A 57,671-nucleotide genomic window follows, 5' to 3' on the forward strand; every position below is an offset into this window, starting at 1 on the left:
GTTGGATATGGAAATTTTATAGATGCTAAATATAGCGTTAGTGATTATATCAACGGATATTACAACAACGTTAGGCCGCATCATTATAATGCCGGTTTAGCGCCAAATGAATCTGAGGTTAGATATCAAGATTCTAAAACTGTGGCCAAATTTTATTGACCACTACATATCGTGCCCAAGGGAATAAAAACAAGGCTATAAAGTATTACAAAGAGTCGTTGTCGTTCGCCAGAGAAACAGGCAGTAAGCTTTATGAGATAAAGTCGCTAACAGCGCTTGCGGGGATTTTAATTGGTATTGATACAAATGAGGCGATTTCTTTACTAAAAAGGTCACTCGCTTTATCAACCGAAATAGATGATAAGTTACATATGCTATACGCTTATCGTGAAATTCGAATAGCAGAAAAACAGCGTGGACGCTTAGATGAGTCACTTCGTTACGCGGAAGAAGAAATAGCCCTAACCGAAATAATTCAATACGAAAGAGACGAAAGTAAGCTTGCTCTTGAAAAAGCACATTTGCACTTGCATAAAATGGAAGTAGAGCTGGAGACATTAAGAGAAAAAGAAAAACGCCATCAACTTGAGCTTGAAAAGAAAAACAATGAAATTGAAATATCAGGCCAAGCTAGGGTTATATCAGAGCTAGAGCTTGCAAAAAACAAATACGCGAGTATTGCGCTCGCATTTTTATTAGCCGCTTGTTTAGCTATTGTTTTATTGGTTTATCGAAGCTTTATTGCCTCTAAAAAACGTAATGAAGAGTTAGACTATTTGGCCGCGCGAGACCCTTTAACCAATTGTTATAACCGCCGTATTTTATTTGAGATTATGAATCGCGACTTTTTGGATTTACCTCAGATTGAAGAGTACTGTATTTTAATGGTCGATATTGACCATTTTAAAAGTGTTAACGATACTTATGGGCACAGCATTGGCGACACCGTACTTTGTGGCGTTGCCAGTCTTTTACAAGCCAATATACGTACGAGCGATAGCGTTGCCCGTTTTGGTGGCGAGGAATTTTGTATTATTTTACCCAACACGACTCAAGAGCAAGCAATACGTATTGCTGAAGCTATTCGTATTAAAGTAGAAAAAGCGATATTTGATGATATTCCTGTTACGTGTAGTTTTGGGGTTACGTCTATTAAATTTAAAGCCAGAACACCTTCTGAGTTAATTGAACAGGCCGATTTAGCACTTTATGAGGCTAAGTCTTTGGGTCGTAATCAAGTTGTGTTGTGGGATTGTGCGTTTGAAGAGTTTAAGCTTTTTAGATCGGAGTAAACCTAGCAGTATACAGCTCAGTTTTGATGTTATTTTTAAAATCATAACAAGTAAACTTTATACAACGTCGTGAGTTACTTACACATGTAATCAGGCTTATTAAATTAACCCTTTAAATATCAGTGTATTAACTTAGGCTTTAAAATTGCATTCTAAACTAAGTTAAAAAACAAAATAAGGGATTTAGTAATGACTGAAGTTGCACTTTCGGCCTATTTGGCTTTTTACCTCTATTTAATTATGTTGCTTGTACAGTGGGCTGTGGCTACTTTTAGCAAAGCTAAAGAGCCAAATGCTGTACCAGGTAAAATTGACGAGGATTTATCGCACGGCAGCTTTATATTTAGAGCGCATCGTACGTTTCATAATACGCTTGAAAACAGCGCATTATTTATAGGTACGGTGTTATTTGCGTTTGTAATTAATTATCAAAGCCCGATTTTTGCTATGTGTATTTGGGTGTACTTAATTGCGCGTTTAATTCACATGGCGCTGTACTACGCTATAGCAACGGAGAAAAACCCAAGCCCACGTAGTTACTTCTTCTTAATTGGTGTGCTTGCTAATGTGGTTATGCTGATAATGATAGGGTTAAGACTAATCTCTTAGTTTATAAAAAAGTTATAAACTCTATTTATAACTTTAAACAAAAAAGCGAAGAGCCTTTAAGGCATCTTCGCTTTTTTGTTTAGGTAGCAGCAGAATATAAACCACGTCTACAGTAAGGTAATATTAATGGCTAATCGACGCCTATAAACCCGCCTGTTTGATGTGTCCACAGGGCTGCGTAAATCCCGCCCTTAGCGATTAGTTCTTCATGAGTGCCTTGCTCAACTACGCCGCCGTCATCAAGTACAATTAATCTGTCCATTTGTGCAATGGTTGAGAGCCTATGCGCTATCGCGATTACTGTTTTGCCTGTCATTAAATCATCAAGGCTTGCCTGAATTGCTGCTTCTACTTCTGAGTCGAGTGCGCTGGTGGCTTCGTCGAGTATAAGTATGGGTGCATTTTTAAGTAGCACACGTGCAATAGCAATACGTTGGCGCTGACCGCCCGAAAGAGTAACACCGCGTTCGCCCACTTGAGCATCAAAGCCTTTGTTGCCTTTGCTATCTACCAAGTCGTTTATAAACTCAAGTGCTTTGGCTTGTTTGGTGGCGTTGATCATCTCAGCTTGCGTTGCATCGGGGCGACCATACAAAATATTGTCTTTTACTGAGCGATGAAGCAGGGACGTATCTTGCGTAACCATCGCTATGTAGCGGCGTAGGCTTTCTTGGCTTACATCTGTGATGTTTTGCCCATCAATTTTTATTGTTCCTGAGTCGGTATCGTAAAAACGCAGTAACAAGTTAACAAGTGTTGATTTACCTGCACCAGAGCGGCCGACTAAACCAATTTTTTCGCCAGGCTTAATGTTTAAGTTTAAACCGTCCATTACTGGGCTGCGATTAGTCTCGTTTGCAGCTTTTCCGTAGTTAAAGTGTACGTTGCTAAACTCAATGGCACCTTGGCTTACGTTAAGCGTATCGGCATTTGGTTTATCGGCAACTTCAATAGGGTTTGACAGTGTTTTCATGCCATCGGCTACGGTGCCAATGTTTTCGAACAAGCTGCTTATTTCCCACATGATCCACTGCGCCATACCGTTTAATCTAAGCGCTAAACTAACAGCAACTGCAATGGCACCTGCGCTAATCGCACTAAGCGACCATAAATAAAGTGATACTGCGGTAACTGAAAATACTAATAAATAATTTAAGCTTTGAATAACAAAGTTTAGGCTGGTTACCAAGCGCATTTGTTTGTACACAGGCTGTAAAAATACATCCATGCTTTGTTTTGCGTATTGCTCTTCACGCTGGGTATACGAAAACAATTTAATAGTAGAAATATTTGTGTAGCTATCAACAATTCGACCGGTCATTTCTGAGCGCGCATCGGCTTGTGAGCTGGCAATTTTTTTAAGGCGCGGTACAAAATAAAGCTGTACGCAAATGTATAAAACTAACCAAACCAGTAAAGGGATCATTAAGCGCCAATCAGCTTCGGCAACTAAAAATACCATTGAACCAAAATAAACCACTATGTACATTAATACATCGAGTAGTTTGGTCACTGTTTCGCGAACGGCTAAAGAGGTTTGCAATACTTTGGTGGCTATTCTTCCTGCAAACTCATTTTGATAAAAGCTCACACTTTGGCGCAGTAAATAACGATGCGCTAACCAGCGAATCGACATAGGGTAATTGCCCAGTAATGCTTGGTGCAAAATAGCAGAATGAAAAAATACGACTACGGGCAATACCAGTAAGAGCATGACAGCCATTTTGATAAGTTCTGATTTTTGCTCTACAAACAAGGTTTCGGGTGTGTAGGCCGTTAACCAATCAACAAGTTGGCCCATGTAGCTAAATAAAGAAACCTCTAAAATAGCGAGCATGGCGGCGCTGATTGACATTAGCACCAACGACAATTCCATTCCTTTGGTGTAGTGACGACAAAAAGCAAATAAAGTAGAAGGCGGCTGAGTAGGTTGATCCTCAGGAAATGCTTTTGTCATTTTTTCAAATAATCGATACATTTTAAAAACTTAAATGGCAAATAATGGTGGCTATTATACCATTTAAGTATTTTTAAATGCAGGTTTGTAAGGTATTAATTGTGAATATGCTAGAGCGTTATTAATATAAACTTATGTATAAAAGAACACCTAAAAACACTTCACTTACTTTTATAGCATTGGGTTATTTAGGTTTGTACCTTTGCTCATGTATAAATCGTCATATCTGAGGCCACCATTTCCGTAAGGCTTTTTAATTGGGCCTGTATTACAGTTTGCTAAAAAATATATAAGAGGTTGTTCGCGCTTCATTCTAAATTGTGCATTTTTATACACCAGTGTTTGCTTGCTAAATTCACCGCCTTTTACGTAAACATCATATTGCTGACCTTGCTCTGAGACTGCTGCGTTATTAACAACATACCATACGTCGTACCAGGTATTTGTTTGCAGTGGCTTGGCCGATTGTTTGGTAGTGTAGTTTTGAATGTTGCTATACCCGCTGTCGGTTTTAACCATTAATGCGCCATCGTTTACAAGCCCGTTTGATTCTGTTTTATCAGTTACGCGAAGTGTAGGCTCAAATGCATCGTACGCATGTTTATTAATTAGCTCTGGCGTAAGGTTGCTTAATCCAAAAGCATGGTTATTAGGAAAAGCAGCCACGTTTATACGCATATAAAATGTGTAGGTGTCGCCAACTTCAACCGCTTGTGGAAGTTTTGTATAAGAAAGCGCTTTACGATTTCCTACAATGCTCTCAGCCGCAGGCTTTTTTAGTAAATAATGATTTGTTGATGAGTTTGCTTGTTCTGATTGTATAACTGTTATTTGTGGGTTTTTAACCTGTGGCTTAGTTTCATTTTGCGTATCGACACTTTGCCACTTGCTAAGTGAATTTTCAAAGTCATCAATAAGTAGCCAATCGCTCGATGTGTTTTTAGAAATGGTTGAACACGACGCTAACGCGCTTAACAAACATAAAAGTGACATGTGTTTACAATGCATAATTGGCTCTCAGTAAGTTTAGGTTTTTTGGTTAACCAATTATTGTTTTGGCTATAACTTTAAAGTAAAGGTTATGTAACCAATTTAATGTTTTTATGTCAATCATTAAAAAAATAGGTATGGCGTGGGAATTGCGGAGATATAAAAATTATTATTCCATTCAAAAAATTAACCAGTAAACTTATCCATTAAATCAACTCAGCAAATTTCAGCTGAGTTTAAAATAATTTAATAGTTAGGATGTTATATGTATACGGGTTCGTGTTTGTGCGGTGAGGTAAGCGTTGAAGTGTCGGGTAGTATAACTAGGGCGTGTTGTTCTTTATGGATTGAAATTTGTTCAATCTAGGGGCGATTTAATCGCGGCGCAAGGTTTGTAACCTAGTGGGCTAAGTAAAAACCGAGCAACAAAGAGTCAATCGTCCCTAGAAAGAACCCAAAGGGCAGCGCATGTTTGGTCTTTATGCTACGTTATCGCCTATGTATGGGGAACAACCACATATCATAGGCTCTGCCTTGCCTAAATACCAAACACACTGCTGCAAATTCAACCACCAAAGAACAACACGCCCTACTATTATTCATTGTCATTGTTCACTGTGCAGAAAAAACAGCGGGACTGCATTTGCAACCAATGGCTTTGTAAATACAGATGACTTTACAATAAGCAAAGGGCAGGCACTACTTAGCGAGTATAGTTTTAAAGTAGGGCGTACTCGTTACTTTTGTAAATGTTGTGGCTCGCCGGTTTATAGTAGCAATAATGATGACAAAAGCAGAATACGAATTCGTTTAGGAATATTTGATAGCGATATTACTGAGCAGGTTTTATCGCATAATTTTGTTACGTCTAAAGCTAACTGGGAGAAGCTAGAAACAAGCTTACCGTGCTATGAAAAACATGAACCTGGTCGGTAACGCGTTTTATTCAATGTGGTAAATGCTGTTAATACTTTTATAAAGGTCTGGCGCAAAGTTTATAAACACCGGTGAGTTTTGTATTTCATCAACGTTTATATGCATTAATGTTTGCTGGCTTAGTATGATCACTATATTTTTGTATTCGTTAAACTCTATTATCCCTAAGCACTTAAAATGTTGCCTTAAAAGTACTAAAAGCATTTGCAGCTCTTGGCCTGTTTGTGGGTTTAAATTAATGATTACTTGCGTATTTTGCTCACTGCAGCGATTTATATTTTGCCAAAAGCTATCGCTGGTTAAAAAAGGCTGATGATATTCACCACTAAAAATATCGATAGTGATTACGTTAAAGTGATCAGAGCATTGGGTAATATATTGCTCGGCGCATTGTAAATAGGTGCTGTGCTTAATTGGTAACTTAAAGTGCTGGGCAGCAATTAAGGCAATGCTTGGGTTTATTTCTACCGTGTTAAATGTATTGATGGTGTTTATGTAAGGCGTATTACTTTGTAAGTGATACATAATTCGCTCAAACCCTGCAGTGCCCAAGCCTAAATTTAATATATTTAGTGTATCTACCGGTTTAAGTAAAAATAACATCATACACTGGTTTACAGGTACTATTACTTGCTCAGGGTGTATAAGGTTCATAACGCCTTGAATTGTTATGTCTTCATTGGTTTTTTGTGCAAGCGTTAACCATCGGTATTCTTTATTTTGATACACGCATACGGGGCCGTATGCACTTTGCTGCGACTCAATAAGGTTACTTTTAATTGTATCTTCTTTTAGCTGACGCATAACTTAAACTATTAATGTATACACAATGACAGTGTGCCACGAAAAACACATTTTTAAATAGATTATTGTGTAACAAGGTTTGTAATTTAACCTCTAAATATAATATTGTATTAGCAATTAATTAGTTAGACGTTATTCAAGGATTGAAAATGAGAACATTTATTTGCGCTGTTCATTTTGTGTGTGCTCAGTGGATGAAAAAATTAGACTCAAGAAATAAAAATACAGCCATCAATGCTGCAGCATTGTTAGCCATGATATCTACTGTATATAGCTTTCTTTTAGCTATGACGTTTGACATTCACTACTTAGATAAAATAATCAGTACCTTTAAGCAAAACCCTTTACTTATTGGTGCTTTATTTTACGCAATCGTAATTGGAATTGTGTTTTTAATTTTGGGTGATTTTAACGGTTATAGAAGTAGAGTTAGATCTTGTATAAATAAAGGGAGCTTTAAAAAATATATTTTAGGAATAAAGCTGTGGATGTTTGGGTTAATTCCTATGACCGGTATTATGTTGATTGTACGACTCAATTAACTCTCTAACTATTACTATAACTGCGCTTTAGCGTGCTCCTTTCTACATCTACCTCAAATGTATTGCCATAAAATCTTAGTTAAGTAATGGTTACACTATAATAATTAGGAGCTAATAGATGCTTAAAACACCTTTGAAAATCACAACAACGTTACTCAAATTTACTGCAATTGCAGGCGCTTGCACACTTGCATTATCAGCACATGGTGAAACGCAATTACAATATACCGACCAACAAAAGTTACACGATATAGCAAGTGAAGTGTCGGCTACCCGTATCGGTAGTGACATTCAAACGCTGGTGGATTTTGGTACTCGCCATACGCTTTCAGAAACTAAATCGGATACGCGAGGTATTGGTGCGGCTAGGCGTTGGATAAAAAAAGAATTTGAAAAAATATCTGTGCAGTGTGGTGGTTGTCTGGAAATTATTGAAGTAAAGGACACTATATCGGGCGAAAAACGCATTCCTAATCCTGTTGAAGTGGTTAACATAGTGGCTATTCAACGTGGGTCGAGCGAGCCGAATCGCATGGTGATGATGTCGGGTGATATAGATTCACGTGTAAGTGATGTTATGGACTTTACGAGTGATTCACCGGGTGCTAACGATAATGCATCGGGCGTGGCAGGAGTAATAGAAGCAGCTCGTGTTTTAAGTAAATACAAATTTAATGGTTCGGTAGTTTACGCGGCGCTTTCGGGCGAAGAGCAAGGTTTGTTTGGCGGTAAAATATTAACGGCTTATGCACAAAAGCATAACTGGCAAGTTCATGGCGTTTTAAACAACGATATGATTGGCAATATTACCGGTATTAATGGGGTAACTAATAACACGACTGCACGTATATTTTCAGAAGGTACCCGTGTTGTAGAAACAAAAGAACAAGCTAATACTCGGCGCTTTACAGGTGGTGAAGTCGATTCTGCGAGTCGTAATTTAGCTCGCTACATAGATACTATCGCTGACAGATACATTCCTAATTTAGATACAATGCTTGTATATCGATTAGATAGATTTGGTCGTGGTGGGCATCATCGCCCATTTAATGATGCAGGTTTTGCAGCAGTGCGTATTATGGAAACTAACGAGCACTACGATCGTCAGCATCAAGATTTACGCACTGAAAATGGTGTTGAGTATGGCGATACCATTGAAGGTGTTGATTTTGATTATACGGCTAAGTTAACTTCACTTAATGCGGTAACGATGGCGTCTATGGCGTGGGCACCCGCACCGCCAAAAGAAGTTAAAATAAAGGGCGCTGTTACAGCTGATACGTCGTTTTCATGGCAACAAAGCAGTGATGAAAATATTGCTGGCTATAAAATTTATTGGCGTTACACGAGCGAGCCGCAATGGCAGTTTAGTAAATACGTTGGGAAGGTTTCACAGTACACACTTAAAAACGTAGTGATTGATAATTATTACTTTGGTGTAGCCTCTGTTAGTAAAGACGGTATTGAGTCTCCAGTAGTTTTTCCGGGTGATGTAGGTTCGTTTGATCACAATATAAAATAATAGTTTGGCTAAAAACACAGCAAACAGAGCGCTTTAAGGTGCAAATGACCGTTTTATACTTGCACCTTATTTACTAAGCCCTTAGAGTGTTAAAAAAGAAGTAAAAGGTTATTAAAAATGCAACAACAAGAAAAAAAGCCGTTAACAGCAAAAGAGCAAGTTATAACTGATGAGCAAAGAATGCAGTGGCAACGCGAATGTTTTCAAGCAGCGCAAAAACATTTAGCCGAAAAGGGCATTATGCCAAAATCAGTAGTTGATAAAGACAGCCGATTTTTAGCACCACTTTGTGCAATGTGGAAATTTAAAGCGCAAAACGGTAAAACATATTGGGTAGTAACAGGGCGCTTACCTACAGATCATGCTGAAGTAAGTGCAGCTACAGATGCTCGCGATGCAATGCGTTATTTTTCTTTGCAGTGGCAATTAAAAGCGGATCAAATTATGAGTACAGGCGCGCGTGATAAAACGCAGGTAGATTTTGCTAACTTACTTATAAATAGAGCACATGGCTTGTACGAAATGTATGATAATGAACCACTATGGGCAAATGAACCAAAGTAACTACAGTTTGGGTTAAGTAAAAAAGTAGAGGGTGATAGCTTATTTATTGCCCTTTTCTTTATCTAATGGACAAGTGTGAAGGGAGTTGTATTAAACGCCGAAACAGAGCATTGCATACGTTGCCTAGGAATTCCCGCCTCCATAAAAACATTTCCTTGCTGAATAAAGCCATTTCGCTTAAAACGCTCTACCTCATTTAAAATACAATTAATGCTTACTTCTTCTATACCTTGGTTGGAAGCTAATTCAACAATAAAGTTAAGAAGCGATTTATATACTTTGCGATTACGGTGCTCGGGTAATACCGCTATTCTGCCGATTAAGCCATCTGTACACAGCCGACCTGTTGCAATAGGGCAGTTTGCATCGTCTGTAACAAGTACATGTAATGCAATTTTATCTAGGCTATCAAATTCGATGTGCTTGGGGATATGTAACTCGTAAACAAAAACTCGCTCTCGAATTTTTTGTAGCATATCTTTTTTTATATCCCATTCAACCTTATCAACCAGATAGCCCATTGCAAACTCCTATTGATAGCCAATTAAAATGAGTAAGCAATCACAGCAAAATTATTTAAGCCAATATCAGGTGAAAATTAAAATTTTTAACTAACCTGTATACATAATATTTTACGCTGCAAAATGCTCACCATTATTAATAAAATTGGTATTATTACTCTTGGTCTATATTAAACCAGAGCCCCTCATTAACAAGTGTAGTAAAAGTTTGAGTAAAAACTAAACTTGGGTTTGTTAAATTTAATGCTGAACTTTCAAATTCAGTATTATCGGTAAGTAGTTTTACCGCCGCTAAGTCAGTTAATGGCATAGCGTAATTTTCACCGTTTACACTTAATAACACTTCGGTATCGAGTTGCTGATAAATAGCACGCGTGCCACCTAAACGCTCAAACACAGTTTCTTTATCACTTAAATCATCACGTATTTGCTCAGGTGTAAATGGAGGTTCTACTGGTGCTAAATCCATTTCATGTTTGGGCTGACTAAGCGTTGAGCCTAACCATTGTTTAAATAAATCGTCATTTTCTAAAAGTGCCGCCATCAGTGTTTTAACTTTATCAACTTCAAGGTTTGTAAGTTCACCTTTTGATTTTCTGAGTGTGATGTTGTGATCGGTATAACGTTTTTGTCCGCTTTCGATATCAATAATATGATCGGCAAAGCTCGACAATAAATCTTGTTGATTTGGCGCCCTAAAACCAACTGAATAATTTAGTGCATTTTCTACAGCGTAACCTTCGTGAGGGCACCCTGGTGGAATATACAAAATATCGCCTGGTTCTAATATGCAATCTATTACGGCTTCAAAAGGTTCAACTTGTAGTAATTTTTTGTTTTGAGCAAACTGCTCAAGTGTTGGATCAGGCAGGCCTACACGCCAATGACGTTTACCTTCGCCTTGAATAATAAATACGTCGTATTGGTCTAAATGTGGACCAACACCACCATTAGGCGTTGAATAGCTGATCATTAAATCATCTATGCGCCAGTTGGGAATAAACCTAAATGGTTCTAGCAGTTGTGCAGCATCGCTATGCCAGTGATCAACTGCTTGCACGAGTAAAGTAGAGTGATCGTCGGTTAACTGCTCAAAGTCTTCAAATGGACCTTGGTGCGTTTGCCAGTCATTTTTATGATTGGTGATAATACGTGACTCTATGCTTTCTTCCATTGCTAGGCCGGCAAGTTCATTAGCATCAAGCGGGTCTTGAAAATTAGCAAAACCTTGTTTGATTAAAAGCGGCTTTTTTTGCCAAAAATGGCTTAAAAACTCTTGCTCAGACAAATTATTTATTTTTAATTGATACATACATTATGCCTACTAGTTAGTGCAATGGGGTTAAAACAAAAAAAGCGAAAGGATGATCCTTTCGCTTTTTAAAAGAGTAATTTAGTTTTTAAACTAAATCATCAATAAACTCAACAGCACGACCAATGTAATTAGCAGGTGTTAGTTTTTTCATTTCTACTTTAGCGTGCTCAGGAAGGTCTAAACCATCGATGAAGTCAGCCATTATTTCTTGATTTACACGTTTGCCGCGTGTTAAATCTTTAAGTTTTTCGTATGGCTTTTCAATACCATATTTACGCATAACTGTTTGAATCGGCTCGGCTAGCAATTCCCAGTTTTGATCAAGCTCGTCAGCTAAACGTTGCTCGTTTACTTCAAGCTTGCTCACACCTTTAAGTGTTGATTGGTATGCAATAATCGCATAACCCATACCTACACCTAAGTTACGCAATACGGTTGAATCAGTAAGGTCACGCTGCCAGCGAGAAACTGGTAATTTTTGTGCAAGATGAGCAAAAATAGCGTTTGCTAAACCTAAGTTACCTTCTGAGTTTTCAAAATCAATTGGGTTAACTTTATGCGGCATTGTTGATGAGCCAATTTCGCCAGCAATTGTTTTTTGCTTAAAGTGATTAAGGGCAATGTAGCCCCACATGTCACGGTCAAAATCGAGCAATATAGTGTTAAAACGTGCAATTGCGTCAAACAACTCTGCAATATAGTCATGCGGTTCAATTTGTGTCGTAAATGGGTTAAGTGTTAAACCTAAGCTTGATACAAATTTATCTGCGTGAGTATGCCAGTCGTAATCTGGGTATGCACTAAGGTGAGCATTGTAGTTACCAACAGCACCGTTAACTTTACCTAGCATTTCTACTTGAGCAATTTGGTCTCGTTGACGCTTTAAACGCATGTATACGTTAGCAAACTCTTTACCCATCGTTGATGGTGTAGCTGGTTGCCCGTGCGTACGAGTCATCATTGGAATTGCTTTGTACTCAATCGCTTTTTCTTTAATTGCGCTTAAAAGTTCATCGCAATAAGGAAGCAAAACCTTGTTACGCGCTTCGCTTAGCATTAAACCATGAGATAGATTATTAATATCTTCTGAAGTACAAGCAAAGTGAATAAATTCGTTAATTGCGTGAAGCTCACTGTTATCGGCGACTTTTTCTTTTAGTAGGTATTCAACCGCTTTAACATCGTGATTTGTCGTGCGTTCAATGTCTTTAACGCGCTGTGCATCAGCTTCGCTGAAGTTATCTACAATAGCGTTAAGTAGTGCATTAGCTTGCTCGCTAAATGCAGGTACTTCTTTTATATCGCTTGCTGCAGCTAACGCTTGCAACCAACGCACTTCAACAATTACGCGGTATTTAATTAAGCCAAATTCGCTGAAAATACTGCGTAGTTCAGTGGTTTTGCTGCCGTAGCGACCATCCACTGGCGAGATAGCCGTTAACGCTGAAAGCTCCATAATAACTCCTAAATTTTAGTTTGAACGATAGTTAAATTTTTGATTTAGCAATGGCGAGTATTTTTCTTTTTGAAAAGAAAAAGTGACGGCGTTTACCGCCCATTTGTCGCCATAATACTGCACTCCTAACACCGGCTAGTAATAGCGCACGGATTTTATTTTGAGTGAGCTGCTGTTTTAATAACTCGGGTTTACCATAAACCTGTATTCGGTGCCCAAGGGGGCTCAGCACCGACGAGTATATATCTGCTAAGCCGGCAACAACGCTCTCGTCGGTAATAGCAAAATGATCTAAACGACGATGAATATCATCAATTCGTTTGCCTAATTCGTTTAAGCTCTTGTCGTTTGCATTTAGTGCACGTTCAAGCTGCATTAAACCACCTACGTACTTTACTATTTCAACATCTTTTTGAGCGCCAGCAGTTAGCTGCGCCATTAATGTTTTATAGCCATCACGCAGGTTATCTGTACCTTGATAAACGTCCTCTGGGGATTCAGGGGATGTTTGAATAATACTTGAAAGTAAGATTTCTAAATCGTGTTCGTTGTTGCTGCCGTATTGGGCAATTTTTTGAACTTGTTTAGCAACCTGGCACATGGCAGCAAGCGCCATGACTTGGTATTCATTCATTACTTAATCACCGAGTCAATAATACCACCACCTAAACACACATCTTCTGCATAAAATACAGCAGATTGACCTGGCGTAACTGCTTTTTGTGGTTCATCAAATAATACACGAGCCATGCCGTCTTCACCTACAAGGAGGGTACAGCTTAAGTCTTCTTGGCGGTAACGTGTTTTAACTGTGCAGCGAGTGGTACCTTTAGGGCCAACGCGGTCTACCCAATGTAATTGGTTTGCATTAAGACCATTACTGTATAGGCGAGGGTGATCTTTGCCTTGGCCAACAACAAGTACGTTACGTTCTAAATCTTTATCAACTACGTACCATGGTTCGCCAGAACCTTCCTTCATACCACCAATTAACAAGCCTTTGCGTTGTCCAAGTGTGTGGTACATTAAGCCTTCGTGCTCGCCTACATTGTTACCGTCAGTGTCTTCGATAACGCCAGGTTGCGCTGGTAAGAACTTTTGTAAGAAGTCTTTAAATTTACGCTCACCGATAAAGCAAATTCCGGTGCTGTCTTTTTTATCGTGAGTGATTAGGTCTTGTTCTTCTGCTATGCGGCGTACTTCTGGTTTTTCGATATCACCTACAGGGAATAACGTTTGGCCAATATGTTCATGGCTTAGGGTATATAAGAAGTAGCTTTGATCTTTATTGTTATCAAGTCCGCGACACATTACGTATTTGTCATCGCGAAGTTCACGGCGAACGTAGTGTCCGGTTGCAATAAAGTCAGCACCGAGTGCTTGAGCCGCAAATTCTAAAAAGGCTTTAAATTTAATTTCTTTATTACACATTATATCTGGGTTTGGAGTACGACCCGCTTTGTACTCTGCTAAAAAGTACTCAAATACATTATCCCAATATTCAGCAGCAAAGTTTACTGTGTGAAGCTCAATGCCTAATTTGTCGCACACGGCTTGTGCATCTTTTAAGTCATCAGCGGCGGCACAGTACTCATCATTGTCGTCTTCTTCCCAGTTCTTCATAAACAGGCCTTCTACTTGGTAGCCCTGTTGTTGTAATAAATATGCAGATACAGAAGAATCAACACCGCCGGACATGCCAACAATGACTTTAATGTGACTATTTTCGCTCATGAATAATTTCGCTTATACAGATTGCTGTTAACTTGGAAAGGCCGCGATTATAGCATGTATTTTGTTTGTGCTTAAAGAGCGTAGGGCGGCAAAGGACATAATTTGTCACTATTTTATTTGTATAACAAATAGCAAACTAGACTTAAACGCATTATCAGGCTTTAACTTTAGTAATATTAAAGTGATCTTTACTAATAAATTAAGACTATAGAATAATTCATGTAGTTATTGAGTTTTATTAATAGTATTTTCTTTCAAAACTACTAGGGTAAATATACACTTAATAAAAATAAAATAGTGGTGGGTATATGGTTGTAAACCACTTTAAAGCCGCTTGAAATATAGTCAATGGAATGAATATATGAATTATGCCTATCAAATAAACAAGATAAATTCTTTAGTTGAGCATTACACAAAAAAATCTGATTTTGTGGATAGCGAATTACTTTCTAGCAAGACGACAGAGTTTAAAAAATCAGCCTATCATCTTTTTTATGAGTTAATAAAACTCAAAAACCCTCATATTTACCAAGAGCCAAACCATGTACATGAGTTATTTAGCTTAATAAAAGGTTCAACAGTTAAAAAGAACGTTGATTTAAAGGTGCTTGAGCATGTAGAGCACTGGTGGCTTGAGTGGTATTTCGCTTTAGAAATGGAAGAAAAGCTTAGTATAGAAAAAAATGATATGCCAATGAGTTACTTACCTCAAAGTACACTAAACCCTATGCGCAAACATGAGATAAGTCACTACGCTAGGTTATTTACCGTTTTGCCAATGCCAGTATGTAATGTATGTGCCAAGACGGGTGATATTTTAAAAGTTAATCAACGTTTTGTAGATGTTTTTGGTTATACAGTAGAAGATGTGCCAAATCTTAAATCATGGTGGGAAAAAGCGTATCCAGATCCCCAATACAGAGCACTTGCAAAAGAGCTGTGGCAAGACTCTCTTGAAAAGGCACTAAATAACAATAACGACATACCCGCAAATAACTATCGAGTTTCTTGTCGTGATGGCTCGCAAGTGATGATGGAAATTTCAGGGATTGATATAGGTGAAGAGTTTTTAGCTGTTTTTAATGATGCAACAGAGCGTTTAGAAGCAGAGGATATACTTAGGGATATGGCCTTTTTGGATGCATTAACCAAAATTGCAAATAGGCGTCGGTTTGATGAAAAACTAACGCATGAGTATGAACGAGCAAAAGAATGCGAAGGCATGCTATCGATGATTATTATCGATATTGATCATTTTAAACAATTTAATGATCGGTATGGGCATGTAGCGGGCGATACGTGCTTATATGACGTGGCTCAAAAAATTGCTTCAACGGTTAGTCGCCCAGAAGATTTTGTGGCGCGCTATGGTGGAGAGGAATTTGTTGTTTTACTTCCACAAACAGATAGGCAAGGAGCGCTGTTTATAGCAGAGCAAATACAAAAGGCTGTAGAAAGCTTAGCTATTGCTCACCAGGATAGCTTTACCGGATTTTTATCTATAAGTATGGGCATTAATACCATTAGCAACTATACAAATAGTAATGAAGTCAGCTTTGTTAAAGCCGCTGATAACGCCCTTTATTATGCTAAAAAACAAGGACGTAATTGTATAGCGCTAAGCTCAGAGTAAATCAATTATAAATAGTTTCTAAGCTTAACGGTGGTCGATTCAAGCTGTCGTTAATGCACTTGAGCACTAAAGGGCTTCTAAGAGGTAATGATTTTATTTGCTCTAATGTATACCAGCTAGCGCTGATGATGTCGGAATCCATTGGTGTTGGTGCTTTTATATTATTAGGCGCTTCAAATAAAAAGCAGAATCGCAAATAGTGCACTGCGTTATCGGCATGCAAATTATAAACACCTAAAAACCCAATAGGCTCAAGCGTTAAGCCTGTTTCTTCTAGTAGCTCTCTGCTTGCAGCTTGTGCAAGTGTCTCATTTTGCTCTAAATGACCCGCAGGTTGATTGTAACAAATTTGCTTTGTAAATTTATCTCGCTCTTTTACAAGTAAAAACTCGTTTTGCTTTTTTACTATTGCTGCAACCGTGACATGCGGTTTATGCATCAACTACGCCCTTAATTACTTTGTATTCACCACAATTAATATCATCCAACGTATAGTTGCCAATGCTATAGCGGATGAGGCGAAGTGTAGGGTGGCCAATATGCGCGGTCATTCGACGAACTTGTCTGTTTTTACCTTCATTAATGGTAATACTTAGCCAAGTGGTCGGGATTGCTTTTCGCTCGCGTACAGGCGGGGTACGCGCCCAAATTGTTGGCTCATCAATTATTTTAACGTTAGCGGGGAGTGTAAGCCCGTCTTTAAGTTCTACGCCATTACATAAATCATTAATTGATTCACTCGTTGGTTCACCCTCAACTTGTGCCCAGTAGGTTTTATTCGTTTTTTTATCAGGAGCAGTTAAGGTGTTTTGTAATTTTCCACAGTTTGTTAAAAGCAATAAACCTTCACTGTCTCTGTCTAACCTTCCTGCTGCGTAAACTTCTTTAATAGGGATAAATTCAGCAAGCGTTTTTCTGTCTGCGTCATCTGTAAATTGGCATAGCACATCAAACGGCTTGTTGAATAACACAATTTTTCTGTCTTTAGATGCTATTTGCGGCTTTATTTCTCTTTTACCAGATGGCGTTTTGTTAAGTGCACTGCGTGAATAAGTACGCCCAGTACTTCTTTTTGGCTTGGCTTGTGTTGCTTGATTATTGTCTGATTTAGCTCTCATTATATGCACCTAGCTGGTTTTGGTAATCCGGCAATTTTTGTTGCTTGCTTGGCTGGGCCTTTAGGAAATAATTTATATAAATAAAGGCTATTACCTTTATCTTCACCGAGTGCTTTAGCCATTGCTTTTACAAGCATTCTAATTGCTGGGCTGGTGTTATATTCAATGTAAAAATCACGAACAAAATTAATGACTTCCCAGTGTTGCTCACTAAGTGTGATGTTTTCTTGAGTAGCAATTACAGGCGCCAGCTCCTTTGACCATAAAGTATGGTCGAGCAAGTAGCCTTGTTTGTCGGTTTCAATCTGTTGGTTGTTAAATTCAAGCATGAGTTACCACGTAATTGATTGATTAGTTGATAAAGTGAGTGCCACAAAGTCTTCATAGCTAATTGCTTTATCGTTATCTGCTAATTTTATTGCACGTACTTGCGCGTCTTGTTCAAGTATTAACAGTGTATCTGCAAATTGTCTAAATTGTTTTTTTGCAAAGCAGGCATCACCAACAAGTAGTACCTTATCGCCTGATAAAATTAAGTTCTCTAGCTGATTTGCCGAGTAATAGTTAAGCGGCTTTGAAAATATATGTAACGTACTCATAGGTTCACCACATGTTGCTGCGCTTTAATTAGTGTTTGTTGTTGACTAAAGTTAAGAGCTTTTGCTTCTATGAGTAAATCATGTTTATTTAAACCATAATCAAGCAATGATTTTTCACACACGAAAATGTTTTCAACATCATATATTTCGAGTGTTTTAATATTTTTAAAAAAGTCTTTTAAGCCAATATTGTTTGGTTGTTGATGCTTTTTTAAAGCTAAAACGGCGGGGCCGCTAAACAACCAACTTACATTTTGGTCAACAGCAGCAAATATCAATGTCATATCAAGTGCATCACGAATATTTAAATCGTCAAATGGGCTGCACTGACTCATTACTAATACGTTTATCATTTAAATTGCACCCATTTATCTGCGTCGCTTGCAAGCATTGCAAATTCAGCTAACCCTGCGACTTTAAATACACCTGTGTTTTTAATATCCAACCCGCGCTTTTGCGCGGCGGTAACACACAGCATTAAATTTAGTTTTTGATCAGCGAGTTGCTGCCAAAGTGCTGAAATTTGAAGTTCGTCTGAGGATAAATCAAAGTGGGTAGATGCATGATAAATACCTTGCTGGTATAAAAAAATAGCATCAATGGTGTGCCCTTGGGCTAAACATGCATTCGCAAATTTAACTATGCGTTGCGTGGTATCGTGATCGGATGGTGGTGTATGTAATGAAAGAACAAAGCGTGCCAAAACAATTCCAATAAAAAAGCCCCAATAAAGGGGCTATTTTAACAGAACTATTTAATTAGTCATCACTTGCGCCAAGTAGAGCAAGCAAAGAAGTAAATAAGTTATATACGCTTAGGTATAAAGACACAGTTGCACGAATGTAGTTAGTTTCACCACCGTTTATGATTCGGCTTGTATCAAATAAAATCAAACCAGACATAATCAGTACAACTGCTGCATTAAGCACCATAAACATCAATGAACTGCCAATAAAAATATTAACTATGCTTGCTACAATCACAACGATTAAGCCAACAGTTAAAAAGCCACCCATGAATGAGAAGTCTTTTTTAGTATTTAGTGCATAAGCAGATAAACCAAAAAAGATAAGCGCTGTAGAACCTAAGGCTTGCATAATAAGCATTGGGCCATTAGGTAATGCAGCATAATGGTTAAGCAATGGACCTAAGCCTGCCCCCATTAAACCTGTGAAAGCAAACACCCAAAATACACCAGATGCTGTATCTGCTTTTTTATTTACAACAAATAATAAACCGAACGAAACGAGTGTAAACACAATTCCCATAAAGTAAGGTAATTGTAGTGCCATTGAAATACCGGCTGTAACAGCACTGAATGCAAGTGTCATAGCTAGTAAAAAGTAGGTGTTTTTAAGTACCTTGTTTGTTTCAATGGTAGACATTACCGGTTTCGCGGTATTGTACGATTGATTAAACGCCATTGTAGAGCTCCTTTAAGTGAAACGTGTGTGTTTCGATAATTTAACTAAAATTAGATTACCAACTCTTATATGTTTGGGCAAACCTTTGTAGATCAATAGAGTTAAATATTTAAATAAAAGAGTATTGATGGCTAAATTAAAAACACTTTGTTCTAACTTTAGACAAATTAATTGTTTTTTAAGCACTTAAACAATTAATTAAAAAAAAAGCTTCACAAAAGGGATGGGTTTCCCTATTATGCAGGCCGTGCGGAGAGATGGCAGAGTGGTCGAATGCACCGGTCTTGAAAACCGGCATGGGTTTATAGCCCATCTAGGGTTCAAATCCCTATCTCTCCACCACTTATTTAATAAGTGTGTGGTAATTAAATTATCATTCATTTAAATAGTTATTAGTACACTCTTACTTTTAACTTAGCAGTATCGGAGAGATGGCAGAGTGGTCGAATGCACCGGTCTTGAAAACCGGCATGGGTTTATAGCCCATCTAGGGTTCAAATCCCTATCTCTCCACCATATAACAAAATAGCCCGCTAATTTAGCGGGCTTTTTTGTGTTCAAAAAAAAGTACTGCACTTGCTCATGCTTGAGATTCATTCTAAAACTCAAAAGAGAACATATCGTTTAATTGAAATGTTATACCAATTTGCATAAGTATTTAAGCAATTCAACGAATTAAATCACGCGCTAAACTACTGAACGATTTTATTTGATACGTTAATGGTCAGTAGTGGAGTTGTTAGCTACTTGCGAGGCTCTGCAAGGCATTGGTGATCTCATTCATTCGGATTGTTGTAACTTTACCATGAACCTGCGATATCAGATCACCGTTCTTATCCAAAACAACAATGACTGCTTCATCACTATCTGAGGGCACACCTAACGCTTCTTCCATGACCTGTGAGTTCAGAATCCAAGTTTGATCGTGGTAGCGTTGCGGTACTTTTTCTTTTGCCCGACCAATGGCATCCTCTTCCGACATAAAGAATGGTAAATTGACAGCCAGGACGTCCCGAATCCGATATTTATCATGATCGATTTTTGAACGTAATGTGTTAACCCACTCCCGAGTAGATTTTGCGGCATTACGAGACGGCGTAAGTATGAGCAGTGTTGGTTGACCTATCAGTTTGTTGCTGTCTACTTTTTCGCCATTTAGTGTTGTCGCTGTAAACGACGGCCATGGTCCATCGCCTGCAAAAGCGGACGGCCCGCATAGTGTTAGTATCGCAATAAGCGGGAGCTTAAAAATAAGTTTAAATGTTGAGTGGTAAAGTGTTTTGGGCTTTATTGGTCTGGGCATTATAGTATTCCTCAGGTCAGTGGTGGGGCGCAAAATATCAGAGCAAGCAAAATTCAAACACATAAGCAGTAGTATTCAGAGCAAACTCTTTTTCAAATTATCTTAGCTCTCACATCTGATAAGCAAGCATCAAATATACAATAAGCGATTGCAGAGATTTCATCTGTTTGCATTCGAACTTTTAGCTAGCTAGCTTGGTAGGTCGTTGTAATTTATTCATTGTTGATATTATCAAGCGCTTGGCGAACTTCATTCACAATTAAATTTTTTGCCAATTTTTCATCGATATCGGGCACATCCCAGCCAAAAATAGTGCGATATTTCTCAATCAAATTACTGACGTCTTCAATAATATCGTTGCGATGGGCTGCTAACTCTAGTTTTTCTATTTTAGCCATATTCAATTCACCTTAAAATGTATAGATAAATCTAGATTAGCCTTGTATTCATGCTACTTCGGTGCGATAGCGAACAGATTGAATGAGAATATTGCTGCAAGCTTTTAAATATAAACTCTATTAACAAAACAATGATTTATTGTTTGCCATCTTTAACTTGGAGCAAATACGTCATGTTACATACTCTGAATGATTTAAAAAATTTAGCCATTGATGCATCGGATGGAGATATTGGGCTTACCAAAGATTTTTATTTTGATGATAAACACTGGGTGATCAGATATTTGGTGGTTGAAAGTGGCACTTGGCTATTGAGCAAAAAAATATTACTTTCACCTATATCAATTAAAAAGTTGAATCAGAAACCACAGACGCTCACTGTTACAATTTCAAGAAAACAAGTTAAAAATTGCCCTGATATGGATAGCGAAAAGCCAGTTTCTAGGCAGTATGAGCTAGAATACATGCGATATTATGGTTACTCACATTATTGGGATAACACTGATATTTTGGGAGGTGATCCCGGCCCTAATATGATGTCACCTGGTAATTATAGTGTCGCACCAAAGCCTGATAACTTAGATGCACCAGATAATTTCGCAGATGTTGATGCTGCATTATCTCAAGATAATGATCATCATCTACGCAGTAGTAATGCAGTAACGGGTTACAAACTTGATGTCATAGACGGTGATCTAGGTCACTTACAAGGTATGTTGATAGATACCGACACCTGGGAAATTCGTTATTTGATTATTAACACCAGTAATTGGTGGTTGGGTCATCTGGTTTTGATTGCTCCCAAATGGATTAAAGAGGTGAGTTGGCCTACTTCTAAAATTTATGTTGATATGACGCAGCAGCAAGTGAAAGATGCCCCCACTTTTGACCCCTCAGTGCCTTTTAATCTAGAACATGAACAAAATTTGCAAACTCATTATGGTTGTAATGTTGAATAACAATACTACCTTTAAATGAGGTCTTTGATTGGTTTGTTTACGTTATTAAATAAGTATTCTTGTAGTAAGTCGTTTAATTCAACTATTTAATTCGAGAGTGTGGGTTCAAATCCCGACCTCTCGATCCATTAACAAAAAAGTCTAGTGCTTGTCTTTATTAAATTACCGAGCTTATATATTGTATGTTTTATCATCATAAGTTACGACCATAGTCTCTATTTCTAAGCTTTAGATCTTGGTGCATGCTTAATACATTAAAATTTATACTCTGTATTAAGGATTATTAGATGAAACATCAACTCGCAAAAAGCGTCGCGCTTTCATTATTGTCCCCGGTAATTATTGGCAGCTTGTTAGGATTGTATTATGCACTAACGCTACAGGGTGATTTCTTATCCGTATTTTTTCAACTGTTGATGACTGCTATCTCAAATGCACATATTGTAGGCTTAACGATGGCGGCCTTTGTTGTGCCAGGGTATTTACTAATGTTTAAGTATTCTAAAGTTAATTATTCAGGTGTATTAACGCTTGGTTTGTTAGGTGGCGCTATATTTAGTTACTTATTAAGTGCCTCAACTGGCGAGATATTTTTGATTAATAGTGTTATGTCAGCATTTGCAGCCGGACTGTTTTTATTTGGTCTTCGCAAATCGGTAAAAAAATAATCGCAGCATTATTAACCAAGCACGCTGATAAACGGTGCGATTTCCTTTTTTTTACCTCCAAAAGGTTCCAATTTTTCACGACAAAGAGTACCTTTAGCTACTGTATGTTTAATAAGAAGTAGTTTGGTATGCAAAAGCACGATTTTTACCAGTCATTAGTTAAGCAAACTGAATCGCTGATAGCTGGTGAATCTAATGTAATTGCCAATTTGGCAAACATAAGCGCGCTATTATTTACCTCTTTAGAAGATGTAAATTGGGCGGGCTTTTACTTTATGGATTCTCCTACTGAATTAGTACTTGGTCCGTTTCAAGGTAATCCTGCATGCATCCGTATTCCCGTTGGGAAAGGGGTATGTGGAACAGCTGCGGCAACCGCTGAAACACAATTAATTGAAGATGTTCACGCTTTTGACGGGCATATAGCCTGCGATGCAGCGTCTAACTCTGAAGTAGTTGTACCTATCATGAAACATGGTAAAGTATTCGCAGTACTAGACATTGATAGTCCAAGTATTGGCCGATTTGATGCTGATGATAAAGCTGGCCTTGAAGCATTAGTGAAATGCTTAGAGGCGAGCCTGTAATGAAAGATTTGCTAAATGTTCAAGACTACCTATTTGCTGTGCAAGATGTTGGCGACTGGGAAGGCGAAGAAGAGCATGTAGCGGAAACGCTCAATGATTTAATTCATATTGCATGGGATCGTCTTCCAGATGATTCAGAATGTGAATTTATTGATGAAACAATTAATGGTATTTGGGAACACCTTCGGGGTGATATGGCTGTAATAGAAGCCGATTTCGAAGAGTTGGTCGACTGGGTAACACACTACGTCGATTCGTCCCTTGATGAAAAGATGTGAAAAATAGGTTCTAAAATGGAAACCACAAACAAGCTAAAAGATATTAATGAAGTGTTGGAATTTTTATATCAAGAATTCCCACAATGTTTTAAACAAAAAGATGGCATCAAGCCGCTTAAAGTAGGTATTTTTAAAGATATTGCTGAGCGTATTGAAGGGTCTGAAAAAGTAAGTAAGACTCAAGTTCGTCAAGCGCTTAGAAAATACACGTCTAATTGGCGTTATTTAGAAGCTGTGACAAAGTCAGAGTTTCGTATTGATCTTGATGGTAATCAAGGTGAAAAAGTTGAGCAAGAGCATATCGACCATGCACAAAAAGCATTGGAAGAAAGCCGCGCTAAAATGGCAAAACGCAAAAAACAACAGCGTCCTCGCCAAGATTCTGATTCTAAATCTTTCAAGAAAAAACCAGCTCATGCTAGCAAAGCAGGCGATAAAAACGCACCTGCAGCTAACAAACCTGCTAAAGCAGCGCCAGTTAAACGTTCAGGAAAAATTGAACCTTTACCAGCAACTGAGGTCAAGGTTAATAATAAGGTTAAGGTTAAACTTGGCCAAGCACTTGTAAATGCAGTAATCACTGAAGTGAACAAAGATGACGTTCATGTTGAATTAGTGACAGGTATGCAAGTTAAAACCAAAGCTGACAGCTTATACATCGTTTAAGTTGTAAATAAATTAAGGAGTTGTGTATGAGTAAAAAGTTTACGCTCATTCCGTTAGTTGCTGCCCTGTTTTCAGGTTCATTATTTGCTGCTGTAGAAGCTGTTACAATTGACGATTTACCCCAGCTTAAGCAAGAGAGTCAACATGGTACTGCTAGCAAACGAGTGGCTAGCTTATTTGCTCGTTCACACTATACACCGGTTCGATTTAACGATGAGCTTTCTAGTAAAGTGTACGATCGTTATATCGAATCCCTTGATTTTAATAAAAGCGTTTTCTTAGCCAGCGATATTGCTTCTTTTGAGCAATATCGTGATGACTTTGATAACGCTATTACTACCGGTAAATTAGACTTTACGTTTGATATTTTTAACTTAAGTCTTAAACGCCGTTTTGAACGTTACGAGTATTCACTTACTTTACTTGAAAAAGAAATGACGTTTGATAAAGAAGATGAATACTTTTTTGACCGTGAAGATTCAGCATGGCCTGTGTCACAAGCTGAGCTTGATGAAATTTGGCGTGAGCGTGTAAAGTACGACGCACTGCGTTTAAAAATGACGGGTAAAGATTGGGAAGGCATTAAAGAAGTGCTGAGCAAACGCTATAAAAATGCAGAAAAACGTTTAGTACAATCTAATTCAGAAGATGCTTTTCAAATTGTTATGAATTCGCTAGCACGTAGTATTGAGGCGCATACGTCTTATTTATCGCCACGTCGTGCAGAGCAATTCAAAATGGATATGGACTTAGAGCTTGAGGGCATTGGTGCCGTACTAAGCCCTGATGAAGACTACACTGTTATTCGCAGCTTAGTGCCAGGAGGCCCTGCAGATAAAACAGATCAAATTAAAGCAGATGACCGCATTATTGGTGTTGCCCAAGATGGCGAAGAATTTGTAGACGTAATTGGCTGGCGTTTAGATGACGTAGTTGATTTAATTAAAGGTCCTAAAGGGACTAAAGTACGTCTACAGTATTTAAAAGGTGTTGACGCTCACGGCGCACCTAAAGTTGTTGAAATCACGCGTGATAAAATTCGACTTGAAGATAGAGCGGCTAAATCAGAAGTATTTGAAGCCAAATACTCTGATTTAACAAGTAAAGTTGGCGTGATTGAAATTCCAGGCTTTTACAATAATCTTTCGAAAGATGTAAAAGTTGAGCTGGCTAAGCTTAAAGAAGAAAAAGTTGATGGTATTATTATCGACTTACGCCAAAATGGTGGTGGTTCTTTATATGAAGCAACACAATTGTCTGGTTTGTTTTTTGACCAAGGTCCAGTTGTTCAAATTCATACCTTAAATAACCGTATTGAAGAGCAAAAAGATCGTGATGGTATAACTTATTACGACGGTCCTTTAACTGTTTTAGTTGACCGTTACAGTGCCTCTGCTTCTGAAATATTTGCAGCAGCTATGCAAGATTATGGTCGTGCAGTTATTATTGGCGAGCAAACTTTTGGTAAAGGTACAGTACAGCAGCACAAAGGCTTAGGCCGCGCTTACGATTTATACGATAATGCGCTGGGTAGCGTACAATATACGATTGCTAAGTTTTATCGTATTAACGGTGGTAGTACGCAACATAAAGGTGTGATCCCTGATATTTCGTTTCCATCAGCAATCGATCCTGCAGAGTGGGGCGAAAGTAAGCAAGATAATGCACTTCCTTGGGACAGCATTGTTAAAGCGAAATACAAAAAATTAGGTAATTTAACACCTATTATTACGTACCTTGAAAAACAACACGAAGTACGAATTAAATCAGAGCCAGAATTTGGTTATGTATTTAATGACATTACCTTATACAACGAAGAGAAAGATCGTAAAACTATCTCTTTAGTTGAAGCAGACCGTATTAAAGAAAAAGATGAAGGTGAAGCACGTGCACTTGTACGTACTAACGAGCGTCTTAAGCGTTTAGGTAAAGATCCGGTAGAAAACTTAGACGATTTACCTGAAGTAATTGAAGAGCTTGACCCATTTTTGGAAGAAGCTGCATTAATTACTCAAGATTACATTAATTATGGTCGTATAGCTAAGAAGTAACAACTGGTTTTACCTCTATAAAAAAGGCGCATTAGCGCCTTTTTTACTACCTAAAATTTACTAAATTGTTATAATATTTGATTACATAAAGTTGAGCTAGATCAATCATGCTCAATTAATGCGCTTTACGTGCTAAAAATAATAATTAAACACACAGTAAGTGTGTCTAGGAGTCTCTACTTTGAAGCTATTGGATGACAAACCAATCAAGCCCGCCTCGTTTTTTGATGCATTAATTCCTATCTCTGTATTAATTTGTTTACTTGGTGCTGCAGTTTACTTATTTGGTGATAACTCTTCATCAGGCCCTAACCAAATTGCACTTTTATTTGCTACTTTTGCAGCGGCTTTAATTGGGCTTAAAAACGGTTATACATGGAAAAAATTAGAACAAGCCATGATTGAAGGTATAACGCTTTCACTTGGCGCTATCCTAATTTTACTTATGGTAGGTGCGTTAATTGGCACTTGGCTACTTTCTGGAACTGTACCAACTTTAATTTATTATGGCTTGCAAGTTATAAACCCAAGTTGGTTTTATGCAGCGAGTTGTTTAATTTGTGGCATTGTAGCTATGAGTATAGGTAGTTCTTGGACTACTGCCGCTACGATAGGTGTTGCTTTATTAGGCGTTGCAACGGGTCTTGGACTTGAACAAACAGTTACAGCAGGCGCTGTTATATCTGGCGCGTACTTTGGTGATAAGTTAAGCCCACTGTCAGAAACAACCAATCTAGCGCCAGCAGTTGTAGGCGCTGATTTATTTGAGCATATTCAACATATGCTGTGGACGACAGTACCAAGTTTTGTAATTGCACTGATTATATTTATATTCATGGGCTTTAACGCAACTGCTTCAAGCGAAGCGGGGCGCATTGATGAAATAACGGCTATTTTACAGCAAAACTTTAATATTGGTTTTGAAATGCTAATCCCGCTAATTGTACTTTTAGTTTTAGCGATTAAAAAAATGCCAGCCTTTCCTGCTATCTCTATCGGTGCTGTTGTGGGCGCTGTTTGGGCCATGTTGTTTCAATCTGATTTAATTGCTAGCCAAATTGATGTTTCTCAAGGGCAGCTAGTTGGCTATTTTAAGCTTGTTTGGACGACGTTTTTTGATGGTTTTAGCATAAGTACAGGCGATGACAAAATGGACTCCCTACTCAGTGGTGGCGGTATGTCCGGAATGCTTACAACCACATGGCTTATTATGACTGCACTGATGTTTGGTGCCATTATGGAAAAAACAGGCCTTTTAGATATTTTTGTTAAAAGCATACTTAAAATAGCTAAAAGTACGGGATCGTTAATTGCGGCAACAATAGCAACGTGTATTGGTACTAACGTGATAGCGGCCGATCAATATATTGCAATTGTTGTGCCTGGTCGTATGTTTAAAGATGAATATGAAAAACGTGGTTTGAAGCCTGTTAACTTATCTCGTACATTGGAAGATGGCGGTACAATTACCAGCCCACTAATTCCATGGAACACGTGTGGCGCATATATGCAAAGCGTTTTACTAATAAATCCTTTTGATTATGCACTCTACGCTTTCTTTAACTTAATTAACCCTGTTTTAGCGGTGGTTTATGCCTACTTGGGCATTAAAATTTTACGTATTAAGCCAAAACAATCCGCCTAATTTTAAACAGCTCCTTTTAACTTAAAAGGAGCTGTTTTGGAGTATCTATGACTGAATCAAGTAAACCTCAAGCACAATATCTTAAAGACTATAAAGCTCCTGATTTTTTAATTGACCACACAGAGCTAACCTTTGACTTACAGCCATTATCAACCAAAGTAAGCTCTTTGCTAACGCTTACGCGTGTTGGTGATAAAAAAGCACCTTTAGTGCTTGATGGTATTGATTTACGCTTACTGTCTTTATCTATTGATACGGTTGATATAACTGATTATGAAATTATTGGCGAGCAGCTAATAATTAATAACCTACCGGATAGTTGTCAATTAAGTATTGTGACCGAGATATCGCCTGAGACGAATACTTCTTTAGAGGGTTTGTATTTATCTGGCGGTGCGTATTGTACACAGTGTGAAGCGCAGGGTTTTAGAAAGATCACCTATTACATGGATCGCCCTGATGTACTTGCCACGTTTGATGTAACTATTATTGCCGATAAAAAGTATCTACAACTTCTTTCTAATGGTAATCAAGTAGACAGTGGTGAAACACAAGATGGTCGTCATTTTGTGAAATGGCAAGACCCATTTAAAAAGCCGAGCTATTTATTTGCACTTGTAGCGGGCGATTTTGATGTTTTAAAAGATACGTACACGACTAAAAGCGGCAGAGATGTAGAATTAGCATTGTTTGTTGATAAAGGTAATTTATCTAAAACACCCCATGCTATTGCCTCACTCAAAAAGGCAATGCAGTGGGATGAAGAACGCTTTAATTTAGAGTATGACCTTGATATTTATATGATTGTAGCCGTCGATTTTTTCAACATGGGCGCGATGGAAAATAAAGGGCTAAACGTTTTTAACAGTAAATGCGTATTAGCTAATCAAGAAACAGCCACAGATAAAGACTACCATACGATTGAATCCATTGTAGGGCATGAGTACTTTCATAACTGGACAGGTAACCGAGTTACTTGTAGAGATTGGTTTCAGTTATCGCTAAAAGAAGGGTTAACTGTATTTAGAGACCAAGAGTTCAGTAGTGATTTAGGCTCTCGTGCACTTAACCGAATTGATGCGGTCAAAGTTATGCGTACGCATCAGTTTAGCGAAGATGCAGGCCCTATGGCTCACCCAATTCGCCCTGAGAAAGTTATTGAAATGAATAACTTTTATACAGTAACTGTATACGATAAAGGTGCTGAAGTTATCCGTATGATGCACACATTACTGGGTGAAACTAACTTTCAAAAAGGGATGACGCTTTACTTTGAGCGCCACGATGGGCAAGCAGTTACATGTGATGACTTTGTAAGTGCGATGAGCGATGCATCAGGTGTTGATTTAGAGCAATTTAAACAATGGTACAGCCAATCAGGTACACCGCGTTTAAATGCAATTCAAGAATTTGATAGCAGCTCAAATACATACACTTTGACAATCGAGCAAACAGCGCCAGCTAATCAGCCAGAGAATAAAAAGCTTCATATACCTTTTGCTATTGAACTACTTGATGCCAATGGACAAAGTATTGCTCTGCAATATAAAGGTAAAAAGCTAGATCATGTACTCGATGTAACTAATGCGACTCAAACATTTAGCTTTGATAATATTTTAGAAAAGCCTGTTGCGGTTTTACTCGAAGACTTTTCTGCTCCTTGTATTTTAAACCAGCAAACAACAGAGCCCGAACTATTGCATATTATGCGTTTTGCGCGCAGTGATTTTTCACGTTGGGATGCACAACAGCAGCTATTCATTAAGGCGATTAAATCTCAAATCACCGATGCAACGAATAGCGTATTAAGCAGCGAAATTATAAATGCGCTACGTGTACTTATAAACACCAAAGAGGGCGATTTAGCTTTAATTGCAGAGCTGTTTAAATTGCCGAGTTTTGACACGTTAGCTGCTGAATTTGATGTAATACCTGTAGATGACATTATTGAAATAACAGAAAAGTTTGAGCAACACATTGCTGATGAACTTGCTGATGAGCTGCTTAATTGTTACGAATATCTTGAAGATGATGGCAGTATAAGTGCAAGCGCTGTTGCGAATCGTGCTTTAAAGCAAATATGTCTGCACTACCTTGCTAAAACACAAAAACCTGAGGCTGTAACCTTTATTAAGGAAGCTGCAAGCTCGACTAATATGACTAATGTACTTGGTGCCCTAAGCGCTGTGGTAAAAGCTTCACACCCTATTAGAGGTGAGCTTTTGAGTCATTTTGATAGTCAGTGGCGTCATGATGTTTTAGTCATGGATAAGTGGTTTGCACTGCAAGCTATGCAATCAGGCAGTACTGCTATAGATGATATTAAGGCACTTTACGAACACCCGTGTTTTGATTTTTCAAATCCTAACCGTGTACGTGCACTTGTAGGAAGTTTTAGCCACTTTAATACAGCACAATTTCATCGAGCAGATGCTCAAGGCTATGCGTTATTAGGTGATTTATTAATAAAACTTAATGCAATTAATCCACAAAATGCATCGCGTATGCTAACACCGTTTATGTCGTGGAAGCGTTACGATGATGTACGCTCACAAGCAATGAAACTGCAATTACAGCGCTTAGCCAATTTAGATGGCCTAAGTGCTGACTTGTATGAAAAGGTTGAAAAAGCGCTCGCATAAATGATTGAGTATTATTTTATCTTGAGATTGAGCTATAACGAGTGCATGGATTACTACCATGGCCGTTTTAGCTCTTTACAAGTTGTAGAGGATGGCGGTAAAACAATTCGTTTTGCTGCTACGCATTTGAGGCCCTTCATTTCGAGCTTGGGTGTACGTGGCCGTTTTAGACTCTTATTAACCCCCGAAAACAAGTTCATCCGCCTAGAGCGAGTGGCCTGACACTCGGTTTTTATGTTATATATACATAAAAATATTGTATTTTTGTTAATTTCAATTTGTCCTATTGTTAAATTACGTGTATAAATTATCTGGTACGACGTCTTACCAATACGTAAGCGTTAACCAGAATAAAAAGTATATGACAGATTAAAGCGAGTATTTGTAATTTCACTGATTCGCTTCTATCGTTATGATTACACTAAAAACAATAACTTGATCACACAAAATGACCCGCGACAGGGGGGAACCAAAATGATAAGAAGATCGCTTTTTGTTAAAAATAGAATCGCTATAGGTTTAGCAGCCGCTAGCTTAGGTTTATCTGCAGCAAGTACTCAAGCTGTAACATTTGAAGCTGGAGGTTTTGATATTACCTTCGATTCAACCTTTTCATATGGGCAAAGTGTTCGCGTAGAAGATAGAGACTTTAACCTAATTGGTAAAAGTAATAATCCAGCATTTGATTGGACAGGATACAACCCAGCGCTAAACAACACTATTTACTCATCTCAAGATGTATGGGCTCAACCTGGGTCTTATTCAAATAACGGTGACGCGGGTAATTTAAATTTTGATAGTGGTGACTCATTCTCAAAACTATTGAAGGGCACACACGACCTTTCAATAAATAAAGATAACTACGGTTTATTCACTCGCTTCATGTATTTTTATGACTTTGCGTTGATGGATGGTTATCACGCTTATTCAAATCCTACATCAGGGCAGGGTGTCGATCCATGTGACGATAAAGACACCAAAGCACAAAGTTGTGCCGACATACGTTTATTAGACGCGTTTGTATGGGCCGATTTTGATTTAAATGATGGTAATAACCCTTTATCTGTCCGTTTAGGCCAGCAAGTAGTTAACTGGGGTGAAAGTACGCTTATATCTCATGGTATTAACGTAAACCCAGTTGATATAGATCGATTAAAAGCACCTGGCGCTGAGCTAAAAGAAGCATTTATACCAATCGGTATGCTTTGGGCATCGCTCGGAATTACTGAGAATATTACGCTTGAAGGTTTCTACCAATATCAATGGCAAGAAACACGTTTACCAGCAGCAGGTACATACTTTTCTACTAATGACTTTGCAGCAGAAAATGGTTATCAGCAGAATGTTCAATTAGGTTTTACGTCTAATCCTGATATTGATGTGGCTTTTTTAACAGATAGTTTGAATAACCTAACATCTGATTTTGCATTAGCAGCAGCTGCTCGAGGTATTGATCCTTCAAGTGCTGAAGGGAGTGCTTTATTAGCCCAAATGTATCTTGCTTACCCAACTAAGGTTGCGTTAAAAGGTAAAGGAGATAATGGTAAAAATGAACCTGAAGATGGCGGACAGTACGGTTTACGTTTAGGTATGTTTTTACCTGAATTTAATGATACTGAAATTGCGTTATACCACGTGAACTACCATAGTCGTCGTCCACTTATATCTGGTCGTGTATCAAACTTTTCACAGGCAGCAATTGCTCAAGATTTAGCGATGATCATGACAACAGAAATTACGTCAGATAATGTTGCTGATTTAACGGCCTTCTCAAAAGCTGAAAACGACTACCCAGAAGATATTAAACTATATGGTTTAAGTTTTAACACAACTATTGGTGAAACAGCCTTTGCGGGTGAGTTTGCGTTTCGTCAAGATGAACCACTGCAAATTGATGACGTAGAGTTACTTTACACAGCTATGCCGGAGCAGTTAGCGCTTGCAGGTCTTCGTCCTGATTTTGCAGGTATTTCGCAAATGAGTTTTGGCGATGATATTAGCTCTGTTGGTGCGGGTGAAGTTGCTCAAGGATATATAGAACGTGATACATCACAAATTCAATTCACGGCTACTCACTTATTTGGACCTTCATTAGGTGCCGATAGTTGGGCTGTTGTTGGTGAAGTGGGTGCTGTAAAAATTCATAACATGCCAGAATATGACGAAATGCGTTTAAATGTATCGGGTACTGGCCGTAGTGGCACAATTACAGGCCCTGGTACTACTGATTACTCAACATTGCAACTTGGTTTATCAAATGGCGCTGAAGAAAAATCATTTGCTACTGCGTCTTCTTGGGGTTACCGCTTAATTGCTAAAGGTGATTATTTTAACCTTTACAAAGGTATTAACTTCTCTCCACGTTTTGTATTTTCTCATGACGTAAATGGTAATACACCAGACCCTATGTTCTTATTTATTGAAGACCGTAAATCTTTAGGTGCAACCATGAACTTTAACTACCAAAATGCGTGGTCACTTGATGTGAGCTATAACTCGTTTTGGGGCGGCGGCGATATTAATACTTTCTCAGATCGCGATTACGTTTCTTTTAACTTAAAATATTCTATTTAGGGGTAACATTATTATGATTAAAAAACCTACCCTCATCGCTACAGCTTTTTGTAGCTTGTTTGCAAGCAGCGCAGCTTTAGCTAAATTAAACGCTGATGAAGTTGCTCAATTAGGTCAAAACTTAACGCCAATGGGCGCAGAAAAAGCAGCTAATGCTGATGGCTCTATTCCAGCATGGAATAATGGCATTACTTCTGCACCAGCAGGTTATGAAGCTGGTATGCATCACCTTGACCCATTTACAGCTGATAAAGTGCTTTTCACTATTGATAAAAGTAATATTGAAAAGTACAAAGCCAATTTAAGTCCGGGTCAAATTGCTTTATTTGAAGCATACCCAGACACATTTAAAATGCCTGTGTATGAAACTCGCCGTTCTGCGTCTTACCCTCAGTTTGTGTATGATGCGACTAAAAAGTTTGCACCGACTGCTGAATTAATTGAAGGCGGTAACGGTATTAAAAATACGGCGATTGGTATTCCTTTCCCTATTCCTAAAACGGGTTTAGAGGCAATTTGGAATCATTTATTACGTTACCGTGGCCAGTCTATTGAGCGTTTTGGTGGTCAAGCTGCACCGACTGCATCTGGTTCTTATAACTATGTTGGCTTTGATGAGCAGTTATTAGTTAAGTACTCAGACCCTAGTGCAACACCAGCAGAGCTACAAGACTCAAATATTTTGTTTAAGTTTAAACAAAGCGTTACAGAACCAGCTCGTTTAGCGGGTACTGCATTATTAGTTCATGAAACAATGGATCAAATATTAACGCCGCGCCAAGCATGGACTTATAACTCGGGACAACGCCGCGTTCGTCGTGCACCTAATGTTGCATATGATGCACCAGGCACAGCTGCAGATAGCCTGCGTACTACCGATGATTTTGATATGTTTAATGGCTCGCCAAATCGTTACAACTGGACACTAAAAGGCAAGCAAGAGTTATATATACCTTACAACAGCTATAAACTTCATAGTGATAAGCTAGAGTACGATGATATTTTAATGCCTGGCCATATTAACCCAGAACATACACGTTACGAAAAACACCGTGTTTGGGTTGTTGAAGCTAACTTAAAAGATGATACACGTCATATCTATAAAAAACGTGTGTTTTACATCGATGAGGATAGCTGGCAAGTACAGGTTACTGATATTTATGATAACCGCGACCAACTTTATCGTGTAGCAATGGCTTATGGCCTTAACTACTACGAAGTACCTACACAGTGGAGTACGCTTGAGGTTTATCATGATTTGAATTCTCGTCGTTATTTAGCAATTGGTTTAGATAACCAAGAAAAAATGTACGATTTTTCACAGTCATTTAACGATAACGAATTTACTTCAAGCGCTTTACGTCGCGCAGGTAGATAGTATTAAACTAGGCACTTAACAATTTGTTAAGTGCCTTTTCCTTTCTCATCGCGTTTGTCTTACAGCGCGCAACGCTTTCCCCAGTAAAAAGACAAACAACTCTCTCGTACAAGGCGATTAAAATTTATGAAGTATTTGGTATATGCCAGCCTGATAATAAGCGGTGCGAGTGTTGCACAAGAAGCCCCTAACAATGCAATCAGTGCAACAAATGCAGCTAAAACCTTACTCACCGACATAACCAACACAGGCAATGGTCTAATTGCAGTAGGTAAACACGGTACTGTTATTAAAAGTATCTCGGGTGATAAATGGCAACAAGCTGAGCTAGTCCCAACTCAAGTGCTATTAACTGCCGTTGATTTTAGTAATGAAAATAATGGATGGGCGTGTGGCCACGATGCAACAATAATAAATACTACTGACGGTGGTATTAATTGGCAACTACAACAAGCACAACCAAAATTAGACAAACCATGTTTAGATATTCTATTTGAAGATGATTTAAAAGGTTTTGCAGTGGGCGCATATGGCATGTTTTATCAAACCACCGATGGTGGTAAACATTGGCAAAAACGCTTTTTAGATTCGCTATTATTTAGTGATGATCGTGATTACTTGAACGATTTAAAAGAAAATGACCCCGAAGGATACGAAGCCGAAACTGCTTCAATTTTACCGCACTTTAATCGAATCGAAAAAACAGATAATGGTTTAATGCTGGTTGGTGAGATGGGCTTGATGGCCAGAAGCATTGATGATGGTCAAACTTGGCAAAGGATAGAAGAAATTTATCCTGGTTCATTCTTTGCAGTTGCATCAGATAGCACACAAGAAATTGTGGCAGGGCTTCGAGGTAATGTTTTTGCAAAGCAAAATGGTGAACAGCAGTGGCAGCATTTCGAAAATGTTAAAACAGCGACGATCAACAACATCATTAATTATAATAACAAACAATGGCTTATGCTTGCCAACAGTGGCGTTATTTTTCATCTTCAAGATGGGTTACTCACCCACGAGCAGCTTGCTGACGGTAAAGCGATTCTTGATGGTGTAATTTTAGATAACAGGCTGATCATGGCTACAGAAGATGGCATTAAAGTGAAGGAGTTAACCCCTTAATGCATAAACTACTCGATTTTATTGAAAAGGCGATTTTTAGACATCGCTTAATTATGCTTATAAGTTTTGCACTTATAACCTGTTTACTTGTATTCAAAGCGACTCAAATTCAATTAGATGCATCGTTTAATAAAAATATCCCGTTAAACCACGATTATATGAAAGTGTATACCAAGCATGAAAAGCAGTTTGGTGGTGCAAACAGTATTTTGATTTCAGTGTGTGATGACAGTGGTGATATATTTAATCCAGAGTTCTTTACTCAATTAAAAGCGGTTCACGATCAGCTTTATTTCATTCCTGGCGTAAATCGTCCATTAGTTAACTCAATATTTTCACCCAGTGCTCGTTTTGTTGAAGTAGTGGAGGATGGCTTTGCCGGTGGCCCAATTATTCCTGCTAACTTTAAAGCAGATAAGCGTGGTTTACGTGTAGTAAAGGAGAACATTGAAAAAGCAAAAGTTGTAGGACGTATGATTGCCAGCGATTATTCGTGTGCAATGGTAACTGCTCAACTTTTAGAAACTGATCCTCAAACACAACAAAAATTAGACACATTAGCTTTTGCACAAAAGCTAGAAAGTGATTTAAGAGAGCCTTTAAGTACGGACAAAGTAAGTATTCATATTATTGGCTTTGCAAAAATGGCTGGTGATATAGCGGAAGGTGCAAAAGGGGTGGTTGTATTTTTTGCCATTGCTATCGCTTTTACCTTTATTATGGTCTGGCTATTTTGTGGCAGTTTAAAGCTGACTATTTTGCCTATCGCATGTTCCATTATTGCTGTTATTTGGCAATTAGGCCTGCTTTCAAGTTTAGGTTTTGGCCTTGATCCTATGTCTATTTTGGTACCGTTTTTAGTATTTGCTATTGGTGTAAGCCATGGTGTGCAGATGATAAATGCGATTGGTAAAAAAGTAGGTGAAGGTAAAACAACACGTATTTGTTGTCAGTCAAGTTTTAGGGCTTTATTAGTGCCAGGCGGTATTGCACTGCTTTCAGACACCGTAGGCTTCTTAACATTACTTACCATCGATATTGGTATTATCCGTGAACTTGCCATTACAGCGAGTTTAGGTGTAGCAGTAATTATATTTACTAATTTAATCTTATTGCCAGTTTGGGCTTCGTACATGAACTTTGAAAACAGTGTACATATTCAATCTGGTGATGCAGCAAAACCAAACATGCTTGATAAAATCCGCGACTTACTTGTTAAAGCGACTGATCCTAAAGTAGCTAAAATGATTATTGGTTTTACACTTGTTCTATTTGCTTTAGGTTACTGGCAAGCAGATAAAATGCGTATAGGTGACTTACATGCAGGTGCTCCATCACTGCATCAAGATGCCCGTTATAATCAAGACACGTTTTTAATATCAGACAAGTACACTATCTCGTCTGATATCTTAAAGGTAATTGTAGAAGCGTATCCTGCAGCATGTACTGAGCATGATGTGATGGAGCGTATAAGCCGTTTTCAATACAAAGTAGAGAATGTAGCAGGTGTGCAGTCTGCTGTAAGTTTGAGCTCTGTAGCTCAATCGGTTAACGCAGGCTACAACGAAGGCAATTTGAAATGGCAAAGCTTGCCACGAAATTCAGCAAGTTTAGTGCAGTCAACGTCTCGAGTTGAAACTAGTACAGGTTTACTTAACGGTGATTGTTCAGTTATGCCAGTGATTATATTTTTAGATGATCATAAAGCACAAACTATCGATACTGTAATTAAGAGTGTTAAGCAATTTGCGCAAGAAGAGGGCACTGATAAATTAGCATTTAAGTTAGCGTCAGGACCTGTTGGTGTAATGGCAGCCACTAATGAATCAGTTGCAGAAGCGCAAATACCAATGATGCTTTATGTTTATGGTGCCGTTATCATTTTATGTTTAATGAGCTTTAGAAGCGTAAAAGCAACGATTGCAGTGGTATTGCCGCTTTATATCGTATCAACACTTGCACAAGCACTTATGGTGCAATTAGAAATAGGCTTAACCGTTTCTACTTTGCCAGTTATTGCTCTAGGAGTGGGTATTGGGGTCGATTACGGCATTTATATACTGTCGTCGATGATGGGGCAGCTTAAGCAAAATGTACCATTAAGTGTTGCTTATCGAAATGCGCTTGTTGAACGTGGCAGTGCGGTTCTATTTACCGGTATTACACTTGCGATTGGTGTGAGTACGTGGATATTCTCAGATCTTAAATTCCAAGTTGATATGGGTATACTGTTAACCTTCATGTTTTTAGTAAATATGTTAGGTGCAGTGTTGTTATTACCCGCTATTGGTAGCCTTCTCTGGACTGACCAGAAAAAATAATGTGAATAATTTTGCTCCTAAATGGCCTGTAAAGGCCATTTATATCTACAATTTGTGAATAGATGACCAAATAGCTGAAATGCTTAAAATGTTTTCATCGAAAAGGCTGTTTATTAGCTGTAAAAGGGTTAGAATTTAATTGACTCCACGCTAATGAATAGCTGTACAAATTCCTGCTCCTGAGCAGTAATAGATTAAGGAACATACAATGACACGAAATGAAGGCCAAGCCTCGGTTATCCTAGATAATGTCTGTAAGCTGATCCAGAAAAAAGTTCGCGCTGATAATGTGTTACTCGTTGAGAAATTCGCCAAAGCCTTGTACAGCAATATGTCTAAAGAGGATTTGGCAAACCGCAACGATAGTGACCTATATGGCGCAGCATTAAGCCTTTGGAACTCGCTAGAAAAAAATACTACCGACGACGCTGTTATCCGCGTTTTCAACCCTGAAGTGGCAAAAGATGGCTGGCAGTCATCACATACAATCGTAGAGATTATTACTAAAGACATGCCGTTTTTAGTTGATTCTGTTCGTATGGCCATGACTCGTGAAAATATCGCCTCTCACTTATTACTTCACTGCCCATTAAAAATTAAGCGCGATGAAAACGCTAAAATTTCTGGATTATCAAATTTAAAAGCAGAGCAAGAATCCTCATCTACTAAAACAGTATTTTTTATTGAAATTGACCGTCAAACAGATTCTTCTGTGATTGAGTCTTTCAAGAAAGAGTTAGAGTCGGTTCTTGTTGATGTATCAGTTGCTGTTGATGATTGGCAGCCAATTCGTAAAAAATTGATTGCAGTAACCAAAGAGTTACCTAAACGTCATCACAATAAAACGACAGAAGAAGTTTCAGAAACAACTGAGTTTTTAGATTGGTTAGCGAAAGATAACTTTACCCTAATGGGTTACCGTGAATATGAGCTAAGCCCAGTTCAAGGTGATTACCAATTAAAAGGTAAAATGGAATCAAGTCTTGGCTTGATGAAAAACTCGACTGAAGAACACACACGATTATTATCAGAATTACCAGAAGTTGCTCGCCAAGAAGCACGCAGCAGCAACCTACTGATCTTGACAAAAACAAACTCTGTTTCTCGCGTTCACCGTCCAGCCTACATTGATTACGTAGGTATTAAGCGTTTTGACGATGAAGGCAATGTAATTGGTGAAGACCGCTTTATTGGTTTGTTCTCATCAAGCTTTTACAATAACAGTGCTACTGATGTGCCTGTTTTAAAAAGTAAAATTAACCGCATTATGGAAATGTGTGATTTTGCTAAAGGTACACACGCTTACAAAGCTGTTTTAAATATTTTAGAAACCTACCCACGTGATGAGCTAGTTCAAGCGCGCGAAAGTGAGCTACTTGAAGTTGCTATGGGTGTTTTACAAGTACAAGAGCGCGATATGTGTCGCTTGTTTGTACGTAAAGATGCGTATGGTCGCTTTTTATCTTGCATGGTTTATGTTCCTCGCGAACGCTATAACACGGCTCTTCGTCGTGAAACGCAAGATATATTAGCTAATGCATTTAATTCTGACGATAAAGTCGAATTTACTACTTATTTCTCTGAGTCAACACTGGCGCGTACTCATTACACCGTTCGTGTGACCGACAACAAGATCGAATATAACGTGAAAGACATCGAAAACAATTTAGTAGAAGCTGCACGTACGTGGGAAGATAAACTTCAATCTGCACTTTTAGAGTCTGCGGGTGAAGCACGTGGTAACGATTTAAATCGTAAATACTGTAATGCGTTTGCACGCTCATACAAAGACGAAGTGCTTCCAAGTGCTGCGGTTGTTGATATTGAAAAGTTAGAACTACTTAGCGATGAAAACAAGCTAGAAATGCTGTTCTACCGTCCTCAAGAAGAAGCAAACAGTAATATTGTACGATTAAGCTTATTCCATAAAGATGAGCCAATTCACTTATCTGATGTTATGCCAATGCTTGAAAACTTTGGTCTGCGCGTTGTTGGTGAAACACCATATTCAGTTAAAACTAGCGATGGTCGTATTAACTGGATCATGGACTTCTCGATGCTTATTGACAGCAAAGGGATGGCAGACTTTGATAAAATTTCAGCACGTTTTCGCGCTGCATTAACAAATGTTTGGGGCAACCGCCTTGAAAATGATGGTTTTAACCGTTTAGTGTTAATGGGTGGCCTAACTGGCCGCGAAGCCTCTATTTTACGTGCTTACGCTAAGTACATGCGTCAAATTGGTGTAACGTTCTCACAAAGTTACATAGAAAGTACATTTGCAAATTATCCAAACATTGCAGCGCAAATTGTTAATTTATTTGCTAAAAAGTTCTCAGTTAAGAGCCCAGCAAGTGCTAAGACACTTGAAAAGTTAAGTACGCAAATTTACTTAGAACTTGAAAATGTAGCAAACCTTGATGATGACCGCATTATACGTTTATACGTAGATATGATTGTTGCTACGCTACGTACTAACTATTTCCAAAAAGATGATGCAGGTCAGTTTAAAGCGTATATATCGTTTAAAATACGCCCTAGCTTAATTCCTGACGTACCGCTTCCTCTTCCTGCGTTTGAGATTTTTGTATACTCTCCGCGCGTTGAAGGTGTGCATTTACGTTACGGTAAAGTAGCGCGTGGTGGTCTGCGTTGGTCTGACCGTCGTGAAGATTTCCGTACTGAAGTACTTGGCCTAGTTAAAGCACAACAAGTTAAAAATACAGTAATTGTACCTGTTGGTTCTAAAGGTGGTTTTGTATGTAAACAACTACCTAGTGAGCGCGAAGCGTTTATCAAAGAAGGCCAAGAGTGTTACAAAATCTTTATCCGTGGTCTTCTAGATATTACAGATAACATAGAGCGCGGGGAAGTAGTCCCAGCTCGCGATGTTGTTCGCCACGATGAAGATGATGCTTACTTAGTGGTTGCAGCCGATAAAGGAACCGCTACTTTCTCTGATATCGCAAACGGCATAGCTAATGAATACAATTTCTGGCTAGGTGATGCATTCGCATCAGGTGGCTCGGTTGGTTACGATCATAAGAAAATGGGTATTACAGCTAAAGGCGCATGGGAGTCAGTTAAACGACATTTCCGTGAAATGGATATCGATTGTCAAACGACTGACTTTACAGTGGTAGCTATAGGCGATATGGCTGGTGATGTATTTGGTAATGGTATGTTGTTATCTAAGCATATTCGTTTACAAGTTGCCTTTAACCATATGCACATTTTTGTTGATCCTAACCCAGATGCTGCTATTTCTTACCCAGAGCGCGAACGTTTATTTAATATGCCGCGTTCATCTTGGGAAGATTATAATAAAGAGTTAATTTCTGCCGGTGGTGGTGTTTTCTCTCGTGCCGCTAAATCAATTACGCTTAGCCCAGAAATGAAAAAAATGTTGGGCACTAAAAAAGCAAGTATGACCCCAAACGAGTTAATGAAAGCTTCATTGATGATGGAGTTCGATTTACTGTGGAATGGCGGTATTGGTACATACATTAAAAACTCTAAAGAAACTGATGCAGATGTAGGGGATCGTGCAAACGATGCACTACGTATCAATGGTAGAGATTTAGGCGCTAAAATAATTGGTGAGGGCGGTAACTTAGGTGCAACTCAATTAGGTCGTGTTGAATTTGCAGCTAAGGGTGGTCGTGTTAATACTGACTTTATTGATAACGTAGGGGGCGTTGCCTGTTCAGATAACGAAGTTAACATTAAGATTTTACTTAATGGCTTGGTTGCTGAAGGTGACTTAACACGTAAACAACGTGATGAGCTACTTTACTCAATGACAGATGAAGTATCTGAATTAGTATTAAAAGACTGTTACCGTCAAACACATACTATTTCAATTACGCAGTCTAAAGGTACTTCAACGCTTAAAGAAAAGATTCGCTTTATTCATGCACTTGAAAAAGATGGCAAGTTAAACCGTGCTATTGAGTTCATTCCAAGTGATGAAGAATTGGCAGAACGTGCAGCCGCAGGTAAAGACTTAACTCGCCCTGAGCTTTCAGTGCTAGTGTCTTACGCAAAAATGGTATTAAAAGAGTCTTTAGTAAGTGATGAAATTACTGAAAACCCTTACTATCGTCAATTGCTTGTGAAGTCATTCCCACGTCCTCTACGTGAGAAGTTTAACGATGCGATGAACAACCATCCACTTCGTAAAGAAATTATTGCAACTAAACTTGCTAACAGTATCGTTAATGATATGGGTTTAAACTTCATGGTACGTATGCATGAAGAAACCGGTGCCAACGAAGCTGAAATTGCAATGTGTTACTCAATTGCTAGCGAAATATTTGAAATGCGCGATACATGGTCTTCTATCAGCGCACTGGATAATAAAATACCAGCAGCGGTACAAACTGAAATGCTTTACCAACTTCGTCGTACTGTTCGCCGTACTACGCGTTGGTTCTTACGTCATCGTAATAAGTCACAAACGATTGAACAAGGAATTGAATTCTTTGCGCCAACATTTAAAGATTTAAGCGATAATTTAAATACGTACATGATTGAAAAAGAAAATGACCGTATTGTAATTGAAGCTAATAAGTTAATTGATGCCGGCGTTCCTGCAGATATAGCTAAGCGTATTGTTTCGTTATCAAGCTTATTCTCTGTGATGGATTTAGCTGAAGTTGCTAATAATTCAGGTAAGAGTATTTCGATGGTATCGAATACTTACTTTAAACTAGGCGCAAGAATGGGTCTGCATTGGTTCTTAGAGCAAATAACTAAGCAACCAGTAGCAAATCATTGGCAAGCACTTGCTCGTTCATCTTACCGTGAAGAGCTTGATTGGCAGCAACGTACGTTATCTGAAGTGGTGCTAAATAGCTTTGAAGGTGACGAGAGCGATGTTGATAGTCAAATAGATGAGTGGATGGATAGTCAAGATTTATTACTTCAGCGTTGGAAACAAATGTTGGCTGAGTTTAAAACATCACAAAGCCACGACTTTGCTAAGTTCTCAGTTGCACTTCGTGAACTTATGTTATTAAGTCATAACTGTGATACATCAGGAAAATAATTTAGCTTTAATCAGTTATTTGTTTAGTAAATAAATAACTGATTGTTAAAATTGTTATACAATACCTCAGCCTTGTCTGAGGTATTTTTTTGTCTGAAATTTAAAAAGAGGATTATATTGATGTTTTATGATTTAGCTCGCCGTTTTATGTTTACCCGTGATGCGGAGTGGGCGCATGAGTTTGCACTTAATAATCTTCGTCGTTTTGCTAATACGCCTCTAAATATAGCTTGGTCACAAAGTGTTTCAGATAAACCCGTAAACTTTTTAGGTCTTGAATTTAAAAACCCAGTAGGGCTTGCCGCTGGCCTTGATAAAAATGCAGAATGTATTGATGCTTTTAGCCAAATGGGATTTGGTTTTATTGAAGTTGGAACGGTTACACCGCGTCCTCAAGTTGGTAATGATAAGCCACGTATTTTTAGACTTCCAGAGTCAAACGCAATTATTAACCGTATGGGCTTTAATAATAAAGGTGTTGATAATTTAGTCGAAAATGTAAAAGCAGCAAAGTACAGTGGCATACTCGGTATCAATATTGGTAAAAATAAAGATACACCTAATGAACAAGGTAAAGATGACTACATTCATTGTATGCGTAAAGTATTTGAGCATGCCTCATACATTACGGTAAATATTTCATCACCAAATACCCCAGGGCTTCGTGATTTACAATATGGTGCTGCACTTGATGATTTATTGCAAAGTCTTAAAAATGAACAGTTAGATTTAATTGCAAAGCATAATAAGCAAGTGCCTATGCTTGTAAAAATTGCACCGGATCTCGATCAAATACAAATAGAGCAAGTAAGTGAATCACTTTTAAATAATAAAATTGATGGTGTAATTGCCACAAACACAACGCTTGAGCGAGCCGCAGTTATGGGGCAGCAATATGCACAAGAGGCGGGCGGTTTATCAGGTCACCCTGTTAGAATGCGCTCTACAGAGGTAGTAAGTGAACTAAAACGCTTAACACAAGGTAAGCTACCAATCATCGGAGTCGGCGGTATTGATGATGCTACATCTGCAAAAGAAAAGTTAGATGCAGGCGCAAATTTAGTTCAGGTTTATACTGGGTTCATCTACAAAGGTCCACAATTGGTAAAGTCGATCGTTAACGGCTTATAAGGATCAGTTATCTAAGCTTTTGATCGTTAGCTAAATGTTCTAAGCAAACATTTTAAAAGTGGTCAAAAGCGGTTATACTCTGAGCAATAATTATTCAACATACCCAAGGAGGAGTAAATGTTACAAGCATCAAAGCAATGGCAGTGGATTACTTGTCCTGATAAAAATCGTTTGTTACTTGATTTAAATGACGACATGCAATTATGCACGCCTTATAAATTAAGACAGCTCACCGATTCTGTTTTTAAAAATCCACGTTTTAGTCTCGAAGATGCTGCATTTTACGAACAAGTTTATAATTATCTGGATGGATTTGAATTGTGGTCTGCGGCTCAAATTTGTCAAATATCATTAAATGCGACTGCTGTTAAGTATCACTTAAAACCCGTTTTAGCAAAAAGTTGGTTTTTTGAAGAATACACCGGAACAGAGCCAAGCGTAGAGGCAATAGTAAAATTAACATCTAAAGCGCAGTCAGGTGATTTTTTAATTGTAGAGCATTGTCCTGATGCATCTATTTGTTTGAATTTAAGTGAAACCTTTAAATTAGACGAAAACTTATCTTTAGCGCAATTTGAAGTAATCCGTATTTTGAATAATCGAGTACACCCCATCCTAAATCAGCAATATCAAAGTCAAACCGCCTAACCAAATTTAAGTCTTAAGCGTGTCTTTATGGCGTGTTTGTCGCCCAACCTATGTTATAATCCTGCGCAATTAGCTATTAAGGGTTATTACTTTGCAATTTATCGCACTTACTTCTATCGGAATCGAAAATTTATTGGTTGATGAACTAACAGAACTTGGCGCAACCGTGTCTAAGCAAACTGTTGGTTCTGTTCGTTTTGAGGCTGACTCATTACTTGCGCAAAAGGTTTGTTTATCAACTCGTTTTGCAACGCGTGTGCTTATGCTTATTGAAGAAAAAGAAGGCGTAGATGACAAAAATAGCCTGTATAATTTTGCGCGCTCGCAACCTTGGCAAGAATGGTTTGGACCTACGCAAACATTCGCTGTCGACTTCAACGGTACCAATGACTCATTAAAAAACACGCAATTTTCGGGTCTTGTAATCAAAGATGCGATTGTTGACTATTTTAATGATTTATATGAGCAACGTCCTAACGTTGATAAGCAAGATGCTAACGTGCGCGTAGTTGCACGATTAAATCGTTACGGCGTATCGATGTATATTGACTATTCAGGTCCTCGTTTGTCAGAACGTGGTTACCGCCAAGGCCAAGGTAAAGCGCCAATTAAAGAGCACTTAGCTGCTGCATTAATTAAGCGAAGTGGCTGGCTTGAAAATGTAAAACAGCCTTTATTCGATCCATGTTGTGGTGCGGGTACTATTTTGATAGAAGCTGCCGGTATGGCGCGAAACGAAGCGCCAGGACTATTCCGTGAAGGTTTTGCTTTTGAGCGTTTACCCAGTTTTAGAGCCGCTAAGTTTAAAGAGCTTAAAGAAGAGTTACTCGCTAATATTACTGATCCTAAATTATGGTTAATTGGCCACGATTACGATGAGCAAGTATTAAGTAAAGCAATTGATAATGCTAAACGTGCAGAGCTTGACGACGTGATTAAGTTTAAGCAAAGTGATGCAACTAAACTTACAGCTGTTGCAAAATTACCGGGTGTTGTAATTTCAAACTTACCTTATGGTGAGCGTATTGGCTCTATGGCTGAGCTTGTTGATTTACACCGTAATTTAGGCGTTGGCTTTAAAAAGCACTTCAATCACTGGAAACTTGCCTTATTGGGTATGGACGAGAGCTTATTTAAACTTTTAAAACTTGTGCGCCTTAAGCGTTATAAATTTAAAAATGGCCCGCTTGATGTAGAACTTAACTTATACCAATTAGATGATAAGCAAGTAAGTTTGACTACAGATGACAAAAAAGCACTCAATTTTGAAGGCTCAACGTCATTTGCAAATAGATTGAAAAAAAATAAGCAAGGCTTAAAAAACTGGCTTAAACAAAATAAAATAGATGCTTATCGCGTCTATGAAGCGGATATCCCTGAATACAATGTTGCTGTAGATATTTATGGCGACTCTGCTGTAATTTTTGAATATGCAGCGCCTAAAGAAATTGATGAAAAAACATCAGAAAAACGCCTGCAAGACGTAATAAGTTTAACGGCTCAACAGCTTGAGATTTCACCTGAAAACATTGCTGTAAAAGTACGTAAAAAGCAGAAGGGCGAAGATCAGTACACCGCTATGTCTAAACAAAACCGTACTATGGTTGTTGAAGAGTTTGGTGCTAAGTTCAAAGTTAATTTATTTGACTACTTAGACACAGGCTTGTTTTTAGACCATCGCTTAATGCGCCGTTATATTCAAGAAAATGCTAAAGATAAACGTTTCTTAAACCTTTTTGCATACACAGGTACAGCTTCTGTACATGCTGCTCTTGGTGGTGCTAAAGCCATTACTACAGTCGATTTATCAAAGACCTACTTAAAATGGGGCCAAGATAACTTTGATTTAAATGGTATTAGTAATACACGATACCGTTTTGAACAAGCAGATTGTTTAAAATGGTTAGAGCACGCAACGGCGCAATATGATTTGATATTTTTAGATCCTCCAACGTTTTCAAACTCAAAACGTATGAAAGACGCGTTTGATGTACAGAGCGATCACATTAAATTATTAACGTGGGTTAAGAAGATTTTAAGCCCATCAGGTACCTTAATTTTCTCTAATAACAAACGTGGCTTTGTGATAGATGAAGTTGGTCTGATTGGTTTAGGTTTAAAAGCCATTAATATTTCAGATAAAACGTTATCACCAGACTTTAAACGTAATAAAAAAATCCATAATAGCTGGTTAATCACACATGGCTAAATGGGTTTTATACCACACTGATGGTTGCCACTTGTGCGAGCAAGCTGAGCAACTTATCACTGAGGTACTTTGTGATACTAGCGAGTTATTACTAATCGATATTATGACTGATGAGCAGCTTATAGCTGAGTATCAAATTACTATTCCTGTATTAGAAAGTGAAAAAGGCGAGCAATTATTTTGGCCTTTTACTTTACACACTGTGCGCGAATTTTTAGCACAAGCAGAATAAGAGCAAATAAGAACTATGGATTTAATTAGAATTTTAAAAGCACAACTTGCTTTTGGTACACATGCTTTGCTTAACAAAGCAGATGCTGTTATAGAGAGTGGCGAAAGAGTGTGTGTTGTTGGTCGAAATGGCGCGGGTAAGTCAACTCTATTAAAAGTGCTTGATGGCGAAGTTGTATTAGATGATGGTGAAATAAATCAGCTAGGTGGCATTCGAATTTCTCGTTTAGAACAAGATCCACCAAAAGGCGCAAATGGCACAGTATTTGATTATGTTGCGCAAGGTATGCCTGAGATTGCAAACTTACTAATTGATTTTCATCATGTTAGTAACGAGCTTCAAACAGAGTGTAACGATAAGTTATTAAATAAACTTGAACGTTTATCAAATCAACTAGAAGCAGCTGATGGCTGGCGCTTTGATAGCCGCATTCAATTAGTTTTGACACAATTAGAACTAACCCCAGAAGCTAAACTTGAGTCTCTTTCTGGTGGTTGGTTACGTAAAGTGGCACTCGCACGTGCACTTGTAAGTGAGCCTGATTTATTATTACTAGATGAGCCAACAAACCATTTAGACATGGCAAGTGTAATGTGGCTTGAACAGTTTTTAAAAGAATTTAAAGGCGGTATTGTATTTATCTCGCATGACCGTGCGTTTATTCGTGCTGTTGCTACGCGTATTTTAGATTTAGACCGTGGTAAGCTTATTTCGTACCCAGGCGATTACGCTACTTATTTAGAACAAAAAGCGCATGATCTGAAAGTTGAAGAAGCTCAAAATGCTTTGTTTGATAAACGCTTAGCTGAAGAAGAAACGTGGATTCGACAAGGTGTTAAAGCACGTAGAACGCGTAACGAAGGTAGAGTTCGTGAGTTAAAGCAGCTTCGTACCGAGCGTAAACAACGTGTTGACCAAGTTGGTAAAACTGATTTCAATATTGAAACAGCAGACCGCTCTGGCAAGTTAGTATTTGAAGCTCAACATCTTTGTCATGCATTTAAAGACAAAGTTATTGCTGATGATTTTTCTACACTTGTAATGCGCGGTGATAGAATCGGCTTAGTAGGCCCAAATGGTATTGGTAAAACAACACTATTAAAGCTAATGTTTGGTGATTTAGAACCCGATAGCGGTATAACTAAGCAAGGTGTTAATTTAGAATTTGCTTACTTTGACCAATATCGTGAAAAGCTTGATGAAGAAGCAACAGTTCAAGATAACGTCGCCGAAGGTAAACAAGAAGTGATGATGGGCGGCCGCTCACGTCATGTTTTAGGTTATTTGCAAGACTTTTTATTCCCGCCAGCACGTGCTCGAACCCCTGTTAAAGCACTCTCTGGTGGTGAAAAAAACAGATTACTATTAGCTAAATTATTTTTGAAACCGTCTAATATACTTGTTCTCGATGAGCCAACAAATGACTTAGACATTGAAACTTTAGAGTTACTAGAGGACATCATTAATCAATACCAAGGTACAGTGCTGATCGTAAGCCATGACCGTGAATTTATTGATAATACATGTTCAAGTGTATGGGCGTTTGAAGGTAACGGTAAAGTTACAGATATTGTAGGTGGCTATAGCGACTATGAGGCTTACGTTAACTATTTAGCTGAACAAGAAAAAAAAACGCAGCAGCAACCAGTAAAAAAAGTTGAAAAAGTAGTCGCTCCAGTTGCTAAACCTGCAGCTAAAACAAATAAACTCTCTTACAAATTAAAACTTGAATTAGAGCAACTACCGAATAAAATGGAAAAACTAGAAGCTGAAATTGAAGCTCAACAAGCTGTAGTTAGTGACTCAGACTTTTTTAAACAAGAGAGTGATGTAACAACTAAAGCATTGAACCATTTGGCACAACTTGAGTCTGACCTTGAAGCTGCGCTTGAGCGCTGGGAAGAACTTGAAGAATTACAGAATCAGTAGTAAGGACTAAAATGAAATATAAATTACTCGCTGCCAGTATTTTAGCGACATTAAGCACTTCAGCAACAAGTGCTACGTACCAGTTAAGTGAATTAGGGACTCTTGAAGACGCTAAATATTCTTATGTAACAGATGTAAGCGAAAGCGGGCATATTATTGGTTTCGCAAATGGTTTATACAATTTACCTATTGATATCAGCTATATAGATTTTACTGAAAATATTATTGAAAATAGCTACGATAATACAGAGGCTGCATTTGATTTAAGTGATAAAGAGATTACCTTTACACTTGATGACATTGAAAATAATGATGCAGTACTTACTAATTCTGATGCACATACTTTCATGGTTAGTTTTTTATCTTCAATTTCTACAAATTTTGAATATCAAAAATTAAGCTCATTAGTTGGCATAAAGTACAATGACACACAAGTAACAGAGCAACCGTTATTTGATGTTGCATCTGTTGATTATGATGGCTTAACGCGTTCAACTATTAACCTTTTTAATGCTGTAAGTGAAGATGGCGTTACTGTTGGTTGGGGCGGTGCTCCTTACGATAAAGTATCTTTTACACCTGATGGTGAAGATGATGCAGAAACGTGGTTCACACATGAGTTTATAGAACGTGGGATTGTAATAAGTGCTGATGGCAGTATAAGTGTTGAGTTAGAGCCTGAGTTTAATGAATACGGTGGCACAAGCCGCGCTAACGATATTGTTAAAACAAATAGTGGTTACACTGTTGTAGGTAATATCTCTACAAGTATTCCTGATGACAGACAAGATAATATTGATGATAACTGTGATAATGAAGACGAACCAACGTCAGTGTGTATCAATTTATTAAATTCTAATATTTCACGAGGCTTATTTAATAAGCGTGCTGTTAAATGGGAACTTGATGAATCGTTAAATATTATTTCTGTTGAAGAGCTTGGTATGGCACTTACACCTGATGAAGGTGAAACGGAAGATGACGCATTTACGAGTACTGCTCTAGCAGTGAACAACAACGGTACAATTGTAGGTTCATCAAATACGCGTTATTACAAAAATGATGATACGATTCTTACAATGCCAGTCTATTTTAAAGACGGTGCAGTCACTGACTTTATTAATCAAGAAGATGACTGGCAGGCTGGTAAATCAATCGCTATTAATGATAATGATGTAATTACAGGTTATGCGACAAAGCGTATTGAAGGTACACTTCGCAATAAATTCTTCTATCATGACATCGAAACAGGTAATACAGTTTTTCCAACTGATTATTTTTCAAGCTCAAGTTCTTATGGCAACGATATAAATAATCAAGGTTATATTGTAGGCGAAGGGGAAGTGGGTGTATCTGATAGCTCACGACTTAAAGAAGCCTTTATTTACAAAATTGGTGAAGATAAAATCACTAATCTAAACGATTTACTGCCTTGTTATGACACTGATGGCGAAACTGATTACGCTTATTCTATGGTTGAAGCCACAGCTATCAATGAAAATAATGAAATATTTGGTACTGCGACTAAGACAGTTGAAAAACTTGATTCTTTAGGCGGTGTTGTAACTGATATCAATGGTGAAATTGAATATGAAAGTATTGCAGTTGCAGTTAAGTTAACGCCAATTGCAAATGGTGAAGTAGAAAACTGTGCTCCAGTAGAAGCAGAAGTCTATGAGCGTAACTCTGCTAGCTTTCCTTGGTATACATTATTGCTATTACCATTAGTTGGCTTAAGACGTATATTTCGCTTTTAAAGTTTACTAATATTGATTATAAAAAAACCAACTTAATAAAGTTGGTTTTTTTTCGTCTATAATATTTTATAAGATTAGGATTGCCATGAATCTTATAGTTATTATTTAGCTTTAACGCTACTAATTATTTCGCGATAACCATGCCTTTTTAACAGAGCGGCGCCAAATAATATCAATACCAAAATAGCCGATAATTGATGCAATAGAAGCACATACTAACGAACCTAGTAAAAATGCAGGACCAATAGTTTCTATGCTCTCTAGAAACCAAGACCAACTAGCTTCGAATACAAAGTGTTGCTCAGGCTGATTAAGTATTAATGTACCCACTAAGTATGAGCCATAAAAAATAGGTGGCATAGTTAGAGGGTTTGTAAGCCATACTAATGCTACTGAGATAGGTAAATTAACTCTAAATAATATAGCGCCGGCTGCTGCTAAAACCATTTGAAAAGGAACAGGGATGAAAGCAAAAAATAACCCGACTGCAAATGCACCTCGAGCAGAACGTCTATTTAAATGCCAAAGATTTGCATCTTGTAAAAGGCGTCCAAATATTCTTAGTGATTTATGATGTCTAATTTTATTTGGATCAGGTAAAAATCTTTGGATCGTTTTTTTAGCCATTTAAAGCAACCATTTACATCAGTGTGGATAAGTCTTGGGTTTGTAATTGGCTGTATAGCAACCGTATTTTATTATCAAACTCTCGAATTTACAGTATTCACAATTTTCATTGTTATAGTGAGCGCTTATTTTAAGCCGTTTTTAAATGTATTGTTAGGCTTTATTTGTGCAATTTGCTTCGTTGGTCTGCATTTTTACGTTTTTTATAGTTTTGAAATACCAAAACCGGATGAAAAGTATGCACTTGATTCTACATTAATTGTTGAAGAGGTTATTTCTGACAAAAAACCTCAATATATTAAAGTTAAAATAGTGGCATTAGAAGGGAGTTATTTTTCAGGTTTTAGAGCACCCAAAGCAATGCTCAGTATTAATTCAGTGCAGCCTTTAATAGTAGGTGATGAATTTTCTGCTTTAATTCATTTAAAACATTTTCGTAGTAATAAAAATTTTAATGTATTTGATAATGAACGTTATGCTTTTATAAGTAGAATATTATTTAAAGGTAAAGTGCTTAATAAAAATCTTAAGATTATAAATAGCGACAAACAAAGCATAATTTTAGATTATCAACACTTCGTTAAAAACACTTATACGGATACACAATTACAGTGGCTCTATTATGCATTGCTGAGCGGTGAAAAATCGTTGATGAGCTACGCTGATAAACAATTAATGCAATCTCTTGGGTTAAGTCATTTACTTGCTATATCGGGGTTACATATTGGTTTGATTTTTAGCTTCGGTTATCTTGTTACTCGATTCATTTTTGCAAAAATTAATTTTTCGATTGGGCAATCATTCAATCTGACACTTTATTACAGTTCATCCGGGTTTTTAGCAGCCTTAGCTTATGTGTATTTAAGTGACTTTTTAGTATCTGCAACGCGAGCGCTTATCATGCTGGGTTGTTATTTATTATTGTATTTTCTTGCTAAGCAACCTCTGCGCTGGCGGAGCATTTTATTTGCTTTAGTTATTGTTCTTATTGTTAATCCATTTAATTTACTCAATCCAGGTCTCTACTTTTCATTTTTAGCGGTTGCTATAATTTTTACTGTTATTAATAAATTACCAATATTAAACACTCGCATTAAAAATAAAGTTATTTCACTGTTTATTATTCAAATAGCGTTATTTGTTGGTTTATTGCCACTTTCACTCTATTTTTTCAATGGGGTAAGTATTGCAGGTTTGATAATAAACTTGATTGCTATACCGCTGCTTTCAATCATTATCTTACCTTTTTTAATTGTTTTTACATTACTGAGTATCTTTTTAGATATAAGTATTTTAATAAATTTGTTCGATACTGGTTTATACGCATTATTTCAATTACTTTATGAAATACCAGAATCGTTAAGATGGATAACGACTGGGAAAGTTGACTCAATATTTGTCGTTTTTAGTTATATCATTATGTTGATGATTTATTTTCTTCCTTATAAATGGCTCGCTTTTATTCCAGCAATAACGCTTTTATTAAATTATTGGTTAATAGAAAAGTCTAAGTGGCAACTACATGTATTTGATGTAGGGCATGGACTTATGGCATTAATTGAAAAAGATAATCAAGTGCTTATTTATGATTTTGGCCCCAGTTATTTCAATCGCTTTAGCCGTACGCGAAGTATTTTACTGCCTTATATTAAAGCAAATAATTTAACAGTGAAAACGGCGATTCTAAGTCATGAAGATAATGATCACGCTGGAGGATTACAACATTTCATAGATGCTGGCTTTGGTGAAACATTACAACAATTTCATCCTAAAAATACACATAATGTATGTGAAGTCATAAATATTGATTTTGCTGGATTAAAAGTACAAAGCTTTAGTACAAAAGGGTTTGGAAATGAAAATGATGATTCATGCGTTGTTAGGGTATCAGATAATACCTATAGCGTGTTACTTACCGGTGATATATCAAATGCGCGTGAAGCATCGCTATTAGCGGATAATAAATCATTGAAAAGTACAGTAATGTTAAGCCCGCATCATGGCAGCGATACATCCTCAAGTGTTAATTTTATTAATAACGTTGCCCCTAAAGTAGTTATTCATTCAAGTGCCTATAAAGGGCAGTGGGAATTCCCAAAGCCTCTTGTCGTCGAACGGTATAACCAAATAAATGCTCAGCAATTTACGACAGGCGTTGAAGGACAAATTAGTATTAAATTTTATGCAAAGAATTTGGCTATAGAAACAGCAAGAGGGCAGGAAAGTTACTGGTTTATCAAAGATTGACGTTTAGTTTTATCTCATCGAAGGATACAATACAGGTTGTTACTGTATTTAGAGAGTGTTATGGATCAAAGTACTACACAAATTTATAAACGACTTGTCTCGTATGTTGGCACCTACAAAAGCGTCGCATTTGTCGCAATTATTGGGATGATAGGCTATTCAGCAATGGATGCTTTATTTATTCAATTAATGAAGCCGTTTATTGATCAAGGTTTGAACCAGCGTAATACAGAAGTTTTAAAGTACGCTCCTTTTGTCGTTATCGCGTTAGTTCTAGGGCGTGGTGTTTTTAACTTTATGTCTTCTTACTGCTTAAGTTATGTAGGCTCCCAAGTTGTACGCTCATTACGCCAAGAGTTATTTGAGCACATATTGCACTTACCGGTCTCTTTTCATGACAAAAACTCAACGGGCGATTTAATTTCAAAAATCACATTTGATACAGAACAAGTTCAACAAGCAATTACCAAAGCCTTATTAATCGTCGTACGCGAAGGGGCATTTGTTGTATTTTTACTTGCAGTTATGTTTTATACCAGCTGGAAATTATCACTGATATTTTTAGTGATCATCCCACTTGTTGCTATTATTGTCGCTGTCGTTTCTAAACGTTTTCGCCACATTTCTAAAAATATTCAATCGGCCATGGGGCAAGTTACCCGTAGCTCGGAACAAATGCTGAGCGGACATAAAGTTATTCATGGGTTTGGTGGTCAAGATCAAGAGATTAATCACTTCTCAAAAATCAACAATCATAATCGCCAACAGCGTATTAAAATGGATGCAACAAAAGCGCTTAGTGTGTCTATAATTCAAATTTTAGCGGCAAGTGCCATGGCAGTTATTTTGTGGGCAGTGTCGTTACCGTCAATGATTGATACGATTACATCTGGTGACTTCATGGCATTAATTGCTTCAATGATGATGTTACTGCGTCCACTAAAACAACTTGCCAATGTGAACAGTGATATGCAACGTGGTATCTCTGCAGCTCAAAGTATATTTTTAGTTTTAGACGAAGAAATGGAAAAAGATACAGGCACTGTTTCGGTTGATAAAGTTAAAGGTTTAATCGAAGTTAAGAACGTAACCTTTAAGTACCCAACGAAAGATGAAGCCGTATTAAACGATTTATCTTTAACAATTAAGGCGGGTGAAAGTATTGCTTTAGTTGGGCGCTCAGGCTCAGGTAAGTCAACAATTTCTAACTTGTTACCACGCTATTATGATTTAGAGCTACCGAGTGAAATATTACTTGATGGCATAGCACTGCAAGACTATAAATTAACTGATCTACGTCGCCAATTTGCTTTAGTGTCTCAGCAAGTCGTGTTATTTAACGATACGATTGCCAACAACATTTGTTATGGCATAAAGCACGATGTGTCTGTTGAAGAGTTAGAACAAGTTGCCAAACAAGCACACGTGTGGGAATTTGTTAAAGACCTGCCAGAGCAATTAAACACCATGGTAGGTGAAAATGGCGTAATGCTCTCAGGTGGCCAACGCCAGCGAATAGCGATAGCGCGTGCAATATTAAAAGATGCACCTATTTTGATTTTAGATGAGGCAACGTCAGCACTTGATACAGAATCTGAAAAGCTTATTCAGCAAGCGTTAGAAACGCTAATGAAAGATAAAACCTCTATTGTTATAGCTCATCGCTTATCTACTATTGAAAACAGTGACCGAATTTATGTTATTGATAACGGTCGAGTGATAGAAAGTGGCGATCATAGTAGCTTATTAGCAAATGACGGTACGTATTCAGCACTTTGCAAAATGCAGTTTGGTGATCAGGCGTGAGCAATATAGAGCAAAGCTGGTATAAACCATTTGGTCTAATTACTTTATTGTTATTACCATTAAGTGCTTTGTTTTGGTTTGTATCGTTATTTCGAAAGCTCTTGTATAGCGCTAAAATACTTAAACCTTTTGAGTGTAAAACGCCTGTTATTGTAGTCGGCAATATAAGTGTAGGCGGTAATGGTAAAACACCTTTTGTTTTGTGGTTGTATAAGCATTTGACCGAGCAAGGTTTATCAGTGGGTATTATTAGTAGAGGTTATGGTGGGCAATCAGATAATTACCCGCTGTTAGTCACTTCAGTTGTTGACGCCCAACAGGCTGGCGATGAGCCTGTGCTTTTATACCATCGTTTAAAGTGCCCAATAGCAGTTGGCCCTAATAGACAACACAATATCGATTTATTAGAAAAAAATTATACGCTAGATGTCATTATTTCTGATGATGGGATGCAGCATTATAAAATGCCTCGTAGCATTGAGTGTTGTATTGTTGATAGTGAACGCCGTTTTGGCAATGGCTTTGTTATGCCAGCAGGGCCACTTCGTGAAACGACTAACCGCTTACAAAGTGTTGATATAGTAATTGAAAATGGCGGTGAGGCTCATAATAGCTACATGCTGCAAGTAAGTAACCTTCGCTTAGTTGATTCAAGTGATGATGAAAAAAACAACGTAAGCGAGGCACATGCAATAAGTGCAATTGGAAATCCTAAACGGTTTGAAAACTCATTAGAAGCACAAGGTATTAAGTTATTATCGACTCATCACTTTAGAGATCATTATGCTTATACAGCAGATGATTTTATTCAGTTTGGTGATGATTGCATTATAATGACCGAAAAAGACGCGGTTAAATGTAAGTCTTTTGCAAAATCTAATTGGTATTATTTACCTGTAGATGCAGAGCCTTCCGATAGCGTAATAAACACATTAAATTTATTATTAAAAGAAAAAGGAATACTCAATGGCCTTTGATTCAAAACTACTCGAGATTATTGCGTGCCCAGTTTGTAAGGGTAAATTACGCTTTGATAGAGAAAACAACGAACTAATTAGTACGGCAGCTAAGCTTGCTTACCCCGTTCAAGACGATATTCCGGTATTGCTTGAAAACGAAGCACGTGAGTTATCTTTAGAAGAGGTTGAAAAGTGGAATTCGTAGTTGTAATTCCAGCTCGCTTTGCATCAACCCGACTACCGGGTAAACCGCTTGCTGATATTTGCGGTAAGCCAATGGTTCAACATGTTTACGAAAAAGCATGTTTATCAGGTGCAAGTAAAGTGGTTATAGCTACCGATCATCAAAAAGTGTTTGATGCAGTAAGTTTATTTACTAGTGATGTTGTAATGACTCGCGAAGATCACCAATCGGGTACTGAGCGTTTAGCCGAAGTGGTTGATTTACTTGATCTCGACAGTAATACAATTGTGGTGAATGTACAAGGCGATGAGCCATTACTTGCGCCAGAAAATGTATCCCAAGTTGCTGCACTATTAAGTGATTCAACAGCACCAATGGCAACGTTAAGTGTTGCTATTGAAGAGCGTGATGAAGTATTTAATCCTAATGCCGTTAAAGTGGTTAGCGATATAAATAAAAATGCGCTGTATTTTTCTCGTGCAAGTATTCCGTTTGATAGAAGCACAATGATGAATGACAGCAGTGCTCTTAATTTAGCGCCATTTCAGCGCCATGTAGGTATTTATGCGTACAGAGCGGGTTTTATTAAACAATATATAGAATTGAGCGTATCGCCACTTGAGTTACTTGAATCGCTTGAACAATTGCGTGTGTTGTATCATGGTTATAAAATCAAAATAGAGCAAGCTCAAATAGCACCCCATGCTGGAGTTGATACGGCAGATGACTTAGCGAAGGTGATAGCGCATATTAAAAGTATAAGCGCGTGAGTGAACAAGTAAGTAAAATATTAAAAATTATTTTTACACATAACGATTTTTATATTTTAGAAAAACCTGCGGGTCTTAATTTTCATTCAGAAGATGGCCCCGGCTTTGTTGTGTTAGCCGAACAACAATTATCGCAAAAGCTTTATGCCGTTCATCGTTTAGATAAAGTGACATCAGGGCTTATTATTTTAGCTAGAAACAAAGCCGCTGCAGCTAATTTTACTGCGCTTTTTACTGAGCATGCGATTAATAAATTCTATTTAGCGATTAGTGATGCTAAACCAAAAAAGAAGCAAGGTTGGATTAAAGGCGATATGGCTAAATCTCGCCGTGGCTCGTTTAAGTTACTAACGAGTAAGCTTAACCCTGCAATCACCCGATTTTATTCGCTAAGCTATAAGCCTGGGTTTAGAGGGTATATTTTAAAACCATACTCAGGGAAGACGCATCAATTAAGAGTAGCACTAAAAAGTGTTGGCTCACCTATTTTAGGTGATGCAATGTATTCAGGTAC

The 57,671-nt window shown here is 37.9% G+C and carries 51 protein-coding genes, 2 tRNA genes and 1 pseudogene (1 of these 54 running past the window's edge); 36 read left to right on the top strand and 18 right to left on the bottom strand.

Going from position 1 to position 57,671, the window contains the following annotated elements:
• From I6E85_RS20990 to I6E85_RS10620, 3 genes and pseudogenes are all read left to right on the top strand, one after another.
• Window positions 1-159: pseudogene (locus I6E85_RS20990) on the top strand (IS3 family transposase); the annotation flags it as partial.
• Window positions 156-1,292 carry a GGDEF domain-containing protein gene (locus I6E85_RS10615; protein ID WP_231621045.1) on the top strand — a complete coding sequence of 379 codons (1,137 nt, stop codon included), beginning with the start codon at window positions 156-158 and terminating at the stop codon, window positions 1,290-1,292. The pseudogene I6E85_RS20990 and the gene I6E85_RS10615, both read left to right, overlap by 4 nt.
• Window positions 1,293-1,481: 189 nt before the next feature.
• On the top strand, window positions 1,482-1,901 hold the full coding sequence (locus tag I6E85_RS10620; RefSeq protein ID WP_197192773.1) for an MAPEG family protein: 420 nt from the start codon (window positions 1,482-1,484) through the stop codon (window positions 1,899-1,901).
• 130 nt (window positions 1,902-2,031) lie between these two features.
• Here the strand turns inward: I6E85_RS10620 and I6E85_RS10625 are convergent, their stop codons facing one another.
• Both I6E85_RS10625 and I6E85_RS10630 read right to left on the bottom strand, forming a co-directional pair.
• On the bottom strand, window positions 2,032-3,879 hold the full coding sequence (locus tag I6E85_RS10625; RefSeq protein WP_197236942.1) for an ABC transporter ATP-binding protein: 1,848 nt from the start codon (window positions 3,877-3,879) through the stop codon (window positions 2,032-2,034).
• 150 nt (window positions 3,880-4,029) lie between these two features.
• Entirely contained in the window at window positions 4,030-4,866 is an 837-nt protein-coding gene (locus I6E85_RS10630; protein ID WP_165743154.1) for a hypothetical protein, read from the bottom strand.
• Between the two features lie 450 nt (window positions 4,867-5,316).
• On the opposite strand from I6E85_RS10630, the gene I6E85_RS10635 reads away from it, so the two are divergent.
• Window positions 5,317-5,784 (top strand): GFA family protein, encoded by a 468-nt coding sequence (locus tag I6E85_RS10635; protein WP_231619910.1) that lies wholly within the window; start codon window positions 5,317-5,319, stop codon window positions 5,782-5,784.
• A 6-nt stretch (window positions 5,785-5,790) separates the two neighbouring features.
• Here the strand turns inward: I6E85_RS10635 and I6E85_RS10640 are convergent, their stop codons facing one another.
• Complete coding sequence (locus I6E85_RS10640; RefSeq protein ID WP_197236943.1) at window positions 5,791-6,588, bottom strand: hypothetical protein; 798 nt, start codon at window positions 6,586-6,588, stop codon at window positions 5,791-5,793.
• A gap of 149 nt (window positions 6,589-6,737) precedes the next feature.
• On the opposite strand from I6E85_RS10640, the gene I6E85_RS10645 reads away from it, so the two are divergent.
• The 3 genes from I6E85_RS10645 to I6E85_RS10655 all read left to right on the top strand — a co-directional run bounded on the left by I6E85_RS10645 (window position 6,738) and on the right by I6E85_RS10655 (window position 9,216).
• Window positions 6,738-7,130: a hypothetical protein gene (locus tag I6E85_RS10645; RefSeq protein WP_024589167.1), complete on the top strand. Its 393-nt coding sequence runs from the start codon at window positions 6,738-6,740 to the stop codon at window positions 7,128-7,130.
• A 118-nt stretch (window positions 7,131-7,248) separates the two neighbouring features.
• Complete coding sequence (locus I6E85_RS10650; RefSeq protein WP_101216239.1) at window positions 7,249-8,652, top strand: M28 family peptidase; 1,404 nt, start codon at window positions 7,249-7,251, stop codon at window positions 8,650-8,652.
• A gap of 117 nt (window positions 8,653-8,769) precedes the next feature.
• Window positions 8,770-9,216, top strand: a complete 447-nt coding sequence (locus tag I6E85_RS10655; protein ID WP_007580192.1) for a DUF4826 family protein — start codon at window positions 8,770-8,772, stop codon at window positions 9,214-9,216.
• A 62-nt stretch (window positions 9,217-9,278) separates the two neighbouring features.
• Here I6E85_RS10655 and I6E85_RS10660 read toward each other — a convergent pair whose 3' ends face one another.
• The 5 genes from I6E85_RS10660 to mnmA all read right to left on the bottom strand — a co-directional run bounded on the left by I6E85_RS10660 (window position 9,279) and on the right by mnmA (window position 14,242).
• Window positions 9,279-9,737, bottom strand: coding sequence for a GNAT family N-acetyltransferase (locus I6E85_RS10660; protein ID WP_010552647.1), 459 nt, complete (start codon window positions 9,735-9,737; stop codon window positions 9,279-9,281).
• Between the two features lie 154 nt (window positions 9,738-9,891).
• The gene (locus I6E85_RS10665; RefSeq protein WP_197236944.1) at window positions 9,892-11,049 is read right to left on the bottom strand and encodes a cupin domain-containing protein; all 1,158 of its coding nucleotides are present in this window, start codon (window positions 11,047-11,049) and stop codon (window positions 9,892-9,894) included.
• 88 nt (window positions 11,050-11,137) lie between these two features.
• Window positions 11,138-12,508, bottom strand: coding sequence for an adenylosuccinate lyase (purB, locus tag I6E85_RS10670; protein WP_002962710.1), 1,371 nt, complete (start codon window positions 12,506-12,508; stop codon window positions 11,138-11,140).
• A 31-nt stretch (window positions 12,509-12,539) separates the two neighbouring features.
• A complete protein-coding gene (gene hflD, locus I6E85_RS10675; RefSeq protein WP_033028400.1) occupies window positions 12,540-13,142 on the bottom strand; it encodes a high frequency lysogenization protein HflD in 603 nt (200 codons plus the stop codon).
• Entirely contained in the window at window positions 13,142-14,242 is a 1,101-nt protein-coding gene (gene mnmA, locus I6E85_RS10680) for a tRNA 2-thiouridine(34) synthase MnmA (protein WP_002962705.1), read from the bottom strand. Before mnmA ends, hflD begins: the two co-directional genes overlap by 1 nt.
• A 361-nt stretch (window positions 14,243-14,603) precedes the next feature.
• Here mnmA and I6E85_RS10685 point away from each other — a divergent pair, with 361 nt between their 5' ends.
• Window positions 14,604-15,875 (top strand): sensor domain-containing diguanylate cyclase, encoded by a 1,272-nt coding sequence (locus tag I6E85_RS10685; protein WP_197236945.1) that lies wholly within the window; start codon window positions 14,604-14,606, stop codon window positions 15,873-15,875.
• Between the two features lies 1 nt (window position 15,876).
• Here the strand turns inward: I6E85_RS10685 and I6E85_RS10690 are convergent, their stop codons facing one another.
• Genes I6E85_RS10690 through I6E85_RS10720 form a run of 7 tightly spaced genes read right to left on the bottom strand, consistent with a single transcriptional unit; the run spans window position 15,877 to window position 19,016 of the window.
• Window positions 15,877-16,314 carry an NUDIX hydrolase gene (locus I6E85_RS10690; RefSeq protein WP_024600509.1) on the bottom strand — a complete coding sequence of 146 codons (438 nt, stop codon included), beginning with the start codon at window positions 16,312-16,314 and terminating at the stop codon, window positions 15,877-15,879.
• Window positions 16,307-16,993, bottom strand: a complete 687-nt coding sequence (locus I6E85_RS10695; protein WP_197236946.1) for a pseudouridine synthase — start codon at window positions 16,991-16,993, stop codon at window positions 16,307-16,309. Before I6E85_RS10695 ends, I6E85_RS10690 begins: the two co-directional genes overlap by 8 nt.
• Window positions 16,993-17,322, bottom strand: coding sequence for a TusE/DsrC/DsvC family sulfur relay protein (locus I6E85_RS10700; protein WP_007375712.1), 330 nt, complete (start codon window positions 17,320-17,322; stop codon window positions 16,993-16,995). Before I6E85_RS10700 ends, I6E85_RS10695 begins: the two co-directional genes overlap by 1 nt.
• Window positions 17,323-17,325: 3 nt before the next feature.
• Window positions 17,326-17,592 (bottom strand): DsrH/TusB family sulfur metabolism protein, encoded by a 267-nt coding sequence (locus I6E85_RS10705; RefSeq protein ID WP_008133664.1) that lies wholly within the window; start codon window positions 17,590-17,592, stop codon window positions 17,326-17,328.
• Window positions 17,589-17,945: a sulfurtransferase complex subunit TusC gene (tusC, locus tag I6E85_RS10710; protein WP_002962696.1), complete on the bottom strand. Its 357-nt coding sequence runs from the start codon at window positions 17,943-17,945 to the stop codon at window positions 17,589-17,591. Before tusC ends, I6E85_RS10705 begins: the two co-directional genes overlap by 4 nt.
• Window positions 17,942-18,295: a sulfurtransferase complex subunit TusD gene (tusD, locus tag I6E85_RS10715; protein ID WP_024596911.1), complete on the bottom strand. Its 354-nt coding sequence runs from the start codon at window positions 18,293-18,295 to the stop codon at window positions 17,942-17,944. Before tusD ends, tusC begins: the two co-directional genes overlap by 4 nt.
• 55 nt (window positions 18,296-18,350) lie before the next feature.
• On the bottom strand, window positions 18,351-19,016 hold the full coding sequence (locus I6E85_RS10720) for a Bax inhibitor-1/YccA family protein (protein WP_008133668.1): 666 nt from the start codon (window positions 19,014-19,016) through the stop codon (window positions 18,351-18,353).
• Between the two features lie 251 nt (window positions 19,017-19,267).
• Between I6E85_RS10720 and I6E85_RS10725 the strand changes: the two genes are divergently transcribed.
• Both I6E85_RS10725 and I6E85_RS10730 read left to right on the top strand, forming a co-directional pair.
• Window positions 19,268-19,358: transfer RNA gene (locus I6E85_RS10725), tRNA-Ser, on the top strand.
• Window positions 19,359-19,441: 83 nt separating this feature from the next.
• Window positions 19,442-19,532 (top strand) — tRNA-Ser (locus I6E85_RS10730).
• A gap of 223 nt (window positions 19,533-19,755) precedes the next feature.
• Here the strand turns inward: I6E85_RS10730 and I6E85_RS10735 are convergent.
• The gene (locus tag I6E85_RS10735; protein WP_231621046.1) at window positions 19,756-20,319 is read right to left on the bottom strand and encodes a hypothetical protein; all 564 of its coding nucleotides are present in this window, start codon (window positions 20,317-20,319) and stop codon (window positions 19,756-19,758) included.
• Window positions 20,320-20,531: 212 nt separating this feature from the next.
• On the bottom strand, window positions 20,532-20,717 hold the full coding sequence (locus I6E85_RS10740) for a hypothetical protein (protein ID WP_024589178.1): 186 nt from the start codon (window positions 20,715-20,717) through the stop codon (window positions 20,532-20,534).
• Between the two features lie 173 nt (window positions 20,718-20,890).
• Here I6E85_RS10740 and I6E85_RS10745 point away from each other — a divergent pair, with 173 nt between their 5' ends.
• The 20 genes from I6E85_RS10745 (at window position 20,891) to I6E85_RS10840 (ending at window position 50,564) form a co-directional block, all read left to right on the top strand.
• Complete coding sequence (locus tag I6E85_RS10745) at window positions 20,891-21,676, top strand: PRC-barrel domain-containing protein (protein ID WP_101163786.1); 786 nt, start codon at window positions 20,891-20,893, stop codon at window positions 21,674-21,676.
• Between the two features lie 287 nt (window positions 21,677-21,963).
• Window positions 21,964-22,344 (top strand): hypothetical protein, encoded by a 381-nt coding sequence (locus I6E85_RS10750; protein ID WP_007586920.1) that lies wholly within the window; start codon window positions 21,964-21,966, stop codon window positions 22,342-22,344.
• Between the two features lie 128 nt (window positions 22,345-22,472).
• Window positions 22,473-22,931 (top strand): GAF domain-containing protein, encoded by a 459-nt coding sequence (locus tag I6E85_RS10755; protein WP_007586917.1) that lies wholly within the window; start codon window positions 22,473-22,475, stop codon window positions 22,929-22,931.
• On the top strand, window positions 22,931-23,209 hold the full coding sequence (locus I6E85_RS10760; protein WP_002961910.1) for a hypothetical protein: 279 nt from the start codon (window positions 22,931-22,933) through the stop codon (window positions 23,207-23,209). Before I6E85_RS10755 ends, I6E85_RS10760 begins: the two co-directional genes overlap by 1 nt.
• 15 nt (window positions 23,210-23,224) lie before the next feature.
• Window positions 23,225-23,875, top strand: a complete 651-nt coding sequence (proQ, locus tag I6E85_RS10765) for an RNA chaperone ProQ (RefSeq protein WP_007586916.1) — start codon at window positions 23,225-23,227, stop codon at window positions 23,873-23,875.
• A 26-nt stretch (window positions 23,876-23,901) separates the two neighbouring features.
• Window positions 23,902-25,926 carry a carboxy terminal-processing peptidase gene (gene prc, locus I6E85_RS10770; protein ID WP_197236947.1) on the top strand — a complete coding sequence of 675 codons (2,025 nt, stop codon included), beginning with the start codon at window positions 23,902-23,904 and terminating at the stop codon, window positions 25,924-25,926.
• A gap of 181 nt (window positions 25,927-26,107) precedes the next feature.
• The gene (nhaC, locus tag I6E85_RS10775; protein WP_007586912.1) at window positions 26,108-27,571 is read left to right on the top strand and encodes a Na+/H+ antiporter NhaC; all 1,464 of its coding nucleotides are present in this window, start codon (window positions 26,108-26,110) and stop codon (window positions 27,569-27,571) included.
• Window positions 27,572-27,618: 47 nt separating this feature from the next.
• Window positions 27,619-30,213, top strand: a complete 2,595-nt coding sequence (gene pepN, locus I6E85_RS10780) for an aminopeptidase N (RefSeq protein WP_197236948.1) — start codon at window positions 27,619-27,621, stop codon at window positions 30,211-30,213.
• A complete protein-coding gene (locus I6E85_RS10785; protein WP_101163783.1) occupies window positions 30,214-30,435 on the top strand; it encodes a DUF2835 family protein in 222 nt (73 codons plus the stop codon).
• A gap of 252 nt (window positions 30,436-30,687) precedes the next feature.
• Window positions 30,688-32,787 carry a DUF1302 domain-containing protein gene (locus I6E85_RS10790; protein ID WP_197236949.1) on the top strand — a complete coding sequence of 700 codons (2,100 nt, stop codon included), beginning with the start codon at window positions 30,688-30,690 and terminating at the stop codon, window positions 32,785-32,787.
• 13 nt (window positions 32,788-32,800) lie between these two features.
• Window positions 32,801-34,165, top strand: coding sequence for a DUF1329 domain-containing protein (locus I6E85_RS10795; RefSeq protein ID WP_024592567.1), 1,365 nt, complete (start codon window positions 32,801-32,803; stop codon window positions 34,163-34,165).
• Between the two features lie 126 nt (window positions 34,166-34,291).
• Window positions 34,292-35,287 carry a YCF48-related protein gene (locus tag I6E85_RS10800; RefSeq protein WP_197236950.1) on the top strand — a complete coding sequence of 332 codons (996 nt, stop codon included), beginning with the start codon at window positions 34,292-34,294 and terminating at the stop codon, window positions 35,285-35,287.
• Window positions 35,287-37,608, top strand: a complete 2,322-nt coding sequence (locus I6E85_RS10805) for an RND family transporter (protein ID WP_197236951.1) — start codon at window positions 35,287-35,289, stop codon at window positions 37,606-37,608. Before I6E85_RS10800 ends, I6E85_RS10805 begins: the two co-directional genes overlap by 1 nt.
• A 208-nt stretch (window positions 37,609-37,816) precedes the next feature.
• Window positions 37,817-42,658: an NAD-glutamate dehydrogenase gene (locus I6E85_RS10810; protein WP_197236952.1), complete on the top strand. Its 4,842-nt coding sequence runs from the start codon at window positions 37,817-37,819 to the stop codon at window positions 42,656-42,658.
• A gap of 120 nt (window positions 42,659-42,778) precedes the next feature.
• Window positions 42,779-43,789 carry a quinone-dependent dihydroorotate dehydrogenase gene (gene pyrD / locus I6E85_RS10815; RefSeq protein ID WP_010552659.1) on the top strand — a complete coding sequence of 337 codons (1,011 nt, stop codon included), beginning with the start codon at window positions 42,779-42,781 and terminating at the stop codon, window positions 43,787-43,789.
• Between the two features lie 117 nt (window positions 43,790-43,906).
• The gene (locus tag I6E85_RS10820; RefSeq protein ID WP_007586900.1) at window positions 43,907-44,437 is read left to right on the top strand and encodes a cell division protein ZapC; all 531 of its coding nucleotides are present in this window, start codon (window positions 43,907-43,909) and stop codon (window positions 44,435-44,437) included.
• Window positions 44,438-44,528: 91 nt separating this feature from the next.
• Complete coding sequence (gene rlmKL, locus I6E85_RS10825; RefSeq protein ID WP_007586899.1) at window positions 44,529-46,646, top strand: bifunctional 23S rRNA (guanine(2069)-N(7))-methyltransferase RlmK/23S rRNA (guanine(2445)-N(2))-methyltransferase RlmL; 2,118 nt, start codon at window positions 44,529-44,531, stop codon at window positions 46,644-46,646.
• Window positions 46,639-46,878, top strand: a complete 240-nt coding sequence (locus tag I6E85_RS10830) for a glutaredoxin family protein (RefSeq protein ID WP_197236953.1) — start codon at window positions 46,639-46,641, stop codon at window positions 46,876-46,878. Before rlmKL ends, I6E85_RS10830 begins: the two co-directional genes overlap by 8 nt.
• Window positions 46,879-46,893: 15 nt before the next feature.
• Window positions 46,894-48,807 (top strand): ABC transporter ATP-binding protein, encoded by a 1,914-nt coding sequence (locus I6E85_RS10835; RefSeq protein WP_197236954.1) that lies wholly within the window; start codon window positions 46,894-46,896, stop codon window positions 48,805-48,807.
• A gap of 11 nt (window positions 48,808-48,818) precedes the next feature.
• On the top strand, window positions 48,819-50,564 hold the full coding sequence (locus I6E85_RS10840; RefSeq protein ID WP_024589193.1) for a DUF3466 family protein: 1,746 nt from the start codon (window positions 48,819-48,821) through the stop codon (window positions 50,562-50,564).
• A gap of 120 nt (window positions 50,565-50,684) precedes the next feature.
• Here I6E85_RS10840 and I6E85_RS10845 read toward each other — a convergent pair whose 3' ends face one another.
• A complete protein-coding gene (locus I6E85_RS10845) occupies window positions 50,685-51,191 on the bottom strand; it encodes a DUF2062 domain-containing protein (RefSeq protein WP_007586895.1) in 507 nt (168 codons plus the stop codon).
• Here I6E85_RS10845 and I6E85_RS10850 point away from each other — a divergent pair.
• The 6 genes in view from I6E85_RS10850 to I6E85_RS10875 are tightly spaced (at most 60 nt apart) and all read left to right on the top strand, a layout consistent with a single transcriptional unit that may run on beyond the window.
• The gene (locus tag I6E85_RS10850; RefSeq protein WP_197236955.1) at window positions 51,171-53,438 is read left to right on the top strand and encodes a DNA internalization-related competence protein ComEC/Rec2; all 2,268 of its coding nucleotides are present in this window, start codon (window positions 51,171-51,173) and stop codon (window positions 53,436-53,438) included. The two genes, I6E85_RS10845 and I6E85_RS10850, sit on opposite strands and share 21 nt — an antisense overlap.
• A 60-nt stretch (window positions 53,439-53,498) precedes the next feature.
• Window positions 53,499-55,244 carry a lipid A export permease/ATP-binding protein MsbA gene (gene msbA / locus I6E85_RS10855; protein ID WP_197236956.1) on the top strand — a complete coding sequence of 582 codons (1,746 nt, stop codon included), beginning with the start codon at window positions 53,499-53,501 and terminating at the stop codon, window positions 55,242-55,244.
• Window positions 55,241-56,221 (top strand): tetraacyldisaccharide 4'-kinase, encoded by a 981-nt coding sequence (gene lpxK, locus I6E85_RS10860; RefSeq protein WP_197236957.1) that lies wholly within the window; start codon window positions 55,241-55,243, stop codon window positions 56,219-56,221. The genes msbA and lpxK overlap by 4 nt, the downstream gene beginning before the upstream one ends.
• Window positions 56,211-56,408 (top strand): Trm112 family protein, encoded by a 198-nt coding sequence (locus tag I6E85_RS10865; protein ID WP_024599582.1) that lies wholly within the window; start codon window positions 56,211-56,213, stop codon window positions 56,406-56,408. The genes lpxK and I6E85_RS10865 overlap by 11 nt, the downstream gene beginning before the upstream one ends.
• Window positions 56,396-57,157 carry a 3-deoxy-manno-octulosonate cytidylyltransferase gene (kdsB, locus tag I6E85_RS10870; RefSeq protein WP_197236958.1) on the top strand — a complete coding sequence of 254 codons (762 nt, stop codon included), beginning with the start codon at window positions 56,396-56,398 and terminating at the stop codon, window positions 57,155-57,157. The genes I6E85_RS10865 and kdsB overlap by 13 nt, the downstream gene beginning before the upstream one ends.
• On the top strand, window positions 57,154-57,671 hold the 5' portion of the coding sequence (locus tag I6E85_RS10875) for a TIGR01621 family pseudouridine synthase (protein ID WP_024599580.1). 163 nt of this gene lie beyond the right edge of the window; the window shows 518 of its 681 coding nt (coding positions 1-518); the start codon lies at window positions 57,154-57,156; its stop codon lies off the right edge, out of view. Before kdsB ends, I6E85_RS10875 begins: the two co-directional genes overlap by 4 nt.

The sequence above is a fragment of the Pseudoalteromonas sp. NZS71 genome (assembly GCF_015864715.1).
Classification (GTDB): domain Bacteria; phylum Pseudomonadota; class Gammaproteobacteria; order Enterobacterales; family Alteromonadaceae; genus Pseudoalteromonas; species Pseudoalteromonas arctica.

Coding starts and splice junctions, on each gene's coding strand:
- I6E85_RS10620 (WP_197192773.1), top strand. CDS start 1,482: ATGACTGAAGTTGCACTTTCGGCCTATTTGGCTTTTTACCTCTATTTA.
- I6E85_RS10625 (WP_197236942.1), bottom strand. CDS start 3,879: ATGTATCGATTATTTGAAAAAATGACAAAAGCATTTCCTGAGGATCAA.
- I6E85_RS10630 (WP_165743154.1), bottom strand. CDS start 4,866: ATGCATTGTAAACACATGTCACTTTTATGTTTGTTAAGCGCGTTAGCG.
- I6E85_RS10635 (WP_231619910.1), top strand. CDS start 5,317: ATGTTTGGTCTTTATGCTACGTTATCGCCTATGTATGGGGAACAACCA.
- I6E85_RS10640 (WP_197236943.1), bottom strand. CDS start 6,588: ATGCGTCAGCTAAAAGAAGATACAATTAAAAGTAACCTTATTGAGTCG.
- I6E85_RS10645 (WP_024589167.1), top strand. CDS start 6,738: ATGAGAACATTTATTTGCGCTGTTCATTTTGTGTGTGCTCAGTGGATG.
- I6E85_RS10650 (WP_101216239.1), top strand. CDS start 7,249: ATGCTTAAAACACCTTTGAAAATCACAACAACGTTACTCAAATTTACT.
- I6E85_RS10655 (WP_007580192.1), top strand. CDS start 8,770: ATGCAACAACAAGAAAAAAAGCCGTTAACAGCAAAAGAGCAAGTTATA.
- I6E85_RS10660 (WP_010552647.1), bottom strand. CDS start 9,737: ATGGGCTATCTGGTTGATAAGGTTGAATGGGATATAAAAAAAGATATG.
- I6E85_RS10665 (WP_197236944.1), bottom strand. CDS start 11,049: ATGTATCAATTAAAAATAAATAATTTGTCTGAGCAAGAGTTTTTAAGC.
- purB (WP_002962710.1), bottom strand. CDS start 12,508: ATGGAGCTTTCAGCGTTAACGGCTATCTCGCCAGTGGATGGTCGCTAC.
- hflD (WP_033028400.1), bottom strand. CDS start 13,142: ATGAATGAATACCAAGTCATGGCGCTTGCTGCCATGTGCCAGGTTGCT.
- mnmA (WP_002962705.1), bottom strand. CDS start 14,242: ATGAGCGAAAATAGTCACATTAAAGTCATTGTTGGCATGTCCGGCGGT.
- I6E85_RS10685 (WP_197236945.1), top strand. CDS start 14,604: ATGAATTATGCCTATCAAATAAACAAGATAAATTCTTTAGTTGAGCAT.
- I6E85_RS10690 (WP_024600509.1), bottom strand. CDS start 16,314: ATGCATAAACCGCATGTCACGGTTGCAGCAATAGTAAAAAAGCAAAAC.
- I6E85_RS10695 (WP_197236946.1), bottom strand. CDS start 16,993: ATGAGAGCTAAATCAGACAATAATCAAGCAACACAAGCCAAGCCAAAA.
- I6E85_RS10700 (WP_007375712.1), bottom strand. CDS start 17,322: ATGCTTGAATTTAACAACCAACAGATTGAAACCGACAAACAAGGCTAC.
- I6E85_RS10705 (WP_008133664.1), bottom strand. CDS start 17,592: ATGAGTACGTTACATATATTTTCAAAGCCGCTTAACTATTACTCGGCA.
- tusC (WP_002962696.1), bottom strand. CDS start 17,945: ATGATAAACGTATTAGTAATGAGTCAGTGCAGCCCATTTGACGATTTA.
- I6E85_RS10720 (WP_008133668.1), bottom strand. CDS start 19,016: ATGGCGTTTAATCAATCGTACAATACCGCGAAACCGGTAATGTCTACC.
- I6E85_RS10735 (WP_231621046.1), bottom strand. CDS start 20,319: ATGCCCAGACCAATAAAGCCCAAAACACTTTACCACTCAACATTTAAA.
- I6E85_RS10740 (WP_024589178.1), bottom strand. CDS start 20,717: ATGGCTAAAATAGAAAAACTAGAGTTAGCAGCCCATCGCAACGATATT.
- I6E85_RS10745 (WP_101163786.1), top strand. CDS start 20,891: ATGTTACATACTCTGAATGATTTAAAAAATTTAGCCATTGATGCATCG.
- I6E85_RS10750 (WP_007586920.1), top strand. CDS start 21,964: ATGAAACATCAACTCGCAAAAAGCGTCGCGCTTTCATTATTGTCCCCG.
- I6E85_RS10755 (WP_007586917.1), top strand. CDS start 22,473: ATGCAAAAGCACGATTTTTACCAGTCATTAGTTAAGCAAACTGAATCG.
- I6E85_RS10760 (WP_002961910.1), top strand. CDS start 22,931: ATGAAAGATTTGCTAAATGTTCAAGACTACCTATTTGCTGTGCAAGAT.
- proQ (WP_007586916.1), top strand. CDS start 23,225: ATGGAAACCACAAACAAGCTAAAAGATATTAATGAAGTGTTGGAATTT.
- prc (WP_197236947.1), top strand. CDS start 23,902: ATGAGTAAAAAGTTTACGCTCATTCCGTTAGTTGCTGCCCTGTTTTCA.
- pepN (WP_197236948.1), top strand. CDS start 27,619: ATGACTGAATCAAGTAAACCTCAAGCACAATATCTTAAAGACTATAAA.
- I6E85_RS10785 (WP_101163783.1), top strand. CDS start 30,214: ATGATTGAGTATTATTTTATCTTGAGATTGAGCTATAACGAGTGCATG.
- I6E85_RS10790 (WP_197236949.1), top strand. CDS start 30,688: ATGATAAGAAGATCGCTTTTTGTTAAAAATAGAATCGCTATAGGTTTA.
- I6E85_RS10795 (WP_024592567.1), top strand. CDS start 32,801: ATGATTAAAAAACCTACCCTCATCGCTACAGCTTTTTGTAGCTTGTTT.
- I6E85_RS10800 (WP_197236950.1), top strand. CDS start 34,292: ATGAAGTATTTGGTATATGCCAGCCTGATAATAAGCGGTGCGAGTGTT.
- I6E85_RS10805 (WP_197236951.1), top strand. CDS start 35,287: ATGCATAAACTACTCGATTTTATTGAAAAGGCGATTTTTAGACATCGC.
- I6E85_RS10810 (WP_197236952.1), top strand. CDS start 37,817: ATGACACGAAATGAAGGCCAAGCCTCGGTTATCCTAGATAATGTCTGT.
- pyrD (WP_010552659.1), top strand. CDS start 42,779: ATGTTTTATGATTTAGCTCGCCGTTTTATGTTTACCCGTGATGCGGAG.
- I6E85_RS10820 (WP_007586900.1), top strand. CDS start 43,907: ATGTTACAAGCATCAAAGCAATGGCAGTGGATTACTTGTCCTGATAAA.
- I6E85_RS10830 (WP_197236953.1), top strand. CDS start 46,639: ATGGCTAAATGGGTTTTATACCACACTGATGGTTGCCACTTGTGCGAG.
- I6E85_RS10835 (WP_197236954.1), top strand. CDS start 46,894: ATGGATTTAATTAGAATTTTAAAAGCACAACTTGCTTTTGGTACACAT.
- I6E85_RS10840 (WP_024589193.1), top strand. CDS start 48,819: ATGAAATATAAATTACTCGCTGCCAGTATTTTAGCGACATTAAGCACT.
- I6E85_RS10845 (WP_007586895.1), bottom strand. CDS start 51,191: ATGGCTAAAAAAACGATCCAAAGATTTTTACCTGATCCAAATAAAATT.
- msbA (WP_197236956.1), top strand. CDS start 53,499: ATGGATCAAAGTACTACACAAATTTATAAACGACTTGTCTCGTATGTT.
- I6E85_RS10865 (WP_024599582.1), top strand. CDS start 56,211: ATGGCCTTTGATTCAAAACTACTCGAGATTATTGCGTGCCCAGTTTGT.